51 protein-coding genes and 2 pseudogenes (2 of these 53 running past the window's edge) are annotated in these 57,671 nt (G+C 44.2%); 7 read left to right on the forward strand and 46 right to left on the reverse strand.

What is annotated here, in order from left to right; all coding sequences use genetic code 11:
• From ACE04G_RS00445 to ACE04G_RS00615, 35 genes and pseudogenes are all read right to left on the reverse strand, one after another.
• A protein-coding gene (locus ACE04G_RS00445; protein ID WP_449003533.1) for a DUF6985 domain-containing protein crosses the window boundary here: on the reverse strand, positions 1–154 show its 5' portion. 128 nt of this gene lie to the left of the window's left edge; only the first 154 of its 282 coding nucleotides appear in the window; its start codon is at positions 152–154; its stop codon lies beyond the left edge, outside the window.
• Positions 151–531, reverse strand: a pseudogene (locus ACE04G_RS00450) (HNH endonuclease); the annotation flags it as partial. The gene ACE04G_RS00445 and the pseudogene ACE04G_RS00450, both read right to left, overlap by 4 nt.
• A gap of 77 nt (positions 532–608) precedes the next feature.
• Positions 609–1,049 carry an SMI1/KNR4 family protein gene (locus ACE04G_RS00455; protein WP_449003532.1) on the reverse strand — a complete coding sequence of 147 codons (441 nt, stop codon included), beginning with the start codon at positions 1,047–1,049 and terminating at the stop codon, positions 609–611.
• An 18-nt stretch (positions 1,050–1,067) separates the two neighbouring features.
• Positions 1,068–1,208, reverse strand: coding sequence for an HNH endonuclease (locus ACE04G_RS00460; RefSeq protein WP_449003531.1), 141 nt, complete (start codon positions 1,206–1,208; stop codon positions 1,068–1,070).
• 172 nt (positions 1,209–1,380) lie between these two features.
• Positions 1,381–1,854, reverse strand: a complete 474-nt coding sequence (locus ACE04G_RS00465; protein WP_449003575.1) for an SMI1/KNR4 family protein — start codon at positions 1,852–1,854, stop codon at positions 1,381–1,383.
• 18 nt (positions 1,855–1,872) lie between these two features.
• Positions 1,873–2,799 (reverse strand): HNH endonuclease signature motif containing protein, encoded by a 927-nt coding sequence (locus tag ACE04G_RS00470; protein WP_449003530.1) that lies wholly within the window; start codon positions 2,797–2,799, stop codon positions 1,873–1,875.
• A gap of 434 nt (positions 2,800–3,233) precedes the next feature.
• A complete protein-coding gene (locus ACE04G_RS00475) occupies positions 3,234–3,689 on the reverse strand; it encodes a DUF6630 family protein (protein ID WP_449003529.1) in 456 nt (151 codons plus the stop codon).
• A 17-nt stretch (positions 3,690–3,706) separates the two neighbouring features.
• Positions 3,707–4,672 carry a hypothetical protein gene (locus ACE04G_RS00480; protein ID WP_449003528.1) on the reverse strand — a complete coding sequence of 322 codons (966 nt, stop codon included), beginning with the start codon at positions 4,670–4,672 and terminating at the stop codon, positions 3,707–3,709.
• 17 nt (positions 4,673–4,689) lie between these two features.
• Positions 4,690–8,163: a hypothetical protein gene (locus ACE04G_RS00485; protein ID WP_449003527.1), complete on the reverse strand. Its 3,474-nt coding sequence runs from the start codon at positions 8,161–8,163 to the stop codon at positions 4,690–4,692.
• Positions 8,164–8,165: 2 nt separating this feature from the next.
• The gene (locus ACE04G_RS00490; RefSeq protein ID WP_307543034.1) at positions 8,166–8,600 is read right to left on the reverse strand and encodes a DUF4280 domain-containing protein; all 435 of its coding nucleotides are present in this window, start codon (positions 8,598–8,600) and stop codon (positions 8,166–8,168) included.
• Between the two features lie 15 nt (positions 8,601–8,615).
• Positions 8,616–9,131, reverse strand: coding sequence for a hypothetical protein (locus ACE04G_RS00495; protein WP_449003526.1), 516 nt, complete (start codon positions 9,129–9,131; stop codon positions 8,616–8,618).
• A complete protein-coding gene (locus tag ACE04G_RS00500; RefSeq protein WP_449003525.1) occupies positions 9,131–10,222 on the reverse strand; it encodes a pentapeptide repeat-containing protein in 1,092 nt (363 codons plus the stop codon). Before ACE04G_RS00500 ends, ACE04G_RS00495 begins: the two co-directional genes overlap by 1 nt.
• 36 nt (positions 10,223–10,258) lie before the next feature.
• Positions 10,259–11,674: a phage baseplate assembly protein V gene (locus tag ACE04G_RS00505; RefSeq protein WP_449003524.1), complete on the reverse strand. Its 1,416-nt coding sequence runs from the start codon at positions 11,672–11,674 to the stop codon at positions 10,259–10,261.
• Between the two features lie 151 nt (positions 11,675–11,825).
• Complete coding sequence (locus tag ACE04G_RS00510; protein WP_449003523.1) at positions 11,826–12,305, reverse strand: antitoxin YezG family protein; 480 nt, start codon at positions 12,303–12,305, stop codon at positions 11,826–11,828.
• A 282-nt stretch (positions 12,306–12,587) separates the two neighbouring features.
• A complete protein-coding gene (locus tag ACE04G_RS00515; protein ID WP_221821870.1) occupies positions 12,588–12,806 on the reverse strand; it encodes an Imm3 family immunity protein in 219 nt (72 codons plus the stop codon).
• A gap of 232 nt (positions 12,807–13,038) precedes the next feature.
• Positions 13,039–13,739 (reverse strand): annotated as a pseudogene (locus ACE04G_RS00520) (endonuclease V).
• Positions 13,720–14,178, reverse strand: coding sequence for a toxin-antitoxin system YwqK family antitoxin (locus tag ACE04G_RS00525; protein ID WP_449003522.1), 459 nt, complete (start codon positions 14,176–14,178; stop codon positions 13,720–13,722). The pseudogene ACE04G_RS00520 and the gene ACE04G_RS00525 overlap by 20 nt, the downstream one beginning before the upstream one ends.
• 455 nt (positions 14,179–14,633) lie before the next feature.
• Positions 14,634–15,323, reverse strand: coding sequence for an Imm3 family immunity protein (locus ACE04G_RS00530; protein ID WP_449003521.1), 690 nt, complete (start codon positions 15,321–15,323; stop codon positions 14,634–14,636).
• A 23-nt stretch (positions 15,324–15,346) separates the two neighbouring features.
• Positions 15,347–19,060 (reverse strand): deaminase domain-containing protein, encoded by a 3,714-nt coding sequence (locus ACE04G_RS00535; protein ID WP_449003520.1) that lies wholly within the window; start codon positions 19,058–19,060, stop codon positions 15,347–15,349.
• Position 19,061: 1 nt separating this feature from the next.
• Positions 19,062–19,499, reverse strand: a complete 438-nt coding sequence (locus ACE04G_RS00540) for a DUF4280 domain-containing protein (protein ID WP_340013881.1) — start codon at positions 19,497–19,499, stop codon at positions 19,062–19,064.
• A gap of 16 nt (positions 19,500–19,515) precedes the next feature.
• On the reverse strand, positions 19,516–20,049 hold the full coding sequence (locus tag ACE04G_RS00545; RefSeq protein WP_449003519.1) for a hypothetical protein: 534 nt from the start codon (positions 20,047–20,049) through the stop codon (positions 19,516–19,518).
• Positions 20,031–21,137 (reverse strand): pentapeptide repeat-containing protein, encoded by a 1,107-nt coding sequence (locus ACE04G_RS00550; protein ID WP_449003518.1) that lies wholly within the window; start codon positions 21,135–21,137, stop codon positions 20,031–20,033. Before ACE04G_RS00550 ends, ACE04G_RS00545 begins: the two co-directional genes overlap by 19 nt.
• A 20-nt stretch (positions 21,138–21,157) precedes the next feature.
• The gene (locus ACE04G_RS00555) at positions 21,158–22,573 is read right to left on the reverse strand and encodes a hypothetical protein (RefSeq protein WP_253502183.1); all 1,416 of its coding nucleotides are present in this window, start codon (positions 22,571–22,573) and stop codon (positions 21,158–21,160) included.
• A gap of 15 nt (positions 22,574–22,588) precedes the next feature.
• A complete protein-coding gene (locus tag ACE04G_RS00560; RefSeq protein ID WP_449003517.1) occupies positions 22,589–23,227 on the reverse strand; it encodes a hypothetical protein in 639 nt (212 codons plus the stop codon).
• A 34-nt stretch (positions 23,228–23,261) separates the two neighbouring features.
• Positions 23,262–24,035 (reverse strand): DNA and RNA helicase, encoded by a 774-nt coding sequence (locus tag ACE04G_RS00565; protein WP_449003516.1) that lies wholly within the window; start codon positions 24,033–24,035, stop codon positions 23,262–23,264.
• A 31-nt stretch (positions 24,036–24,066) separates the two neighbouring features.
• On the reverse strand, positions 24,067–26,718 hold the full coding sequence (locus tag ACE04G_RS00570; protein WP_449003515.1) for a molecular chaperone: 2,652 nt from the start codon (positions 26,716–26,718) through the stop codon (positions 24,067–24,069).
• A gap of 32 nt (positions 26,719–26,750) precedes the next feature.
• On the reverse strand, positions 26,751–27,440 hold the full coding sequence (locus ACE04G_RS00575; RefSeq protein ID WP_100528546.1) for an iron-dependent peroxidase: 690 nt from the start codon (positions 27,438–27,440) through the stop codon (positions 26,751–26,753).
• A 7-nt stretch (positions 27,441–27,447) separates the two neighbouring features.
• Positions 27,448–28,740, reverse strand: a complete 1,293-nt coding sequence (locus tag ACE04G_RS00580) for a normocyte-binding protein (protein WP_449003574.1) — start codon at positions 28,738–28,740, stop codon at positions 27,448–27,450.
• The gene (locus tag ACE04G_RS00585; protein WP_449003514.1) at positions 28,740–30,584 is read right to left on the reverse strand and encodes a serine/threonine protein phosphatase; all 1,845 of its coding nucleotides are present in this window, start codon (positions 30,582–30,584) and stop codon (positions 28,740–28,742) included. The genes ACE04G_RS00580 and ACE04G_RS00585 overlap by 1 nt, the downstream gene beginning before the upstream one ends.
• Before the next feature lie 40 nt (positions 30,585–30,624).
• Complete coding sequence (locus tag ACE04G_RS00590; protein WP_260632975.1) at positions 30,625–31,506, reverse strand: PP2C family protein-serine/threonine phosphatase; 882 nt, start codon at positions 31,504–31,506, stop codon at positions 30,625–30,627.
• Positions 31,491–32,024 (reverse strand): FHA domain-containing protein, encoded by a 534-nt coding sequence (locus ACE04G_RS00595; RefSeq protein ID WP_062835604.1) that lies wholly within the window; start codon positions 32,022–32,024, stop codon positions 31,491–31,493. The genes ACE04G_RS00590 and ACE04G_RS00595 overlap by 16 nt, the downstream gene beginning before the upstream one ends.
• A gap of 43 nt (positions 32,025–32,067) precedes the next feature.
• Positions 32,068–32,592: an FHA domain-containing protein gene (locus ACE04G_RS00600; protein ID WP_260632976.1), complete on the reverse strand. Its 525-nt coding sequence runs from the start codon at positions 32,590–32,592 to the stop codon at positions 32,068–32,070.
• A 69-nt stretch (positions 32,593–32,661) separates the two neighbouring features.
• Positions 32,662–33,093 (reverse strand): J domain-containing protein, encoded by a 432-nt coding sequence (locus ACE04G_RS00605; RefSeq protein ID WP_221824346.1) that lies wholly within the window; start codon positions 33,091–33,093, stop codon positions 32,662–32,664.
• 117 nt (positions 33,094–33,210) lie between these two features.
• Positions 33,211–33,636 (reverse strand): membrane-associated protease 1, encoded by a 426-nt coding sequence (locus tag ACE04G_RS00610; RefSeq protein WP_221824347.1) that lies wholly within the window; start codon positions 33,634–33,636, stop codon positions 33,211–33,213.
• Positions 33,637–33,819: 183 nt separating this feature from the next.
• Positions 33,820–35,988 carry a transcriptional regulator gene (locus ACE04G_RS00615; protein ID WP_221824348.1) on the reverse strand — a complete coding sequence of 723 codons (2,169 nt, stop codon included), beginning with the start codon at positions 35,986–35,988 and terminating at the stop codon, positions 33,820–33,822.
• 576 nt (positions 35,989–36,564) lie between these two features.
• Here ACE04G_RS00615 and ACE04G_RS00620 point away from each other — a divergent pair.
• A complete protein-coding gene (locus ACE04G_RS00620) occupies positions 36,565–38,619 on the forward strand; it encodes a vWA domain-containing protein (protein ID WP_221824349.1) in 2,055 nt (684 codons plus the stop codon).
• 181 nt (positions 38,620–38,800) lie between these two features.
• Here the strand turns inward: ACE04G_RS00620 and ACE04G_RS00625 are convergent, their stop codons facing one another.
• The 3 genes from ACE04G_RS00625 to rnhA form a co-directional block, all read right to left on the reverse strand.
• Positions 38,801–39,790, reverse strand: a complete 990-nt coding sequence (locus ACE04G_RS00625; RefSeq protein ID WP_221824350.1) for a serine/threonine protein kinase — start codon at positions 39,788–39,790, stop codon at positions 38,801–38,803.
• Between the two features lie 298 nt (positions 39,791–40,088).
• Positions 40,089–40,958 carry an alpha/beta fold hydrolase gene (locus tag ACE04G_RS00630; protein ID WP_221824352.1) on the reverse strand — a complete coding sequence of 290 codons (870 nt, stop codon included), beginning with the start codon at positions 40,956–40,958 and terminating at the stop codon, positions 40,089–40,091.
• A 210-nt stretch (positions 40,959–41,168) separates the two neighbouring features.
• Complete coding sequence (gene rnhA / locus ACE04G_RS00635; RefSeq protein WP_076214201.1) at positions 41,169–41,822, reverse strand: ribonuclease H; 654 nt, start codon at positions 41,820–41,822, stop codon at positions 41,169–41,171.
• Positions 41,823–41,976: 154 nt separating this feature from the next.
• Between rnhA and ACE04G_RS00640 the strand changes: the two genes are divergently transcribed.
• Complete coding sequence (locus ACE04G_RS00640; RefSeq protein ID WP_449003512.1) at positions 41,977–42,612, forward strand: DUF421 domain-containing protein; 636 nt, start codon at positions 41,977–41,979, stop codon at positions 42,610–42,612.
• Positions 42,613–42,758: 146 nt separating this feature from the next.
• Here the strand turns inward: ACE04G_RS00640 and ACE04G_RS00645 are convergent, their stop codons facing one another.
• Entirely contained in the window at positions 42,759–43,526 is a 768-nt protein-coding gene (locus tag ACE04G_RS00645) for an ABC transporter ATP-binding protein (protein WP_221824353.1), read from the reverse strand.
• A 2-nt stretch (positions 43,527–43,528) separates the two neighbouring features.
• A complete protein-coding gene (locus tag ACE04G_RS00650; RefSeq protein WP_221824773.1) occupies positions 43,529–44,605 on the reverse strand; it encodes a FecCD family ABC transporter permease in 1,077 nt (358 codons plus the stop codon).
• A 460-nt stretch (positions 44,606–45,065) separates the two neighbouring features.
• Here ACE04G_RS00650 and ACE04G_RS00655 point away from each other — a divergent pair, with 460 nt between their 5' ends.
• From ACE04G_RS00655 to ACE04G_RS00665, 3 genes are all read left to right on the forward strand, one after another.
• Positions 45,066–45,512 carry a MarR family winged helix-turn-helix transcriptional regulator gene (locus ACE04G_RS00655; protein WP_486094110.1) on the forward strand — a complete coding sequence of 149 codons (447 nt, stop codon included), beginning with the start codon at positions 45,066–45,068 and terminating at the stop codon, positions 45,510–45,512.
• A 56-nt stretch (positions 45,513–45,568) separates the two neighbouring features.
• Positions 45,569–46,429 (forward strand): alpha/beta hydrolase, encoded by an 861-nt coding sequence (locus ACE04G_RS00660; protein WP_221824357.1) that lies wholly within the window; start codon positions 45,569–45,571, stop codon positions 46,427–46,429.
• 124 nt (positions 46,430–46,553) lie between these two features.
• Positions 46,554–47,753, forward strand: a complete 1,200-nt coding sequence (locus tag ACE04G_RS00665) for an MFS transporter (protein WP_221824359.1) — start codon at positions 46,554–46,556, stop codon at positions 47,751–47,753.
• Positions 47,754–47,864: 111 nt separating this feature from the next.
• Here the strand turns inward: ACE04G_RS00665 and ACE04G_RS00670 are convergent, their stop codons facing one another.
• A complete protein-coding gene (locus tag ACE04G_RS00670; RefSeq protein WP_221824361.1) occupies positions 47,865–48,317 on the reverse strand; it encodes an Lrp/AsnC family transcriptional regulator in 453 nt (150 codons plus the stop codon).
• Between the two features lie 170 nt (positions 48,318–48,487).
• Here ACE04G_RS00670 and ACE04G_RS00675 point away from each other — a divergent pair, with 170 nt between their 5' ends.
• On the forward strand, positions 48,488–49,672 hold the full coding sequence (locus ACE04G_RS00675) for a serine hydrolase domain-containing protein (protein ID WP_449003511.1): 1,185 nt from the start codon (positions 48,488–48,490) through the stop codon (positions 49,670–49,672).
• A 59-nt stretch (positions 49,673–49,731) separates the two neighbouring features.
• Here ACE04G_RS00675 and ACE04G_RS00680 read toward each other — a convergent pair whose 3' ends face one another.
• The 4 genes from ACE04G_RS00680 to ACE04G_RS00695 form a co-directional block, all read right to left on the reverse strand.
• Entirely contained in the window at positions 49,732–51,093 is a 1,362-nt protein-coding gene (locus tag ACE04G_RS00680) for an amino acid permease (protein ID WP_449003510.1), read from the reverse strand.
• A 676-nt stretch (positions 51,094–51,769) separates the two neighbouring features.
• The gene (gene sigK / locus ACE04G_RS00685) at positions 51,770–52,468 is read right to left on the reverse strand and encodes an RNA polymerase sporulation sigma factor SigK (protein WP_062329827.1); all 699 of its coding nucleotides are present in this window, start codon (positions 52,466–52,468) and stop codon (positions 51,770–51,772) included.
• 130 nt (positions 52,469–52,598) lie between these two features.
• A complete protein-coding gene (locus ACE04G_RS00690) occupies positions 52,599–52,778 on the reverse strand; it encodes a hypothetical protein (protein WP_036615241.1) in 180 nt (59 codons plus the stop codon).
• A gap of 219 nt (positions 52,779–52,997) precedes the next feature.
• Positions 52,998–53,810 (reverse strand): alpha/beta hydrolase, encoded by an 813-nt coding sequence (locus ACE04G_RS00695; protein WP_397376299.1) that lies wholly within the window; start codon positions 53,808–53,810, stop codon positions 52,998–53,000.
• Positions 53,811–54,495: 685 nt separating this feature from the next.
• Between ACE04G_RS00695 and ACE04G_RS00700 the strand changes: the two genes are divergently transcribed.
• A complete protein-coding gene (locus ACE04G_RS00700) occupies positions 54,496–56,883 on the forward strand; it encodes a galactose-binding domain-containing protein (RefSeq protein ID WP_449003509.1) in 2,388 nt (795 codons plus the stop codon).
• Between the two features lie 66 nt (positions 56,884–56,949).
• On the opposite strand, the gene ACE04G_RS00705 is transcribed toward ACE04G_RS00700, so the two are convergent.
• Positions 56,950–57,671, reverse strand: partial view of an MFS transporter gene (locus tag ACE04G_RS00705; protein WP_449003508.1) — the 3' portion only. Its footprint extends 526 nt past the window's final position; only the last 722 of its 1,248 coding nucleotides appear in the window; its start codon lies beyond the right edge, outside the window — the gene reads right to left on this strand; the stop codon is at positions 56,950–56,952.

Consider the following 57,671-nt stretch of genomic DNA (forward strand, 5'->3'; position numbering starts at 1 on the left):
ATGCCGTATATTGTTTTTCATCAAATCTTCCATCTTCATCGCCATCAATCATCAATGTAATTTCAAGTTCTCCTCCGAATAATTGAAACATAGTCTTCCTAGTCCAACCATAGTTATATTCGAGCACTCCAAAAACAGGATCATTTTTTATCATTGTGTACTCCCCTCTTTATTGTTTATTAGAAATCCCCCAGGTTCAAACGCTCCTGCATTCATTTCTCCCACACCTCCAAGATGCCCAAAAGTACTATTCATCTTTGTAGGTACTAACTGCATTGTTTTAACATCATTTAATTCGTGCCATGTTAGTTTATTTCCATCTCGATAAATCTTTATATCTTTAGCAGTAATTTTACCAGACTCCATACCAAATTGGCGTGCTATTTCAGGAGAATTATTAAGTTATTCAGCTAACCTTTGATCTGATTGAGCAAAATTAGCTCTTCTCGCTGCTCCTCCGTATGTGCCTTTTCCACCTAACATATACTCAATTTGCACTTCTGCTTTAGCTACTGGTGAAAGATCAGGGATCAGACAAATGAAAAAGCCAATTTCGACTTATAATTCAAGTTGAAGTTAGCTTTTCTGCATCCGTCATTTTCTAAAGATTAAACTTCATATAAACTATCTAAAAAGCTATCAAAAGAATCAGATATAAGAAACATATTGCTCATCTTTTCAGTAGGTTCTATATCATGAAGGAAAATATATATTTTCCCCGCATACTCTTCGCTAGTTCCTAGACAAATTTGATTTCCTCCAGAATCATCACCTATAGATATAAATTCGTTTGGGATTTCGCCATATAATGAGTCAAACACACTTGATAACTCATCGTAGGATTCATTGATATCTAGCCCATAAAGTGTGTTGAGAGCAGTCTCTCCTTCATCATCTGAAATTTTGAAAACATTTGGCTTTACATTACCACCGTTATACTCAAGCAAAAAATCGCGATATTGAACCGGAAGCACGACATCATATTTTGCTTCAAATTCCTCAATATTTTTTAATTCAATTTCTTTATTTGTGTTATAAATCGTTGCCATGTTTATTCTCCTTTATAATCATTTTTTTCCCTTAACTGTAGACTGACCACCTATATGTCTAAAATCCCTATGGATATCCTTCTGAACAAGAACCATTGTCTTTCCATCTTCATGATGATGCCACGTATAACCGTCTGGTGTTTTATTACTAGCTGGCACAGGTGGATTAGAATCTTTATGGAAAGTAACGCTTAAACAAGCACACCTTTAGGTAACAGATGTAACAACTATAGCCCATTTCATAAAACTATAAAAAACTTACTCCTGACTCATTGTTCGAGTAGGAGTAAGCCTTTTAAATGTTGTCATATAATTGCATTATAGGAAGAATCTATTCTTCTAGCATATCAAGAAAACGATTAACATTATCTGCAATTTTTTCTGTAACTGGGTCATACTCATCTGATTCCTCATTATACCATATACAAACAACTGGATCGATTTTACTTTCAGTATAGTCTAGACAAACGAAATCTCCTGCAAATAGAGCTGCAATTGGTACTAATTCAGCACCTGTCATATCTCCATCAGAGAGTATCCTTTCATCCAATTGACTGAAAACAACCTTAATATCATACATACCTTTATCATGCTCACTTGGCTTGTCCAATAAACAAAGAAAACGATCAACCACATATCTATTCGATTTAAATTCAAAAAATCGAGTTATTGGAATAGATCCATTACTTTTCGATATAAAATCTATAAAATCTTTGGGAAACTCGATTTCAAAATTTTCTTCTACACGCTTAATTAAATTACTAGCTGGAAGCGGATAAATTATACTATTTTTTTGTATTTTCAACATATTTCACCTCTCAAATTAATGTCTTGGGGCATCTGCCCAGTGTCCCTTTGTTCTTCCTCCATTATGCTTTGTAATATTATGAATACCAAAAGGTACAAGTTGCATCAAACCACTTTCTTCATTATGGTGCCAAGTTGTTCCTTCTGGTTGTACTTTATTTGGTAATCTATCATTCAACCACTTGAATTGTACAGCATCTGTTGCCTTCCAAAGGTCCTTTGGTAATACATCTTCATGCAATACTGCACCTGCCCCTTTAAAGTCTGCATATCCGAATTTCAATCCTGGAATCTTCTTCACTTCAATCGTAGGAATATCAGAATGTAATTCTAAGGCCCTCTGTTTAATCATACTTCTTTGGTCTGAATTTAATTTACCAACAAAGTCATCTTGCCATGACCACACTTTATTTGATTTTACAATATCCCCATATATTAAAGCATAATCATCAAGAACCTCTTTAAATTTTTTATTACCTTTTGCAAAATCTTTTATGTTTTCAAGGTTAGCTGTCCTGTCAACACTGCCACTATTACCCGTTCCCTCAGTGCCTTCCGGATCATCCTTCGGTTTGTTTGTATTCTCCTGCGGTTTCTCCGGTTCGGATGATTTAGGCGGTTTCGTATCGGCTTGCGGTTTACTTTCATCCTTTTTCTTAGATGGAGATGGCTTCCACGTATTCACTTCATTCGGCGTTTCATTTTTTTCTAGTTTCGTCTTCGATGTCGTGCTATCTTTCGGCATTGTCGGTACATTAGGTTCATTCGTTTTCGAAGAAGGTATACTATCCGAATTTTGTTTCGGTTTCGACGGGTTCCCTACAGGTTTGGAGGTCGATCCTGTTTCACTGTTTGCTGTCCTATCGTCTCCAGAAGCATCCTCGCCCGTTTTGTTCTTCTTGTTATTGCTCCAATGACTTCCTCCACCCGACACGATCCCCATCTTCTGACTGTCTTCCCAATACTTTCGGACAAAAGTCTTCACTTTGGGCACGATGGACGAAGACGGGCTCATGTTCACTTTAGGCGGCGTTGTCCCACTTGCCTGTGGGATGTCGGCCTTGGCCTAAAAAACCAGCTGCCTAACCTCCTCTGCCCTTAAAATTAAATTCCGCATCCAGGCCTTTTTTGCATTGCGTCATTTGATCTTCCAGCATCATACGATATGTAGTCACGAGCACCTGGAATCATTGCTATTTATCCAAATCTTTTGTCATTTTTATATTTTGTTTCACTGAGTATAAATCTTAAAGACTTTATGTATCACATGGTTGATCAAAGTTTTGACTTTTAAGACGCAAGATTAACCTTTTCTAAAAAAATTAAAACAAATAAGCTCCAGTCAAATAACTGGAGCCTGTCTGATTTATCTTTGAACTAAATATACAACTGGATATGACGCTCTTTTTCAGGAATATCTTCATCTTCTAATAAATCCACTTGAGTTAGCGCACCCTCATGCTTAAGTTCAGCGATAAACAATGCATAGAAGTCTCCTGCTGTCGGATAGGAGAATAAACCATATCCTTTTCGAGAAATCAGCTTGTTCACTTCCCTTATTTTCTCAGGGAGATATTTGTAGTCAAACTCTCCCAACTCTTCTAGCTGATCTGCAGTTCCCAATTCGATGTCATAGGCATACTCATAGTCTAAAATGTAATTGACGATTTCCTGATCCACTTCTCCCTTGTAGTCCAGAAATAAAAACCGTTTGGTCGCTAAGCCATGATTCAGCATACTATAATACGCCAGTGATTCGCCCGGATCATTCAAAATCATGTCGATATCCTCTGCATCATCGAAAATTAACGGCACCAAATCTTCATCTGCCATGCAGTCTTCCTCCTCTCCTACCCAAACAGAACTCCATGGTGGTTCGGGATATACTCGGGATAGTTTTTGCGATAAAAGTCATCAATCATCCGTAGAACGGGATCCCACTCTGGATACGGTTCAGGATCTTGAATGTTCATTTTAGCCTCCGGTGAGTTCATCAGGAAATCATCAAAATGACTTGGATTAGGCAGACCTTGTTTTTTTCTCACATGAAGCAAATACAAAATTTCATAAGGATAAAAAGCGTAATCATAATTACCAAACTCAAGCGATTTCCCTAACTCTGCAGCGAGCATGGAATGATGTTCGGACATTCTTCCAAGCAAACGCGTAATTTCATCCAAATCAGGCGTATTCCATTGTTCCAATACTTCTCTGTAGATTCCAAGTTCTTCTGGAATCAAATCACATGGCTGTCCCTTATCTGCTAATGCGGACTTCACAGTCAAGTGAACATTTTTATTAGTTCCTTCTATTGTTTGATTGGTGTGTTGTAGATACAACTCTACTAAAAACCAGATATGTTGATTCCAATCATTTGCTTCCATTAAATTATCTCCAAGATATTTGACTATAAAATCAAAAAATATCTTTTCCTCTTTTACCCATCCGTATAAATTGAAGTGCACTAATGCAATGATGCTATACTCAAAAGAATAATCAATCAATTTCATATTCGGATAACGATCTTTATAAATATGCCTACCCATGCACTGATAAAATTTTGTTTGTTGAATTTTTTTTAGTGCACTTACATCTCGACCGTTTTTAATCAATACGTCATTTTTCCACACTTCTAACCAAAAGGAAGATATATTATCCATATCAATTAATAGAATATGATCTCTCTCTGTATCATTAATATCGATGATTTCAACAATCTCATTTTTACCTTCTTCGTATTCAATTACAGCATTACTATCAACAAAGTTTTTGACATACCTTTTGTAGGCTAAATGCATTTTTTTTGAATTAACCATTGTGTTCTCCTTATATTTTATTTTATCTCCTTACTCCAATCTTTTACTTTGACAACATCTACTCCAAAACCAACCGAAGTTTTCGAAATATCAACTTCTACTCTGATAAATTCAAACTCCAACCCTGGGTTATCTTTTAAAAGTTTCTTGTACTTTGCTTTAAAATCCGCAAAACTTTTATTTTTACGGCTTGACATCACTTCAAAATATTTTGGACCACCGAGTTTTTGCTCTATTGAATAGTTGAAATTTCCCCACTCGGAAGTCTTAGCCTCAATCATGGTTAATTTAGGAGGCGGACCTTTGGACAAAAAGGCTCCATCTATTCCGTTCCTACCAACTTGAAATTGATCGGAAATATCCTTACCTAGATTGTTGTTTATTGCGATTTTTTTCGCAACTTCCTCGCCAAAGTCACCCTTATCATGATCATAATATTTTTTATTATCGATTTTTCGCTCATACCCTTCTACACCGGATAAATCAAATTTACTACTTATATCATCTGGAGTATCTAGTTGATTGGCCAGCTTACTTCGTTCTCGTTTTAACTTCTTAATTTCTTCTTCACTGGCCCCTACTTTTTCCTTAATTTTAATTTTCTGATCCAGCTCGTCAAGTTCTTGTTGGATTTGCTTTTGACTCTTTCCTTTTTTCTTTTTCAGATTGTCATTAGTATTTGGTTCTTTTGTATCATTTGGTTTCTTCGTTTGTTCGCTAGGGCTACCCTCGTCCTTCTTCGTGGTTGTAGACGGTTTCCAAGTGTTCACTTCATTCGGTGTTTTATTGTTAACTGAATTCGAACTTTCTGGCTTTGTTCTTGCATCTTTGAGTTTCGTACTTGAACCATTTTGTTTAGTCCCTGTACTTGAAGAACTTGGTTTTGAGTTTGCTGGCTTGTTATTTCCAGATGAACCGGTTTTTACAGTCTGCTTCGAAGATTCAGCTGCAGTCTTGGGAGGTTTCCCAGAGTTAGGACTCGTTTCAGTTTCAGCTTCTGTTTTACCACCAGAACTTGCTTGTCCCGTTTTTTTCGACTTATCCCCGCTCCAATCGCTTCCTCCACCAGAAACGATCCTCATTTTCTGACCGTCTGTCCATTTCTTCTTTGCAAATGTCGCTGCTGTTTTTAATCCGTTACCAACAACTTGCATGACCTTTCCTTCAATGTCTGGCGTCCTTACCCTTAGATTACCACCAATCATCGTTCCGTTCTCTATTAAATCGCGATGCATTTCATAATCGTAGATCATCTCTACGAATTTCTCATCGCTAATCGGATTGTAAATCAACTGTGTCAGATATTTCATCTGTTCCAATGTCAGGTCCTGACGCAACCAAAAATCGTAATCTTTTACTTCCTCGACGGTAATATTATGATATATGCCAGCCCTGTCTAATGCCCATGAAATTTCTTGGTAATAGGGCGAAAAGAAGGTTTGATGTTGAACATCGTCTTTCTCCACACTCTTAAAAAATTCCAGCGACTTCTGCAGGTCACGTTGGGCTTTTTCATGCACCCACTTCTCACGGAAGTAACTCGGAATCTGCTCATAAGCAAGGCTAATCTCCTTGTTCTGTTGTTCCAACTTCTTAAAGAAATCGGTCACCGAAGTCGATGTGGTCAACTCTTTGGCGGCCGTCAGCATTTTACCCAACATCGTCCATTTTGCTTCGTTCTCCTGCTGTTGGAGTTCGGTAAATCCGTTCGTAAATCGGTCCAGCAAATTCAGAGCCGAAGGCTTGAAGGAGCCTAACTTCGGCACACTCGCGATCAGACCCGTTGCAACGGCAGCAATCCCTACGCCGATGGCTGTCTGAGCAGCAATCCCCCCTAGAGCTCCCAGGATCGGAATCATAGCAGTGATGGCCAACGCAGCTCCAGCCAACGACCCATCTTTCGGGTTCGTCGTTGATGCCTGCGTCACTGCAGCAGCCTCTGCGGCTGCTGCTGCCTGAGCCGCTTCGTACTCCTCAATCGGCATCAGCGGTGGCTCCGGCTCCAGAGGCAGATCCGCCACATGAACAGGCGCTTTGTTGCTGCCCTCCTGTTGCAATAGACCCGCTCGTACGTTGGCCTCCCCGTCCAAAATGAAGCTACCACCTCCGCCAAGCAGCCAAATCGCTTCTGGTGCTGTGGCTTCGATCTGTCCGGCCGCAAGCAGGATATTGCTGCCTTGAATGGACAGATTGCCTGGACTATTCAATACGATCCCCTGATCATTCAAGGTAATCGTCAACCCGGATCCAGATTGCAGTGTAACCTCCTCAGGCGACAACCCGATAGAGCTTCCGGCAGGATGCCCCCAGACTTTATGCTCTGTCCCTCCGTTAGTGGAACGTTTACCCTCAGAGATAGAATGACGAATGTACGCTCCGGATTCAAGACTACTTGGAAAATATAATTCCACCTGATCCCCGATCTCCGGCATCATGTATAATCCGCTATGCCCTTCCGCAGCATAAACTGGCGCGACCGGATAGGGGCAGGCGGAGCCTTGCGTCATCGGGCCCTCATCCATGGGTAATTTGATCTGAATGTGATCATGAATCACGCGGACCACCTCGCCGTACAGCGATAACCCAATCAGGTCCGATAGGTTGCATCTAGGTACACGAATGTGGTCTTCGAGTACCATGCGGTATGTCGTCATGAGCAACCCGGATTCCAGTCGCGAATGGGCATACACCACGGTCAGCTCTCTTCCATCCGGAAGTTCGACCTTGTCTCCCAACGCATAGGTCTCGACACTTTCCACCGTATATTGCAATACGCCTTGCGATCCCTTGGGGCCCTGAATGATATATCGATCTTCCGTTCCGGAGCCGTGCCAGTCGATTCCGGCCAGCTCCTTACGAACCTGATAAGGTTGGTCTTCTGGCCATTTCCACAACTTACCTGCGGGCAAACCGATATACAGTTTGGGTGATGCCGCTGTGATTTCGGGAACCAGCACTGTACCGAATCGCGAGGCAAGCCTGCGTAGGAACATCCAATCGGTCTCTTTATATTGTAATACAAGTCCGCTCAATGAGGTATTTTCGGTAACCTGATCCATGACATCCGAATAGCGGTAAGAATTCATAATGAATTGAATGAGTTCTTTGAACGTCCACCCTCTGTTTTGAAAGGCTCGTTCCTCAATTCGCATATCCATTTGATAGGAGTTGGACAAGGCTTCAAGTTCGAATCGATAGACCCCTCCCGAAAAATGAACCGAGAGCGATGTCATTACGCCATGGAAGAGTCTCCTCACTGATCTACCATTTTCATCGACTTGTCTGAGTACGATAGATTCCCCTTCAGCCTGAACTTGAAGAATGCCCGGCCCATCCTCTTCCGGAATTATACCGCTGACGTAGAGTTTCGCATGCTCGTTCACTTGGCGAGTAATTTGCACGCCTTCTAGCCACTGTGCACGATAAGGCCAATATAGACGTATTTGCTCATAGCCGATCTGGTCGAGTTTTTTCTCCGTAATTTCACTCATCGTCAAAAGTCCAATTGCTGTCCGTCATTCTCTATGACGATATCTCCGCCATACAGACACTTGTGTGTACAGTGACTGAGCAGTGCAGCTTTCCCTTCCACCTTGGTATCTCCCTTTCCATGAAGCCAAGGCATGGTCAGCACGGGAACGCAAGGTGCTTTCTTAACCCCATAGATGTCAACCATCGTGCTTGCCGCTACTGCTGGATTAGCTGGATTGGAACAGTTACCGAATGATCCAATATGAATACCTGGAACATAATCCTCGACAGTCATCTTCGCCTTCCCCTTGATATATACGCCATGACTGAATGGTATCTTCAATCGTGTACGCTGCGTCCCGCAATTGCATTTAAGTATTGCTCCTGCAACGACATAGCTTTTAGAGGCTTCTCCAGCCGTATGAATCTGGGCATCATGATCTTGACTTCGCACCATCATAACCTCTCCCTTCTAATTCGTTTGTTCCAAGTCCAACGGAATGAATTGTACTCCTGCCACATCTCGCCGCAGAATGCTCTCCGACAACGCCAGATTGACAATGATCACGGTTTCGCGCGGCTCCATCAATTGGAACAGGGGTACATCCGGGAAATCTCGCTTCAGTACGATCCGTTCCAGACTTCCATCCATGCCCCGACGGGTATGAGGAGATAATACGTTTGCCAGTGCAGGAGGATGAATGGCCCAATACGTCTCTTGGGTCATTCGCTCCTTGTCCGTTAATACGGTAGCCCTTCGCTTGAGCTGAGGACAATACAAAATAAGTGTTTCAAGCAATTGATCTGAAACCAAGGGAACCGGCTGTTCCAAATAATCCGTATAATCGACATGGAATCCGCTTCGCACATAAAGGTTAATGGCTGTATGCTCACTGCCCGAATCATGAAAAGCCTGATTCCAGGTCCTGCGTTGCAGTTCACCGACAGGCTCAGTCTCTACGCGGTGTATCCATCTGGGATCGGCCATTAGACGAAAGTATCGGATAACCCTCGCCTCCTCTGGGCATCGTCAAAAATCGCACCCTCCACATCAGCACCCTCCCATAACGCATCTGTTAGATTGGCTCCACGAAGGTGTGCCCCCCGGAAGTCAGCACCTGAAAGGTTTGAATTCTCGAAGTTAAGCGCATCGTATTCTGGACCCTGAGTGAGTCCTTCCGGATGTCCCACCTCCCCTATTATCTCCCTGAAAACAGCTCTTTCCAGAGAACACCCGCTGAAATCTGCCCCATATAGAATGCTTCCGGTGAAATCGGTGTTCTCCAGACTACAATCGCGCCAACGTGTCCCTATCAAGATACAGCGTTGAAAATCGGTAGAATGCATATCGATACGATCAAAACGGCTGTAACGAAAATCCAGATCGTTGCACTCCATTTTGCTCATATCCAGTCCCTGAAAATGCGCGTACATGACCTCCAGACCATCACTTTCTTCCAATGCTTCACCAATCTCCTCAATGCTCCTAGTCCTTTGATCAAGACGAAATACGCACTCACTAGCATCCAAGTATTCTCCTACACGTACTTCGAATATCTGTTCCATATCCATAAGGGAGTTCCATTCGAAGTCCTCCAGCGCTCTACAGCTACGGCGTATAAAATGTACAAGATACCGATTCACCAACGCCGCTTCCTGTAACATGATTCGTTCCAGTTCTACCACTGTAACGGTTCCTTGATAGTGAGGAAGTTCTTCTCTTAATCCATTGAGCATCCGCTCAAGACACTCATAGGCCCAGTGGGAAGAGTAGAATGAACGGATGGGTGTCCGATCCAGCAACCATGAAGCATCGTATGCTTCGACCAGGACATTCATCGCCCCTCCAAGAAGTTCTGTTCGCAACATAGAATATTGAATGTAAGCGATCGGCCCTTTCGCCCCACGCTTTTGGGCGTCGCTGACTTCCTGAATCATCAACCTGAAATGACTTAGGAGCTCAGCTGTCAATTCCGTATACCTCGTATGCAGCGTATACTGCAAATCATCCATAAGTTTGGCCCGCGCAGGTTTTACCTGATGGGTATAAAAATGTAATATAGATTCCTTGCGATCCATTGGAAATTATCCCTCCTGCCCATACGTCACCCTATACTAGTTGGCTTTCACTTCTGATCCACTCATTTTTGCTTGTCCATCCAATTTGAATGTCCCTCCCCCGCCTTCCAGCAACAATTGCGAATCGGCAGATAACGTTATTTTCTTCCCGGCTTTGAGCGAGATATTGCCCCCAGCAGACATCCGAATCTGCTGGCTTCCGATAATCTGAATGCCCTCGTCCCCGCTGAGACGAATGAACACCTCGCCCTCTTTGCTGCTAATGGAGATGGAATCTGGGGTCAGTCTGATTTCTTTGCCATAAGGCGTACGGAAAATTTTATGATCCGGTTTGTTTAATTGGTTCGTTCCAGTTACCTTATTATCCAGACGGGGTGCTCCTGTCGCATAGGCCTCTTCTTCGTTTTGCGTTGGAAAATATACGGCCACCGGATCACCCACTTCAGGCATGACATACCAACCTGTCTGGCCCTCTGCGATGTATGGCGACTGATACAACAGCCACAACGCTTCCTCTTCCTCCTGTTTTTCATCACAGTCCAGCTGAACTCTTACATGACCACCATGCACTGAAAGGATGCGACCAAGTAATGAGCTTCCGGCAATTATCGAATTGTAATATGTCTTTTGTCTTAGTCCTCTATGAAGGCTAAGTACATATTGGTGCTTCACTATTCCTCCCACAAGCTCGGTATATGCCTCAGTCACATATAGGCTTCTGCCTCGGAAGGTAATATGATGTCCAAGCTCCATCACCTGATCTGTCTCGATTTCATATATAATGAAATCTGATTCGTTGACCTTTATCGTATCGTTTTCGGTAAAGTACATGAATGGTGCCATGTTTTTGCGGATTGTATAACGTGTATTGTCCAGATCGATTGAGTTGCCGTGCTCAAAGACGCCAAAATAAAATTTGGGGCTGTCAAACTGAGCGGCCGGCATTAAGCTCGTGTGAAAGCGAGAAGCAAGTCTCCTGAGAAATGCCCAATCCGTTTCTTGATATTGCACGGCAACCTTCCCGATCTTGGCCCCCCCTGTTCCCTCATCAATCACGTCCAGCCCCGGATAATCCTGATCCAGTTCCTTTAACAAATCGGGTAACTTCATTTTGACATTTTGAAATGTACGCGTTCGTTTTGTAATGTCCATCCGGTATGTATGTGAGATGGCCTCCACGTGGAGCGTATATACACCTCTGACAACCTGCACTTCAACAGATAGTGGAATGCCTTTGAACAGAGGCTTCTTATTACCATCCTCATCTTTTTGCCACACTTCAATTGGGGTATCCTTATCCGTAACATCGACATAGCGATCCTTCCATTCCTCAGACACCATGCCCTTAAACACGAGCCGAGTGTGCTCATTCATTTTTTTCCGGATCGTCAGTTCTTGCAAATGCACCAGTTCATATGGTTCAATAATCAGATTCTCATAAGTCAAACTCATGTTGCCTATCTCCCTTCAACTTCAATGGATCGCAAACATTTGCGAGTAACTTTGGATAATAACAAAAAAACAGGACAATTATGGTTGTATATAACCAAAGTTGACCTGTTCACATGTAATGCAATTGTTTTTCATTAGGATAATTCTACAGCTATTTATTATGACTATTTAAATAATTCTCTACAAACTGTTTATTCTTTTCTTTTTCAGGAAGCAAACCTAAATATTTATATTCAAAAATCATTTGTCTTTGAGTTGGGGTCACCTCTGAAGCTATTACGTCTTCATAATCATAATGAATTTTTAACTTACCAGGATGCTTTAATGTTAAGGTTAAATTTGTCCACGCCTCTTGATCATTGTCTATGAAAATTTGTCTTAATTCTTTAAATTTTGTTTGTAATTCTAATAAAAAGTTATCATCAGTTTTTTCACTCAGTCTATATTTTTCAGGAATATCATGAGAGTATATAAACTCCTCATTCTCAGAAGTGTTGAAATAAAAGTATACCTCCCTGGACCCATCTAGTATTTCGGCGTACAAGTAAATCTCATTCCAGTTATCACTAGGTATCATACTTAGAATATGCTCTGCTATCATGGGATAAAGCTGATATATCTGTTGCTCCATTATTCCTCTAACCTCCAATTTGATTCTCTATTGTAATTTTCTTTGTCCTACTCTATCTATCGGGTACTCTACTATCAAACTATCAATGATTAAACACATTTACATAAAAATTCAAAATATAGAGATCGTTCTATCACCAATTCTAGTACTTGTTTTTATTTTCCACTTTGAACAAAACCTTCGTTTACCAAAGATCAAAATTGCTGGGTTTGAATACCCATTTTTCTCCTTCATCCACAGTGCAATCACGAATAAAATGAAACAACAACATTAATGTGAATTCTAATCTAGTATAGTTGTTACAGTCTTCTGTTTAATATTCTCTAATATTACCTTTCTGCGTGTATTAAGATCATTAAATTGTTCAAAAGACAACTTATCCTTTAGCTGATGATGACTCAAGTCTTTCAATTCTTTTAACAAATACTCTTTAGATTTATAAGACACCACTACATACGTTAATAATATCTCACCGTAAACTAGAACTATTATGTTTTTCAAAAATACCGAGATTCATTGTTGTTTCAAATTCGTTAAGTATCATCTTCTAAATAAGGATACTACTGTTTTACCGATATCCACCATCAAATCAGCTTACCTGAACGCTCTCTCAGAGTTTCTAATGCTATAAAAAAACACCATAATATAAGTATATTACTCATATTATGGTATTCGGTATGATTATTAAATAATATTCAAACACTACAGGGTTTACACAAACTATTTTACAGACTCATCTAAATCTTTCCCTCATTTTTTTTGTTTCTAAATCTGCTTGTCTGATTGGTACAGGGAGTCTACTTTCCTTATTAATTAACGCTAATGTAAGGTCTGTAGCAGTATCGATATTTATCCAATTACCACAGGAGACGAAAATGGGCTTTACACTTTTATGTGTTCGTAATGCTCTCCCATAGATTTTGTTATTTATCACAATATCAGAGAAAGCCCCTTCTTCTTCATCGGGCATAATAAAATCAACCCCGTCAATTTCAAGTAGCTTTTTGCAATACCTATTGTTGGTTTATTTAAATAAAAGGAAGCATGCGTTGCAATCCCCATATTCCTAGGGTGTAAGTACCCATTTCCATCAAACATAATGATATCTGGTTCATTAATTAAGGTGTTAAATGTTTTTAAAATTAATGGTAATTCTCTGAATGATAAATATCCTGGTATATACGGGACCGCAATTTCATCTGTCATAGATTTCGTCTCTATAACTTTTTTCGTCATAAAATCCACGACACATATACAACAAACTGCAATTGTCGTTTCATTTTCCTCCCAATATGCCAGGTCAATACCTGCAATCAGCAGAATATTTTCTTTGTGGAAATCATTTTCTAATTTTATTTTCCGAGTTAAATCATACTGAATTTTATCAAATTCATCTATTATTTTATTCATTAACTTATTTTGCACGCGCATCATATTTTTCGATCATTTTCTTTTCAAATTCACTTGGCTCTAATTTTTCATTAATTAGTACCCCTTCTATATCCCACTCTCTATATGTTATGGCAAATCCATATTTGTAATTCGCGATTGATTTATGATTACCATTCTCAAACCAAGAGATGAATTCTCCTGTTATTACACCTTTGCTCATTTTCTGGAAGCTTGAAATTCTGCCAGATTCATAATAGTTCACATAGTCTCCATCAACCAATCCATTTTTATAGTAAGAGTAATATGCTAAATTCCCATTATCGTATCTTTCATATAAAAGACCAGATATAGGTTTCCCTCCATCCTCTATGGGTTTATCAAAAACTTCCTGCCCACTATTTCCAGAAAAACAAACATCATCAGTAAATTCTATACCTGTTAACAATACATCTTCCATTCGCAAAATATTAACATCAATCATTTAATATCATCCACTCCATTTAGATTATTTGGGTAAATCAGATTCTATTTTAAAATCCCGTAAAATATAATTACAGTGCGGACATGTTTGGAATGGTATATCGATGACTGGCTTTGATGAGCCTCCAGGTTTTATCACATATATTAAGATATCATCAATAGTAGCACTCGGATTATCCAATAATGCCTTATTAGCTGCATAAACCTCAGCATGCGATCCTGAACCATGTGTATACAAACTATAAGAATCATAAATGTCGTCTGGCATATTTTCTATTCTAAAATGTACCTTATGAGATGGACTTTTTTTAAAGTGTCCATCTCATAAGGTACACTTTAGTTTGGATTGTTTGGATAATAAAGGGGGATAAAAAACCACAATACAGCGTTTAGCTCGCATTGTGGCGTTGTTGTTTGTATCATTCTAAATACAGATTGTTGAAAAAACAAATGTATCTATAAATTTTGAAGTTTAGTTAAGACTTCCTTGATTCGCATAGAAAGATCCAACTTTTCATTTTCTGACAATTGTTCCCCCACATCATTCATATCAAATTGCTCTAATTCATTTTTTATTTTCAAAAACTCCCCTTTAGCATTAATTCTATATCTGATAAGTAGTTCTGCAAGTGTTGTTCTAACAACTATTTTTTCACTTAATGTACTCCTACATTCACGCTCGAATCGTTCCATTATTTCCTCAACAAGCTCAATTGCATCTTTCTCCTCATTGAATAAAATCCCAAAGTAATTTTTAACTTCCTTTTCTATTTCAAAGTAGTAATATCTTGTATTCGGACTATAATCTACAGGTATACTTTCAATTCCATCAAGCACCATATCTCTTCGTTCTAATATGTCCTGATAATCATCTGGAGCTATTTCATGTTGTAAATTATTTAAATCTAGAGAATTTAATGCATCAATTATCTTTTGTTTCGATTTAACAAAAATTTTCGAATGTGTTAAATGAATTCTCCCTTCCGCAATAGACAATACTGCTTTTTCCATTTCACCTCTTTTATCCATACCGAAGTATGCCTCACATGTGCAAGCAAGAGCTTCAGGACCACTCATTCCCTCACTTTTAAAATAAAAATAGTTTTCATAAAAAGCTCCAAATAAAGCCTCATAATTTCGTTTCACTTTATGTCCTCCCAATAAATTTCTTATGGCTCAACTATCTTATCACCATTATGGATTACCTCAATATCAATATTGGGATAATCTTTGTGAAACTTCCCTATGATTCTACTACAACTTCCACATGTATCTAATTCAGTAAATAATTTAATTTTCCCACGAGCTTTTGATGGATCTGGCAATTTATCAAGTCTAGATGCCAAATCATTGAGAATTTTATACTCAGTATCATTGTCTCTTAATCTTACATTCCCACTCCTATCTGGCGCTTCAGTAGCCTCGTACTTTGGTTTTGTTGGTTTTAATGAATAATCAGCATAGGTCTTTTCCTTATTATCCCCGTTCAAACTACTATGAGAATAAAATTCATTCTTGTCAATTCCTTCAATTTCTACCTTCGCATACGCAAAATTTAGATCACCTTTAATCCTATTAGAAAGCTTACTTCTTAACACTTTAACTTTATCAATAATAAAACCTTCTGTTTCTAAATCAATTACTCTTGTTGGGAATACTTTTCCATGACTTACCTTAGGAACATCACCCGTCCCCTCAGCCTCTGATTCACTTTCTTGTCTTTCTTGTCTTTCTTCCTCTTCACTTTTACGTTTTTCCTCCTCTTTTTTCTTTTTATCATCTTTTCCTTTTTTCTTCGATGAATCTTGTTTCCACTGATTATGACTGTTGGGAATCTGATTATCTTTCTTGTTAGCGCTAGATGAGCTTGTTCCTTCACCCTCGCTCGACTTTTTCCCTGTACCTGTATTTGATCCTGCAGTATCCGGTTCTCCGGATGTTTGGGTCTTCTTACTGGTATTCGGAGTTGGATCCTCTATCTTTCCACCACTTGATGGCCCTGTTTCTTCACCATCGCCAGGCTTCTTCCCTGTACCTGAACTTGAACCCGTACTATCCGTTTCACCCGATGATTTGGACTTCTTACTAGTATTCGGTGTCTGACCCGTTTTCTTGCCACTGCTTGGTGAGTTTGTGCCTTCACCGTCGCCAGACTTCTTCCCTGTACCTGGACTCGATGCAGTAGCATCCGTTTCACCTGACGATTGCGACTTCTTACTGCTGCTCGGGGTCTGATTCGGTTTCTTGCCATTGCTGGAGGAACTTGTTCCTGCCCCGTCGCTTGACTTATTCCCAGCGTTCGAGCTTGTTTTCCCTCCAGAACCCACTTCCCCGGCAGTCCCCGACTCTTTGGGCTTGTTTCTTCCCAAGTTGCCCCAAGGCTGAAACCGGATGACCTGGTTCGCTTTATAATAATCGCTGACGGCTTTAACCATCACATCTTTTGACTTTTTCACAAATGTCTTTGTTCTACTTGTAGCCGGTTTGTCTGTCGTCGTTGTTCCTTTAGAAGCAGCACTTGGAGAACCTGTTGTTCCTGGATGGTCTGAGGGTTCGGGTACACCTGAAGAACCCTTTTTCGTGCTTACTCTGCCCGTAAATCCATTGAACTCCCCGTCCAATCCTTTCATAGTCATCTCGTGTTGCTCGAATTCACCCATCAGGGTAGATAATTCTTCTTCGCTCATGGGAGCCATAATTCGCCGGGCAAGATACTTCTTCTGTTCTACCGTCAGATTCTGTTTCTGCCAGTAATTATAGTCACCCATTTCCTCGGCGGTGATGTCTATTCTTCCGATATCTCGAGCAATGCCGTTATGATAAGGGCCAAAAAAGAGTTCATATTTAATGTCATTCTGCTTCACATCCCCATAATACACGAGTGCTTCCTTCAACTCTTGGTCAACCTGTTGATGAGCCCAATGCTCCCTCGTATTGCCTGGAATCTGATAATACATCTGGCTAATTTCCTTTTCCTGCTGATGCAGTTTCTTCACAAAATCCATAAAGGAAGTAGCCGTGCTTAACTCTCGTGCTGCTGAGACAACTTTACCAAATAATTGGTGCTTATAAGCCTCTTCTTGCTGCATCTTGCCCACGAAATCACCATTCAGATGATTCAGAAGTTGTAGGGCCGAAGGCTTAAAGGATCCTACACTTGGGATGTTCCCGATCAAGCCGATTGCTGCAGCGCCAACGACAACGGCCTGTGCCGCAATGGCTGGTGCACCTCCAAGCATACCCAAAACGGGGATCATGCCCGCCATGGCAACCGCTGCACCAAACAGGGAGACCTCCTTCATGTTAACCACGGAAGGCTGCATAGCAGCTGCTTCGGCTGCAGCTGCTGCTTGAGCTGCCTCATATTGTTCAAGCGGAATAAGGGGCGGCTCCGGCTCCGGCGGCAAATCAGCTACCACGACCGGTGCCTTATGGCTGCCTTCTTGTTGAAGTAGTCCAGCACGAACATCAGCTTGTCCATCCAATATAAAGCTGCTTCCTCCGCCAAGAAGCCAAATTGCTTCAGGAGCGGTAGCTTTAATCTGACCTGCTTTAAGTGATAGACTGCCACCCTGAATCGAGATGTTACCTGCACTCTGCATCATTACACCCTGGTCATTCAGTGTGATGACCAATCCAGCTCCAGCCTGTACGGTCACCTCATCCGATGACATACCAATAGATGGTCCGTCAGGATGGCCCCACAGTTTGTGTTGCGTTCCACCGGAAACCGAACGCTTGCTTTCGGGCACTGCATGACGAATATAAGCCTTGGACTCGCGACTTCCGGGAATGTATAGTTCCACCGTGTCACCAATCTCTGGCATCAGGTAGAGTCCGCTGTGACCTTCGGCGACGTAAGATGTCGATAAAGGATATGGACAGGAAGATTCTGTTTTAATCGGACCATCTTCGATATACAGTTCCATCTGTACACGATCACCAATAATGCGGATTACTTCACCGTACAAGGAGAGGCCAATGAGATCCAGAAGATCGGATCGTGGAACCCGAATATGATCTTCTAACATCATACGATATGTAGTCATAAGCAATCCGGATTCCAATCGGGATTCCGCTTGAGTTACCGTTAATTCTTTCCCATCAGGCAGTTCGACTTTATCACCCAAAACATAGGTTTCATAACACTCCATCGTATATATGAGCGCCCCCTGTGTACCTTTGGGATCCTGCATCATATACCGATGCTGCTCATCCCCCTGCCAATTCAGATGGCCCATTTCTTTCTTGACATGATATGGACGATCCAGAGGCCATTTCCACAACTTGCCCATGGGTAACCCGAAGAACAATTTAGGTGAAGCCGCTGTCGCCTCAGGCACCAGTACGGTACCAAACCGGGAAGCCAAACGTCTCAGAAACATCCAGTCGGTTTCTCTATATTGTAAAACAAGTTCTCCCAATTGGGTATTCTCTGTGACATTATCAATTACATCCGAGTAGGTATACGCCTTCATCACGTATTTAACTAATTCTCCATAGGACATCGCCCTGTTCTGGAATGCTCGCTCGGAAATTTCAATGTCCAGCTGATATGTATTCGATATGGCCTCTAGCTCGAATCGGTATATACCACCAACTAAATGTATAGTTAATGAGGTCATCACGCCATGAAACAGACGCCTTACAGATTTCCCCATTTCATCTAGCTGTCTTAGTACAATCGGTTCTCCTTCAGCCTGGACATGAAGGATGCCTGGTCCATCTTCCTCCGGTATAACGCCGCTAATATATAACTTCGCATGCTCATTAATCTGTCGGGTAATTCGGATTTCTTCCAACCATTGCACTTTATACGGCCAATATAAACGGAGTTGTTCGTATCCGATGCGTTCCTGTACCTTTTTCTTTGATTCGCTCATCTCAAAAATCCAGCTGCTGTCCGTCATCCTCGATGACGATATCTCCACCATACAGACACTTATGCGTACAGTGACCAAGTAGAGCAGCTTTCCCTTCCACCTTGGCATCTCCTTTGCCATGTAGCCAAGGCATAGTCAATACAGGTACACACGGTGCTTTCTTCACTCCATAGATATCCACCATCATACTGTTGGATACAGCTGGATTCTCCATATTGGAGCAATTCCCAAATGATCCAATATGGACTCCAGGTACATAATCTTCAACTGTCAACTGAGCCTTGCCTTTGATGTAAACGCCATGACTAAATGGAATCTTTAATCGGGTACGCTGTGTACCACAACTGCAATGCAGAATCGCTCCGGCAACCACATAACTCTTGGAATCTCCTGTTGCAGATTGAAGACTGATCTCACTCTCTTGATTACCTTGTGCCATTTCGCCTCTCTCCTCTCTATATTGTCTGTTCCTGCTCCAGACGGACTAACTGAATCCCGGAAAAATCCCGGCGCAGCAGACTCTCAGCCAAAGCTAGATTAACGATGATGACAGATTCACGAGGTTCCTTTAATTGAAACAAAGGAAGAAGTTCAGCCTTACCTCGATCCAGAACAATCTGTTTCAGACTGCCGTCCATATGACGTTCCGTTTGGGGAGAGAGCACATCCATTGCCGTTGGATAAATAGCCCAATAGGTCTCCTGGGACATACGTGCTTTGTCCGTCAACACTGCTGCCCTGCGAATTAAGCCGGGATGGTACAACGTAAATACTTCCAGCATTCGATCCGATACCAGAGGTACAGGGCGCTCCAAATAATCGGTGTAATCTACATTAGGTCTGCTTTTGATTGAAAGGTTAATTGCGGTGTGATTACTACTCCCCTCCTGAAAAGAAGCATTCCACTCTCGACGCTTTACTTCACCAACCGCTTCTGTCTCTACACGATTTGTCCATCTGGTATCCTGCATCAGCCTAAAGTATCGCATGGCGATTCCTCCTTCACCGACTCCTCAAATATCGCACCTTCCAGATCTGCCCCATCCCATAACACGTTGGTTAGGTTTGCTCTACGAAATATAGCTCCACGGAGTAGCGCTCCCCTGAAATCTGCTCCGGTTAAGTTCGCATTCTCGAAGTTGATACCTGAGTACCCAGGACCCTGTATTCGACCATCAGGATGCCCTTCTTCCCCAGAAATGCCCCTGAAGATAGCCCTCTCCAGTGAACATCCATTGAAGTCAGCACCGTATAGTAGACTGTCAGCAAAATTGGTATCTCTCATATCACAGTTATGCCAACGTGTGCCTACCAAGACACAACGTTCAAAATCTGTTGATTTTAATCTGATGTCATTAAACCTGCTATACCGGAAGTCTAAATCGCTGCATATCATCTCTTCCATGTCCAGATCGTGATAGTCCGCATACATCCCACCCAAACCATCACCCTCCTCAAGCTCCCTGCCGATGTCTTCCAGGTTCCGTTCTCGTTGATCAAGGCGATACACACATTCACTGGTATCCAAATACTCCCCTACACGAATCTCAAATTCGGGCTCCACCTGCATATCCGATATCAGTTGGGAATCAAGGAGCTGATGGAAACATTGACGAATAAAATAAATAACATAGCGATGAACCAAAGTTACCTCTTGAAGTCGTATTCGATCCAGTTCAACCATCGAGATCATCCCCTGATAATCAGGAAGTGTCTTCTTCAAACGATCAAGCATCCGTTCCAAACAATCAAAGGCCCACTTGGCATCATATATTGCCTGTATAGGGTCTCTGTCGAGAAGCCATGACATATCACTGGCTTCGGCAAGATAATGCATCGCTCCCGTAGCGACTTCTGTCCGCAACAAAGAATATTGGATGTAAGCAACATTCCCTTTGGCACCAATCCGTTGACTGTGCCTTATTTTACTAGTTAATTCCTCGAAATATCTTAGGAACTCCGTAGTCAACATTGAGAATTGGCTGTTTAATGTATGTTGAAGGTCAGCCATCAGCCTGATTCGTTCAGGCTCCACTTGATTCGTATAAAAGTGCAGTAGTGATTCCTTCCGGCTCACTGACTTTCCTCCTTCCAACGTTAATTAGATTTCACTTCTGTCCCGCTCATTTGAGCCTGACCATCAAGCCTTATTTTCCCTCCTCCTCCTTCAAGAAGAAGTTCTGATCCTGCAGATAATGTAATTTTCTTTCCTGCTTTTAACGAAATGCTCCCTCCTGCTGACATACTTACCTGCTGACTACCTGCAATATGAATACCTTCATTTCCACTAAGTCGAATATAGACCTCTCCTTCTTTGCCGCTAATGATTACAGCGTCTGGAGTAAGACGTATCTCTTTCCCATGAGGAGTGCGAAAAATTTTATGATCGGGATTGTTCAGCTTGTTGGTGGATGTCGACTTGTTATCCAGTCGTGGAGCACCTGTGGCGTAAGCGTCTTCCTCATACATCGTTGGAAAATATACAGCTATTGGGTCACCAATTTCGGGCATGACATACCAGCCGGTCTCTCCCTCTGCAATATACGGAGATTGATACAACAGCCACAGTGCATCTTCCGTCCCTTGTTTATCATCACAATCAAGATGCACCTGAACCTGCCCACCATGTACACCGATAACACGTCCCATTAATGAGCTTCCAGCAATCAGCGGATTGTAGTACGTCTTCTGTCGCAATCCTTTGTGAAGACTTAGCACATATTTATGCTTTAAAATACCTCCGGCAAGTTCCGTATAAGCTTCCGTAAGATACAGACTTCTGCCTCGGAATGAGATATGGTGTCCCAGTTCCATAACTTGATCTGTCTCCACTTCGTATACAATGAAGTCACTTTCATTCACATTAACGGTCTCGTTCTCCGTGAAGTACATGAACGGAGTCATATTTTTGTGGACGGTATAACGTGTATTATCCAGCTCGATCGAGTTACCATGCTCATATACGCCGAAATAAAATTTGGGGCTGTCGAATTGAGCCGCAGGCATCAGACTCGTATGAAATCTAGAAGCCAGCCTTCTGAGAAATGCCCAGTCTGTTTCCTGATATTGCACGGCAACCTTGCCAATCTTGGCTCCCCCGGTCCCCTCATCGATCACGTCTAGTCCCGGATAATCCTGATCCAGCTCCTTTAACAATTCAGGGAGCGTCATCTGGATGTTTTGAAACGTACGTGTTCGCTTTTTGACATCCATCAGGTACGTATGTGAGATTGCTTCAACTTGGAGCGTATATACGCCCCTCACAACCTGCACTTCTACAGATAAAGGAATGCCTTTGAATAGCGGACTTTTGTTCCCCTCCTCGTCCTTTTGCCACACTTCAATCGGAGTATTCTTATCCGTAACATCCACATAACGATCTTTCCATTCCTCGGATACCATACCTTTGAAAACAAGGCGGGTGTGCTCATTCATCTTTTTGCGGATTGTCAATTCTTGCAGATGTACTAGTTCATAAGGTTCAATAATCAGGTTTTCATACGTCAGGCTCATGGACTCAGCTCCTCTCTAATTCATTTCGACAATGAGTGTATCCAGAAATGTACCACCGGGTTCCATCCAATTTTTCTTCTCATCGTCCGTACAGTTAAAGCCATAAACAAGAACTTTCTGATTTAAAATGGTGAACACCATATGGTTATAAATTTGATCATTCAACCCCTGAACAGCGAATTGGCAGTAACCCGTGGAAAGACCAGCATCCGTCACTCGAACACCGTGTTTTTTCCATTCTCGTACAGGTTGAGTTGCACGAATCACGTCAGCCATCGATTCCGTAAAGGAATTCAACTCTTCCGGAGCAAGACGATGATCCAATGTCTTGAACGTAAAGTTGATCGTTCCCGAATCATTGGTATAGATCAATTCAGGACGATGGGACGACGGATATTTTAACTGAGCTTCTCTTTCTGTCACCAAACGAAATGTGCGGGGAAGAGATACTGTAACCTTTCCCTCGTATAGCTCCGTTCTTCTCAGATGTATCGTTTCCTGTTCAAGGTGTATCATGGTTATTGGCTCGAATGGTTTAACTTCCCTTGATTCAGCAGAGGCTTCAACATCTCTGGTCTCTGTTCCCTGATGAGGTTCACCGTTCAATGTTTTGCCATATAACATCGGGATGATTTTGCGATCCATATGTTCCATAAACGAATTCCATCCTCCCATTCTCTTGAAAATTTCAATCCACAATCATACGATGTGGTCCGCCCACCGGCATACCCGAACGTCCCGTTCCCCGACCTGCATTCGCCAGTATGCGATCCAGATATCGATGAATCTGCGCATGATCGTATTCTCTGTACTCCAGTCCCAATCGACTGGCAATGTGATGCAAAATGACGCTACGTGCAACCGTTCCTTCATTGAGACACATCATGGCGAAGACCAGATCCTGGGGATCAGAGGTCCCCGTTCGAAGCAACCTCTCGGCATAATCCTTCATGACAACAGGGGATAAGGTGCTCGCCCCCTCGGCTGCATAAGGAACATGAATGACATGTAGCGTATTGAACTCCGTTGCCAAGTCGGCAAAGGTCTGATAGTCCCGCCGCAGCCGCGCCCCTTCCTTCAGCTTGAATCGAGCCAGCTCCAACTCTCTCGATGTGCACGTTGCCTCTTCATCCAAGAGCAGTTCCGAATGGCTTATCGTCATGTCACTCACGGTCTCCTCCGCGGTAAACCGAAGCTTCAGCACATTGACCCGGCCGGTAGCTTGGTATGCCAGTTCCATAGGTTCTGTCAGCATATAAAGCCTTCCTTTATGCAGCACCATCCCAGGAGCAACAACCAGCTTGTCCGGGAACACGTCTACCTCTGCACCTGCAAGAATGCCATCTGCATAACCGCGATAGTACAGTTCGATGTAGTCTCTGGGGAAATCGCGTAGTCCCTCCAACATGGATGTTTTCAGAATTCTTCCCTTGTTAAAATGCGGATACGAATATGTGAACATGAGCGGTGTTCCCCCTTTCTGTTCGTGGTCCTCACTTCATTCCGTCAAAGAAGTCCAGTTCCGACAAGTCTGTTTCAAACGGAAGCAGCTTCTGCGATCCCAGATACAGCCGTTCATTTCGACGAGCTACAGGCAACACATGGAAGCCCCAATGACGATCATCCGGAAAGACAAAAAACTTCGTCTCTCCATTCACGATGGAATCCGTATCATCCTGCGGAATTTTATCTCCGTATCGATCCCGAATGTCTTCATAAAGCACCTCTTTATAGAAATCCGGACGGTTGGCATAGACGAATTTCTGTCTCAGCTGACCATCGCTTCCGCTAAGGTACAACTCCACTTCTGCCGTCTCGAATGGACGGGAAATACTACCCGGAATGCCATCACTACGATCCAGACTGCTGATCAGCATTTTTTCACGTCCATTATGCGTGTAGGCACTTACGGTATACGGAATTACAGCGGCATCATGCGTGATGTCGGCTTGAACGCTTCCCGTTTTGCGGGCACTCAGATAACGAATCGCCCCTCGAAGGCAGGCAAGTTTAAGATCAGGCACACGCCCTTCCGCAGGTTTTTGCCGAAACTCAATGCTTCTGCCTGGAACGAACTCTTTCAATGCTTCCCGAAATACATCAATGCGACAGGACTGACCTGTCAACTTGATAATCGAGTACTGGTTCATCCGCCCTTGCCGATAGAAATCATCCAAAAACTTGCGAACCACCTCATAGATATCGGCCTTAATCAGCTGGGTAATTTCCTTGATATTGAACACCACGTCGGGGAACTCATATTCATCCTTCAACTCCCCATTCCGTTCTACCGAGAGGAACCAACGCTCCATGGTGGTGATCTGCAGATCACTGTCCCCGTCGCCCTCCATCTCCGAGTGGAATCGGTTACGCAAGATGCCGGTTTTGCGGAAAAATTGTTGCTTCATCTCTTCTGCGATTTCCCACAGGAAGTAGAAGTTTCCTCTTACCCGCAAATACTCGTCCCGTGAACGGTTCTCTCGGCGCGCAAACGCAGTCGGGATGATGTGTTCTGCCTCCTCATAGCGCTGCTCTAGCTTCTGATAAACGGACTTCACACCCTCTTCGTCCACCTGACGGAACACATCCGCACCAGGTGCCTCAATCAGGCTATCAATATCCGTCACCTGACGGCGTCCGCTATAATAGTCGGCGAATACAATTTTCATGAATTGCATAATACGATAGGTAATGTTGTGACCTCCGAAGTTCGTATCCCCATTTTCGTAGGTCGTATGGATATCGAGCTTGTACGCCATATGTCCATCCTCGATCGTAAAGGCACAGGAAGATAAATCCGTCGTTCCACCGCCACAATCAATCACGAGCGCATGATACGTCTGCCCTTCCATGAAAGCACCACGTTCCATGCCGTCAGCAAGGGTGTTATAGAGCACAGCCATTCCCTCATCCAGCGCATACGCCTGCTCAATCCGATAATCCGGAAGCATCTCTCCGAACATCTGCAAAAACTGTATTTTCATCTTCACGGGACTCGTAAAATGCACATGGCGAAACTTGCACTTGAACTGATGCTCTGCCGTTCGGATGATGTAATTCATGTACGCACGCAGCAGATCCATACGAGACACCATGGCCGCATTGCCATGAACATCGACGATTTCTTCCATTTTGTTGTAATTGTTCACCCAGCGCTTCATACTGCGGAAGACACTCGCCCGGCTGCTGTACCCTCCCCGACGCATGCTTCGCAACGCTTCATAGCCGAACTCGTAACGAATGTTCGCTGGATCCAAACACTCCGCCACACCGATTGCCGTAGGCAGGACCTCGATCCAGTCCGTATCTTTGTATGTAGGGTCGGGAAAAGCAACATAGTTAATGGCATCCATACGGACTCGTCCATTCAGCAAATCCTGGCTACTTGGCGCCTGAATATAACCGTTATGCAAATAGGCGCCTGCCGTCGTATTGGAGGTGCCAAAATCAATTGCAAGCACTGCTTCTGTCGGTTCAAGCTCCCGGATGTCCAGATCTGCCAGTGGGATTTGAGTATATTGAATATGAACCGGTGGAAGCGGTCTGCTGGAATAATAGGTCTGATATAGATACTCCGAGTCGCGTTTTCGGAAAAAGAGGAGACTGTACTGTCTGTTGCCCGATTTCTTCCAGGTCGACCCACTTCCTGCCGTCAAATAAAAGGTTCCCGATACGGAGTCGTCCTTAACCAGGTTGAAGATGCCACACAGCTCCATGCTCTCATTGACTAAAAGTACGTTGGATTCGGTTAGTCCCCCCGGTGCCGTGACCACATATCGATCCAGCTTGTCCACGTTCAATCCTTCGTACAGAATCAGTCGCGCAGGCACACTAATGCCTCCATCACTGCTCATGGGGGCTGTCATATGCCGAGAGATAGCCTTTTGTATACGCTCGAATCCGCCATCAACAGACTGATCGATCCACAATACATCGTCCGCCCCCAGAAATTTCAAAATAATCCGAATCAGTTCTTCCCGTTCCGTCCGAGGGCCCAATCCCTCAATTAACCGTTCCTTGTAGCAAATGTTCCGTAATTGGAATGTGGTCATGTCCATCAATTCTTCACGCGTATAACGCATGGTTCCTCTGGAACGTTCCCTGCTCGTGGCGTCAGGATACAATCGGTATGAATAGCCGTTCATCTATACTTCCTCCTTACAACTGCTGGTACTGCTTAATATAGGGCAATCCCGTCCTGTATCATCGTATAGTCCACATCCAGAATGCCAAAATGATGCCCCCAGTATATTTCCGTGTCGAAACGTACCGGCAGAAAGAGCTCAAGAATCAGTTCCAGCTTCTCCTTCGCTTCCGTACGTTCTACCTGACCAATATACAAAAGCAATTCATCCTTCTCCTCACAATTGGCATAAAGGGTTGAACGCGGGAACATTCGTACAAGGGTATCCCTCAGCAGATGAACCGCCTCTCCCGTATCATACAAACGGAGCATATTGCAGGCGATCACTTCCTGCTCCTCCTGCCCGAACAGCTCCAGTCGCCGCCTAACCCGATCCCCGTATACACCCGAATGCATATCCTTCAGAATGAAGCGAATATAATACTCCCTCTTGTTCATACCCTGCATCAAATCCATATCCGCCAGAAAATGAATAACCAGATCAAAGAGCGCTTCCCGCAACTCCACCTGCTCTTCATTATTGATATCGAAGAGGTCCCGGAAAATATCAAAGAAGCGATAATACGGATTGACTTCAACCGTGCCTTCCACGCCTGAAGCATTCAGGTTTGTCTGACTAAGTTCCATATAAGGCGAATATACACGTGCTGGCACAAAGGTTACGTCGCGCAGATCGGTTCCATTACGTTTGGCTCGTATAATCAGATCCCAGATGTAATTCATGCTGTACTCACACCCATTCCCCTTCGCAGCAGTATTCGGGGAAAGCCAGCTGGATTTCGGATACCAGAAAGCTCAGCAGATCATCCAGAAAAATAGCCTGTCCCGGCTGCTTCCCGTGTCTGCTGAACCTTAAAATCATTCGATGTTTATCTGTCTCAACACGGACATGGTCGCTAACAAATGCATTAAGTGGGTACGTGACTCCCAAAGCAGGTCCTGGCGCCACCACTTGTACATCTTCCAGTTCCAACCCCTCTGCTGCCTGAAAAGCGTGAACCATGCGGGCAATCTCCCCTTTGGACCGCACAGAACGCCCTTCCTGACGCGCATATTTACCGGCAAACCCTTCCCGTTTGTTGTTGGAAAACAGCGGATAGTCCATTCTGCCAATGCGGGTTGCGACAGGACCAGCTATTTTCAGCACCGTCCATGAATCAGATTTTTCCAGCGGAGATACGATCGTGATATCTTCTTCCGATCTTTTGATATACCGAATATGCGATTCATCTCCATCGACCAGATATCCGTGTTCCGTTCCGGTTTTGCGGAGTGGCAACACATGTTCATAATTGATTCGGTCTGATGCCGGAACAGGGAATCCACCCGTTTTCATATCAAGCTTCTGGATGTTCCACAGTGGAATCATATTGGTTCTTTTATAAGACTCGAACTCCTCTAGATGGATGGAAAGCTCCTTGACCGTATGTTGTTTGTCCCATGCCTCTCCATCGTCAGAACCTACTAGAACACAATCAACGAATTTGAACACATAAGGTGCATTGATCGATTTCCATGGTAGGCTGTTTTTACGAAAGACCCGGTACAATTCTTCCACTTTGGAGATATACGCTGTACTTGATTTCAACCGAACCGTTATGGCATGTCTGCCTTCACTCGTTACAATCTCCCCGCGAAATGTCCGATTACTTTTCAGCAGAGATTGGAGTTCCTGTTGCCCGCATTCCATGTAGAATGTGAACAATTTCATCTCTTCCTGACGTGCCAGTGCCTCTGAGGCCTCACTCAAATAGACGGTCTGTGGTTCAGCATCCTCAGGAATGATCGGGTACAGAAATTCATGAATAGGGTCCAGATCTTCCCGCGCGCATAATGTGACATATACATCATGACGTTCCTCCTGTGGCAACACCTCATCAAAAACACGTTGCTCAATCTGCTTGTTCAGCGTCTCTTGATACTCCACAAGATTAAGAAAAACGCCTGTCATGAGATCTTTGAGCATGCGGCGTTGTTCGAGATCCTCCATCTTGTTAAGACGGTCACGAATCATGTCTTTCATCATGAATCTCCTCCTTCCGATGACTCCTGTTCGTTCACGTCAGCTTCCGTGGTGTCGGTGCTTCCATCAGCCTTGGAGGCTGAATTACTGCTAGCATTACTTGTCGTTTTTCCAGCAGAAGCACCTGAGCCAGAAGTATCCACACTGCCACTTCCAGCCGAGGTGACATTATCAGTGGAAGAACCATCCCCCACTGTATTGCCTGCGCTCATACTTCCGGTACTCCCGGTCATATCCGAGGTCATACCCGATGTATTTGCTGTATCTAATCCTGCCGTATCCTGCGTAAGATCAGCCGCCGGTACAGGTGGGTTCAATTTCTCATCCAGCTTGTTAATTTTCCGCTCCATGGCCAGCACGCGTTCCAACATATCGATCTCCTGATAAATTTCCTGTGCCGAAGCATAAGCATCCATGGCCCCACTATAGTCTCCGGCTTCATTGAAGCGGTCACCCTTCTGTTCCAGCGTATCTGCTTGAAGCTGTCGGGATTGCCGCTTGATATCTGCACGTTTGGTCTCGGCCGTCTCCAGTTGAGTAGCAATTTCCTTCAGCGCATCCTTGTAAGCTGTCTCCGTCGCGGCTGTTCTGGCCCTTTTATACAAAATGATCGCTCCACTGTAATCTCCGTTCTGGAGTTTCAGATCGCCCTCGGTGATCCAGTCTTGCACTTGCTGGAAGGTGGTCATCTGCTCCAGGCGCTCCTGAATAACTTCCCGGTTGAACATGCTATAGGATTCAGACAATTCCAATGCTTTGGTGTAACTCGCGGTTGCTTTGGTAATGTCGCCTTCTTTCAGGTGAGCTTCCCCATCAACCAGCGTCTGAGCAGCAGCCATTTTCGCAGTCAACAGCTTTTTATGTATCGGGTCCTTGATTTTGATGGAATTGTTGCGCGCCAAGCTGTAGTCCGAGACCGCCTTGCCATACTCTTGTTCCTTGACGTACTGGTCTGCGGTCTGTTCATATTGCAGCATATCTACGGCCAATTCAGCTTTTTTCGCTGCACTTTTCACCGCGTAGAATATGCCGGCTCCACCAAAAATCAGGAGCATAACCAGCATGATGGCAATCCGCTTAATCCATTTCTTACGGTTCTTGGGCTCTTCATGAAAAATCTTGTTCACATATAAGGCTGCCGCACTATAATTCTCGATACGGGCACGCTGCTTGCTAAGCATCACTTCTTCAAGCGTATCCGCCAGCGTCTGCGGGTCATTGGCACCTTCAACCGCATCGATCATCTCGGCATCCTGAACCCCTTCCCATAATCCAGGGGTGCAGAGCACAAGTACATCGCCATCGGCCAGCTTGATCTTATCCGATACATACGGCCTGATCATGCCAGGTTTGCCCGCGTATTCGTACAGATTGCCGCGTTCATCGTGCTGATCCACACGATCCTCTGCAATCTGGCCTTCGGCTGCCAACTGGACAGCAACGCTATGATCCTTGCTTTTTAATGCAAGCCGATTTCCACGGAAATGATACAACCGGCTGTGTCCGGCAGATGCCCACACCATACGTGTATAGTCTGTCACGACAATGACGAATCCCGCTTTGAGCCTGACTCGGCGACTTTCATACTGAAGCCATTCATGTGCAATCTTGATATACTCTGTTAGTCTGCGTTTGGACATGGTTGGCTTTTCCAGAAAGGATTCCAGAATGGTCTGTACTGTGATCTGTGCGCTATTCACTTCCGTATCCGTATCCAAACCATCTGCAATGACATAACAGGCCCAATCTTCCAGCTCAACGCAGCCGTAGAAATCCCGATTTTTCAGGAAAGATCCCGCTTCCGAGACAAAAGCCGTCTTGAATTCACTGTTCTCCTTCCTCATCCGTCTCCCCATTTCCCTTCCCTGTGCGTTGCCTGATCCGTTACCATCCTTGCTCCAAAATGATAATCGTGGCATTATCCTGATGCACGAGCTGTTTTTCTTCAATCAGATCAATGATGGTCTGGGCTGCATCAAATGGCGACATGTCTTTCGCCAGTATAGTTTCCAGTTCCATCTCAGTAAGAGAGTTGTATACCCCGTCACTGCATAACACAATCTTGTCCGCCGGTTGCAGTGCAAACGGCTCGTCCGCGATTTCCATTTGTTTAAAATGGTCGTACCCCAAATAGTTGACCAGCCTTTTGCGCTGCGGATTATCCAACGCCTCTTGCTCCGATATTTCTCCAGACATATACTGTTCTTCGAGTTGAGTTTCCAGCGTATGTTTATGATTGATAGCAAGTAGCTCACCTTTGCGAAACACGGCCAAAATGCTGTCCCCTACTGCGCCCCAGTACAGCTCCCTGCCCTTGATCATGGCTGATACCAACGTTGTTCCTCCAGGAACGCCAAGTAAATTGCGAAGAATCGCCTGATTTGCCGCATGGGAAGAAGCATCCCAAAACTCCGCCGGATCAGGAAACCGCTCCAACGCTTCAAACTCACGGATAAATGTTTCTACAGCAGTTGTACTGGCTACTTTCCCACCAGATAAGCCGCTAATTCCATCGGCAAGTACCGCAAGTACACCATATGGCTCCACGGCACAGGCAAAATAATCATCCTGCTCACTGCGAGCACCAATGGTCTGTCCATTCCCGATCTGAACACCCACTGGCCTATCGTCACGTTGCCTTACCGGAATCCGGCTTCGGACGAATAACAACAACCAGATCGACAAACAGCCTGCTACCAGAACCCAATAAGGCGTTAGCTCCTTGTCGTGCCACAAGATCATAAAGGTATTCACTGTTGCTCCCATTCAAAATGCACACCACATAATGGGATGAAAATGAATTTGCTGCGACCCAATTGAATGACGTCGTAGGCAGCCAGTTCCACCGGAGAATAGACCGCTTCATTGTTGTGATAAGCAAGGCCGGAAGCATCGCCGGGCAGCAGATAGAAATTCCGTTTTTTGGGATCATATACAATCACTGCATGATTACGCCTAGAAATCGTGTTATCCCCAAGGATTCGAACATGCATCTCTTCCGAACGTCCAATAAAGTTCTTTTCAGCCATAATCCGATAATCCTGGCCCATCTGCGGACCTTCGATACACACCATCCATCCCGTTACCGGTTCAATTCCTGTCGTTTCTCCCAGGTATGGCATCGTTCTGTCATCCTCTGCTGTGCGAGGCGCGCGTGGGACTGCTCCCGCTGCTTCACTATTGCCGGAGGCCGGTGACTCGACGGCCAGATTGCAATATGGACACGTGTTTCCGTGCCGTCTCGTACTGAACATATGTCCGTTTCCACATCTTGTCAGACTCATTTCTTTTCATTCCCCCGTAAGCTTGTATAATGGTACGCCAACGTTATTTCACCAAAATTCGGGTATTGGCAATATAAATTAAGTCCCCTGCCTCAATCAGGCTGGGTTCTTCGATTTCCAATTTGGATGATCTGCTTTGATTTCCCTTACGAACACCTACGCCGCTAGCCGAGTCAATATCCTCGATAAACCATTGGCCCGAGGCTTTGTTCAGCACAGCATGTTGCGGACTGATGAGGGAGGCATATGGAGTATCGGACAGATCAATGTCCGCCTCACTGTTCTTCGAACTTTTTCCGATCAATACACTCGTCTCACCCTGAATGTACCATTCCTTCACACTTGTACCATCGTCGTCCAACAGCACGAGTTTCACAACACGTGAAGACAGCTTCTTCTTTTCCCCCTTGGTGGCAGGTATGTATTTAAAAAATAGGTATGCTCCCCCGGAGAGAACTACAATAATTCCAGTTATCCACTGGGCACTGATGTCCCGGTTAATGATGAATATGTAATACAGCACGGCTAACGAAATCATGGCGACGCATGCGTCAAGCCCTATCGTCATTACCGACCTTCCTCGTCTCACTTCCATAACCTCCGCCTGAACCGGCACGATCCATTACAGGCCACCGGCTTACTTTTTTCGAACTCCGAAATATCGGTCAAACATGGCGGACATATCCATTCCTTTATTGGGATCGGGTTTGCCACTGTTTGAGCTTTCCTTGCCTTTGGGGCTATAGCCAAAAAATTGTTCAAACTGTTCCTGCATTCGTGATGGATCAGACCATACCTTCTCGGTATTCGTACTGGATGTTGCTCCTTTTGCCCCTCCTGGATTCCCTGTAGATCGAGGTTGTTGATTGTATGCTGCCCTTAACTCGGGATTTCCGAGTGTGCTGTAGGCCTCATGTACTTGTTTGAAACGCGCTTCTGCCTGTGGATCTCCCCCATTAACATCCGGGTGGAATTTCTTCGCCAATTGACGATAAGCCTTCTTGATCTGTTCCGGAGAAGCTTCACGTTCCACACCAAGCACGGCATAATAATCTTTCATCGTATGCATTCCTGCCTCCCTGCCATATTCGGGCGTAAATAAAGATTAAGGGGCACTAGGGCCCCTTAACATGATAGCGTTATTCTGGGCCAGTCATGACTGACCCGGAACATTAGTTGCACCCTTTTATACCGGGAAGCCGCCTTCGATTTTAGTGAATTCAGTTTTGTCTTTTTTCTGTTTGATGAACAAGCTGAATTCACCCACGCCTTCGGTATCTCCGAAACGCTCTGTGTAATCCACAACGAACGCATTAGGCATGTAAATTTTGCGTACCACTTGATCCGCTGCAACCACTTCCAGGGTTACTTTACGGTAGCAATCTGCTTTTTCAGCTGGAACGAGGGACCACAGAGCAAGTTTCATCGTGTCATCTGCATTGTCACCGTCTGTTGCTGTAATAATTTTGCCACTGATGCGAAGTGTTGCACCTACATCTGTGGATCTAGCGTTGGAATCATCTGGCGTATCTGTGTCATACACTACGGTTTGGATATTATCCATTCCCAATTCGATTGTTTCTGCGCCTTCTACTTTCAATACAAAACCCATTAATAAAAACCTCCTTAAGATTAGAAAACAATGTGCCCGGCATGCTCTCCATCTGGGAGAGGTGCCGGAATATATGTATAAGGTCAGCCAATAAAGGCTGCCTCTAACACCAAAATAAATGTCTATAATTCGTTGTTTGAAGAATTATATTCAATATTAAAAACTTGTAACTACTCCAGCCTCTTACACTTTCATCGCACTGGTGCCTTTGGTAATCATGACCTCCAGGTTCTTCACGTTGCCGTTGAATACCAGATCAATGTGGCACATATTGCTCTTCTCATCGATGATAAAGCTCATGTCGTCACCCTCCTGAATGATCGAATTGATCGACCCTCGGGTTCCCAGCCACCGGCTCTTCTGACTGCTCGGATTGTTGCTGAAGAATTTGACGATATTTTCATGCTTGAAATCACCCGTCTGGAAACGGAGCAAGCGCTCAATGTAAGTACTTACGAGTGTTTTATACAAGGAATCAAAGCCATCTTCGGACATCGCCATGCTTCTCGCTTTGTATACCGTGATTCGCTTGATGTCGCTATCCTGGATTTGGGCATTTTCCGATGAGAAAATAAATCCAAAGTTTTTCCGGTTAATCGAATCCTTGATGGTGTTCGTGAATCCGGAGATTTCTTTGGTCATCGTAGTCACTACACGCAGACTGTTATCGCCTGCTTCAATATCAAAACGCACACCTGGATAATCCCGGTTCACGGTTTTGAATGCACCTCGTAGATACTCAGGGCACTGATATGCAGCCACAATTCCGGCAGATACATAAGACGCACCCACATAAACGCCTTCAATCCACAGCTTCAGAATGTCTTCTTTCTCCTTGGAAAGCTCCACACCATTCTCCGTCTGGAGCATACGACTGTCGATCACGACACCCGATTTCTCTTTCGGAATGATGGTGAAATTCGGAGCACTTGGAATGGCGAATTCGCTGTAGTCCTTGCGAGTTAATACCGCGCATTTATCAATATATTTATCGATGCCTGCGGTAGCCATGCTGCTGAATGTCGTCTCTTCTCCAGATTCAAAGCTGAAGAATACTTGTACTTTGTAGTCTTTAACGACTTGCAGAAGCATCGACAAGGATTCCATACTGTTTCCGTCTTGTTTAACCACTTTCTCGTTACCACGGAAACGGGCTCGACTGACTTGAACTTGTCCCGTATTCTCCAGTTCAACGGAAGGAACAATTCCGAACCAAATGGTGTCGGTAAAATCATTCTTCGCATTGACTGTGTTGAGATAGGTCTCCAGCCGCGGAATGTTACTGCTCTTAACAAGCATATCCAGCTTGGCATTGGCAATCAGCATGGAAGGCAGCATGCCTTTGTTTTTGGTCGCATATTGATCAAAGAACATTTTGACACCCAAAATTTTCTCCACCAACGGTTTTACGGTTTTCACAAAGTCATCCTTGGCGTTCTTGTAAAATTCCAGGTATGTATTGTAATTCTGTACTTCAACTGCCGTATCCACATCCGTCTGAACCGCGGGCAGTGGGCAGAATGTACGAACGACCAGATCCTGTACATACGGTGAAGGTGCCTCAGAGAGTGAATCATAATCTTCGGCAAACACCTGAGTCAAATCTGTGCTTGTCGACTCATCCAGAAGCATCAACTCGTTGTTATCACTCTTTGGAGCTTCGATGATTTTCAATTCTCCGCTCTCACCAATCGTGAGTTGTCCTATCTGAATCGCTTCGGAAGAAGTTTCTTCTTGAGCACGGCCCAGCAACAAGCGGGTTTTGATATCTTCGATAGCCAGTGGCAGCATCGCCATAACATTGTTATAGTTCCGGCTGGCATCTTCAAACATGACATTAAGTTTATCCCCGATATCCAACTTCTTCGGGTCCCCGTCATCCAGCTTCTCATGCTGGCCGTACATGTAATGAATTTCTTTCCGTACCTGCCGAATGTCATCCATAACCTTTTTCGGTGAGATCATATCGAGCAAATTTTCAAACTTGAAATCTACATTCGTAATCCCCTGACTGCGTTTGGTATCGATCAGAGTAAACAGCATTCTCAGGAAGTCATTGCTATGATCAATTTTGATCTCAGAGATTGCTTCGTCCGGAATCCCTTCCGGCTTTTTGAGCGTATACATGACTTTCTGGTTTACCGCATTGAAAAAGGAATACACACTGGGAGAAAACTTGTCCAAAAACTCGTCGAAGCTTCGTACAAGCAGGTGTTCATTGATCTCCTTGATCTTGTCATCATTCAGACTGTCGATTCCTTTTACGTCACCGACAATCGTGATCAAATCCATTTTCTCCGGATTGATCTCTTCAAAAAGCATCGTTCGGTTCGTTTGATTAATAATATCCATTCAGGCAACATCCCCCTAATGATGGTTCATTCGGGCGAATGCTTCCCCCCCTCCATCAATTTTTGACACTCCGCACGCACTATCAGCCTTTAGTCATGATCTAAGAGAATCATCTTCTCAGGCGATCACAAGTCCAATAGAACGAGCTGTCAACATATGACTGGAACTTATGTACCAGATTATGCCGTTTGCTTTGGAGATTTATGGAATTCATCTTAATCATCAGCGATATGTTTTGTCAATATTCCCCTATATAGGTCTAAAAGCTCATTTATGTGACTTCGATATACCTATAGAACTATTTTCCGAATTTCGCTTCACTTCCCTTCGAATCATGCCGATGATAAAGAATATCCTATAATCTGGATGATGTTCAATGATTTAAAACTAGTGGAGTTTTCCCCCTAATTAAGAGGAAAGCACCTTAACTTATGCGGTGTTGCAATATTATTCACTTATCAAAACTACGCATAACGGGGTTTTATCGTGTAGAAACAAATTTTTTTCAACAAAAATCAGTTTGATATCAAAAAACAATTGCAGTACCCAAAACAGGAAGGAGATTCAAAGCATCGTATGATATTAATAAAATTCAAAAAAGCAATTTTCACTCTCTTGTTCATCAGCTTTTTAATTTCAGCATGGGACATGGGGAGCATATACGCTGAATCATCTGTCAAGACCCAGACGTATGAAGGCCTCGATGCCATGTTTGTCCTGGATGTTAGCTACTCCATGAATGAGACCGACAAAGATCGCATTGCCGAAGAAGTTATACATATGTTTATGGATATGAGTAGTGGACCTAAGACCCGATTGGGATTCGTAGCTTATAATGACAAGATCACTTCATCCGTACCACTGATGGAGATTTCATCCTCTGGAGCTCGCAATAATCTTCGTAGCCGTGTGGATGGCTTAAAACGTTCAGGATATACAGATCTCGGACTTGGCTTACGCCGAGGGGCTAGCCTGCTCGAACAATCGCAGACGGACAAACGTAAACCATTTATGATTTTGCTCTCGGACGGAGAAACGGATTTGCGAGGATCGACGAGCAGAACACCTGCTGACTCCTCCAAAGATGTGGACAAGGTTATTGAGATGGCACAGCAAGCTGGTTATCCCATCTATACTGTGGGACTAAACCGCGACGGTACGGTTAACCCGGCAGAATTGGAGCGTATCGCCAAAGAAACAGGTGGTTCTTCCTTTATCACGGGAAGTGCGGACGATCTGCCTGAAATCTTCAATCGTATTTTTGCAGATCAGATTCAATCTGTTCTTGTATCTGTAGCGGCTGTAACTGCAACAGGAGCAATGCAGGAAGTAACCGTGGATATTCCTAACTCCAGCATGGCGGATGCCAACATTATCATGCTCTCTGATCATGCTGTCTCCGAAGCTCAGCTCTATTATCAGTCGAGCAATGTCAGCTTCATTCGGTCTGATAAATATGCTCTGATGAAGATCATTCGTCCGGTCAAAGGACAGTTCAAACTGAAATTCAAAGGCCGTAGCGGTGATCTGGTGAAGATTAACCTATTAGGGAACTACAACGTCTCTGCGGTCGCAAATATGGCAACGGAGCAGCCAGTCAAGGGGAAGAGCATCACATTTGAGGCATCACTCTACGACCAGGCTGTGGACCCTGAGCCCATTAAGGACTTGGATGTGTACAAGGGACTGGAAGCGGAACTCATTGTAAATCCATCTGATGGAAAGACAGAACGTATCCCTTTGACCAATACAGGTAGCGGATTTACGGGAAAATACACTTTTCCCAAGTCGGATCTGTATACATGGGGACTGCGGATCGACGGTCCAGACTTTTATCGAGAAATTACTCCGGTTGAAGTAGACATTACGAATCAAGCACCCGTAGCTACCGGTGAATCCATGGTGTTATCCAAAGACGACAGCAATACAGATGTCGACCTGAACAACTACTTTAAGGATGCCAATAATGATCCATTAACGTATGTCCTTGCAGACGGTGGAAGTGAGCGCAAACTCGGGGATGCCGTCATTGAAGGTAACCTGTTGCGATGGTCTTCTCTTCACACTGGAAGTTCAACGATCAAGGTGACAGCAACGGATTCTGAGGGAGCAAGTATAACTACGGACATTTCGTTGCAAATTCATTCTTTACGTGAAAAGGTACTGCTATATACAGGATTGGGCCTGCTTCTTGCTGGTGGTATTTTCGCACTGTATTGGTTCATATTGAAGCCAAAACCCATATTCCGCGGAAGACTGGAAGGATACTTTCTAGCTACAGCGAACGGCGAGGATATACCGGTGACCAATTGGCCTCTCACTTCATTGGAACGCCGAAAAGTAAGTCTCAGTGAACTGTTTGATCGCATGGACATCGGGGTCAAAGTACCGGAATCGGGACGAATCTGGCTGGAAGCGGGTAAGAAAGAAACGTTATTGGTCCGGCACGATACGAATTGTACGGTTGTCCGAGGCCGAACTCCAGTGAAGCGCAGACATACGGAAGCTATGGAGTACAACGAAAAGTTGTACATTACGTTTGAGGATGGCGTTACGGAGATCGAAATTCGTTACAAAGCCATCAAACCAAGTACCAACATCTATGTAGGACAAAAGAGAGATTCACAGTAAACACCGTGTGATAACTACGTGGAAATGAAGCACACTGATGCATGCCTTCTATCAAAATATAAAAGAAAACAAGCCAGTTCGTCCCCTTCAATGGTAAGAACTGGCTTGTTTATGTTGTTCATATATTCAACTGCTATGCTCATTTAAGTGCATCCACTTTATGAACATAGGTCACGCATGCTTATGCCATCTCATGTTGCTTTTTCGGCTCCACTTCATAGACCTGTGTATGTTCATTCTCGGCCAAAGACCATTCCACCGTTCCAGGTTTACGCACTTTCCACACCCAGGCTTGAACTCGCAACGAGCTTCTGACCCATGCTAAGGAGGCACAGCGTTTCTCAGAACGAACCGTCAAACCCCAATGAATAACACGAGCGAGCCAAGGATTCACATACTCATTATGTGAGCGAACAGATGGCAATTCATCCTGGAACAACCGCTGTTTCACGTCCATAGGGGGTTGCCCGCATGCCCAATAATGGAGCAGAGCTGCCAAACTATAGATGTCCGACATCGGTCCCTGACTGGATTTCTCTGAATAGAACTCCAGTGGAGAATAACCAGCCGATGTAAATATCACCTGTTTCTCTCCGGATTGCATAGGCCAACGGGTGGCTGAGCCGAAGTCCAGAAGTTTGGGTGTACCATCTTCCATAACCATAATGTTGGAAGGTTTCACGTCCCGATGAAGGATGCCTTGCTTATGTATGTAATCCAATGTATCCACCAGTGGAAGCAGCGTCTCCGTTATGAAGGCAGCATCAAGAGCATGATTGTGTTCATTCAGATACTCGGTCAATGTGATTCCCGTGCAGTATTCCATAACCAGATACCCCGTATCATTTGCTTCAAAATGATCCAAATACGAAACAATATGAGGATGGTCCAGTTTCGATAACAGTTCACCTTCAAGCAGAAATGCAGCCAGTAGCTCCTGATATTGCCCACCGTATCCTCGTGAAGAACAGAACACTCTCCGCTTGTCTGCCTGACGTTCAGCCAGTCTCTGTGGGAAAAATTCCTTAATGGCTACCTTGGCACCCGTGTTACGATCTCGTCCTGCATATACAATAGCCAACTCACTGCTGGCTAATACCTGTCTTACCTGATATGTATCATTTATAATCACATTGCGCTGCAATGCCATTTTACAATTGTCTTTTCTCATAACAGACCTCTTTTCAACCTTGTCGATCGGAAGACTTTCCGCGTAAATGCATCATTTGGTTCAACCCGTGAGCAATTCATCGCCAACTATACATATAAACCAAATGATGCAATTTGAAACACCTTAACGCGAAATATTTAAATATTAATTATACCACACTGACTATGAACTGGTCCTAAGCCATATGAAATTCTTCTATAGAAGGAAATATCTCTTATATACTCTATCGACAGATAAAGCGAATTACTTTATTAAACTGGAAAAAAACATTTCTCCGTCCAGCTCTTGCAGACTCTTTTTAATAATTCTTTTGTAAAAACTGCTGTATTTCCTCATTCATCTGAACCAAAACGTCCTGTGAAGGAAAATGTCCTGTATCATACTTGATGGCTTGAACATTTTGAATAATCTTTTGAGCCCGTTCAATGCACTTATCCGCAGGGAAAAAGACATCCTTCTCCCCTACCAACAACAAGGTTGGTGACGTATAATTCACCAGTTCTTCTCGCTCCGTGAGCTTGGGCAGATCTTGATCTATGCTGACGTATTTAAAAAGTTTGCCGATAATGTTTTTATCCATTTCTTTCATGCAGTTGCACGACATGTTGTCCGTAATTTTTTGCAAAGAAGATGGTGAAGACGTCATGCGGTACTTGACGAGCGGCAGCGTGATATCCTGAGCTGTTTTAATTTTGGAGTTGACCGCAAGACCCGCAGGAGCAACCAATACGGCACACGAGATGCGTTCCGGAATATAGGTAGCCAGTCTGAGGATAATGCCTCCTCCAAACGATGGGCCGATAAACGCACTCTTTTCAATATCATAGTGATCCAGCAGATCCGACACCCATAAAGCCAAACTATCAAACCGTGTGGAGATACTCGCTTCCTCACTATAACCAGGGTGACCAATCGTATCAGGAGCAATAATCCGGTATTCCTTGAATAAGGAAGAGAACCAGGACAACGTCATCGGATTCACACAATTACCGCCTTGGAGAATAAATAACGGCTTGCCATCTAGAGGTCCTGTCAGTAAAACATGCGTCTTGCCAAAACGCGTCTCTACATACTCCCGAGTAAATTTCTCACCCAACTCGTTCAAATAAATCTCATACTCTTCAAGTATGCTGCTCTTGCCTTCTTCACTTCTATAAATGGAACTCATGTCTGCCTCCTGCAATATATACTCAAATACCCCATTCTATTGAATGGACTTGCTAATCAGTGGACCAAAAAGATAAAGAGGGCCTGCAGATGACAGGCTCCTCCATATGTTTAACTAATCATATTCAGATGATTATAGAGCGGAAACTGGAAATTGTAAATAACGATTCTAATAGACCAGAAATAAAGGAGGCATCCTTTGGAAAAATTCCTACTTCCGTCCGTAATCTGCCTTGATTTCGCCCCACTGCTTGGTCTGCCATTTTAGCACTTTATTGCTGTACGTATTCGTCTGGAGCCACTGCTCCGCACGATCAATCATCAGCCAGATCTCTTCCGTGGAGTTGTCCCGTGCTAACGTCGTGGCTACTTTTTTCTGCTTTAACCATTTCATGGCATTGACCGAGTCGGTATACACCGTTTTGGTACTGCCTTCTTTCTTCAGATGTGCGAGGGCATGTACAATGGCCAAAAATTCGCCCAGATTGTTCGTGCCTTTGGAGATCGGTCCAACAGAGAAAATAATCTCACCAGTGCGGGTGTCCACCCCTTTGTATTCTACAGGTCCAGGATTACCACGTGTACCCACATCAACGGAGATGCTGTCGTAATCCACTTCCTCTGACGTTTCCATGCCAGCACTTCTTCCGCTACCAGCCGACTTTGTCTTCGACGCTCCGCCTGCACTTGAACCCCAGTTCCCTTTCCATCCAGCACGATACGCTTCTTCTGCGGCTGCTTTGGACTCATATGATTTATATTTTGCTCCGGTATAATGATCCGTCTGCGCTTTGCAATCTGCCCATGTGTTATATACACCAGGCTTCTTGCCTTCCCAGACAACATAGTATTTCTGTTTTGCCACTGTGACCCGCTCCTTTGTTCACTTCATCAATACCCTATTGTAAACGATCCGGTGGGCGGAATGAAAGCTACGGATTTAGCCAACTGCATAATTCCCTTATCTCCAGAACAGCCTAAGAAGCAAAGAGCAAACTGGAATAGAAAGGAATATACGTATGGACTGGATATGGAAATCCGTTTTACTTGTTCTTGTAGGCATGATCCTGCTGAGAATTGCAGGACGCAAGTCAATCTCCCAGATGAGTGTGGTTACAACGGTCATCATGATCTCCATCGGAACAACGATTGTGCAGCCCATCGCAAATCATGAACTTGGTAAAGCGATTGGATCAGCATCGGTATTTATCGCGACATTGCTTGTAGTGGAACAACTGCAATTGAAATTTAATTTTTTTGAACGGCTCATGAGTGGCACTTCAAAAATCGTGGTAGAGGACGGGAAGGTCATTATCCCGAATCTGAAACGTATGCGCTACACGATGGATCAGCTCGAGATGCACCTGAGGAAGGAAGGTATTACGAGTGTGGACGATCTGGAGATGGCAACGGTGGAACCCAATGGTCAACTCGGTTATGTCCTGAAACGACATGCTCGTCCCGTGACGATTGGAGATCTGGAAGAGATCCTACGAAGTTATGCAATTACATCACGTAGTAGCCCAGCAACGGGAGAACACCCTCAACAAGACAACAGCAACAAGTCTTCAACGCATAGTGATAACTCCTCAGATATTTTTCAAGAAGTCAGCAACGGTGCTCATGCTCATCCCGTTGATCCTAAGCTTCAATAATTGATCCCTACCCCCACCTAAAAAAAACAAAAGACCGGCCCTGTGAGCACTCAACAACATCGCTCCAACAGGTACGGTCTATGTTCACTTCAATTGATTATTGCGAAGATTTCTCCACGTCATCCAGACGAAAGATATAGTCCTAATCAACGTGTACTCAGATAAGCGATGCCCAAACCACCCGTAACCGGGTTCTTATAGATTTCACAATCGACATCGAATACCTCACCAATCATCTCACGAGTCAGAATATCTGCCGGTTTGCCATGGACCACAATATGGCCCTTTTTCACCACATAGAGATAATCGCAATATTCTGCGGCGAGTTCGAGATCATGCAGCGCTGCAAGTATACCAATGCCGAGTCCACGGACAATATTTAGAATTTGAAGTTGGTATTTGATGTCCAGATGGTTGGTTGGCTCGTCCAGGATCAGGAATTCAGGTTGCTGTGCCAGGACACGCGCCAATACCACACGCTGTTTCTCTCCACCAGACAGAGACACGTAATTACGATCTGCATGTCCAGTCAGATGTACTTTATCCAGAGCTTGCTCCACGATTTCGTGATCCCGTTCATTATCTGTCTCCAGCATTTTTTTGTGTGGAGTACGACCCATCATGACCATCTCGCGCACCGTAAAATCAAAACTCAATTCATTAAACTGACCGACAACGCCCATATGTCTGGAAACGACCTTCGGGCTGGATTTGAGGATATCTGTATTGTCCAGAAAAACCTTGCCTTGCTGCGGTTTGATCACTTTATAAATGCTCTTGAGCAGCGTTGACTTGCCACAACCATTAGGCCCGATCAGTCCAACGAACTGTTTACCGTTCACCTGTAATGAAATATTCTTGATGATGTCCGTGTTCAGCACAGAGATGGATACATTTTCTACGTTCAGCTTCATGGTTAATTTCCTCCAAAACCGTAGCCTTTTTTGACCAGCATATACATAAACATTGGTGCACCAATCATGGCCGTAATAATACCGATTGGCAACTCCACGCTGGATATGAGGGATCGTGCAATAACATCCGTCCAGATGAGGAAAATGGCTCCAAACAGTACGGATACAGGCATCACTTTACGATGGTCGGAACCTACCAGACCTCTGACGATATGTGGAATAATGAGTCCGACAAAACCAATCATGCCACAGCTCGCCACCATAACACCTGTCACCAAAGCGGTTAACAGCATGTACAGTCTGCGATACACACTCAGATTAATGCCCAGCGTAACAGCTGCTTCATCCCCCAACAACATCGTATTAAGAACTCTGGACTGTAAAAGGAAAAATAGAATCGCCACCAGCACGACGATACCCACGAGTGGAAGCTTGTTCCATCCGGAAGCCGCCAGGCTGCCCATGGTCCAGAATGTCACCGTTTTGATGCCTTCAGCATTGTTAGCAAAATAAATAATAAAGTTCGAAAAAGCGCTGCATAACGCGTTAATCACCATTCCGGCAAGCACCAGCTTGACCGACGTCATTTTCCCCCGAATTCCTGCCAAAGTCAGGACTAGTAAGGACGCACCCATCGCACCGGCAAAGGCCCAGAAAGCAACCCCCGTCTGACCTAGCCACCCAATCGCACCGAATCCAATAAGAATTGCAAAGGTTGCTCCAAGTGAAGCGCCTGAGGATATACCCAGTATGTAAGGATCAGCCAGCGGATTCTGCACAGCAGCCTGCATAACAGCACCGCACAGGGCCAAGCCTGCACCGATAAACATCGCCATCAGCACACGCGGAAAACGAATCTGCCAGATAATATCGGTAAAGGAACCTGCCTCAATGGGTGTTGCCCCCCACTGAAATCCTGTTAATTTGGTTAAAAGAATACGATATGACTCCGCCAGCGGAATACGAACCTGTCCAATGGAAACCGCGATCCCTACAGATATAATCGTAATCATGATTAAAGCTGCAATCAGTATAGCAAACCCGGATTTACTATGAATCAGAGACTCTCTTTTCCCCATACGCTGTGTCTGAACCTGAACCGTCTGTGCCATCTCTTCCCCCGTCAATTCATATAAAATGTAGAACATCATAAATTTAGCTATTTACAACGTGTTTTCTCGGATTATAATTGAGAATGATTATCTTTGTCAATTTAAAACACATAGAAAAGGGGTTCATCATTTAATGAAATTCACATCCGGAAGCATGTTGAGAATACAAATAAAACGACGTATCCGCTCACAATTGAGAATTTCATGTAGGTAAAGAGCTGGTTGTAGGTGCAAATCCCGATCTGGTACTCGGACAGGGCGACCTGTTCGCTGATGCAGACTGGGGCGTAGGTACCGTCGATGGTTTGAATGACATGAATATCCGCACGTTCCTGCTAACGACGAATCACAAAGGCTCACTCGATAGCCTGTATAGCGATATTGCACAACTTGGGCAGATCGTCACGGATCAAAGCTTGACATTAGTTTGATAACAAACTATATTACACGTATGAAAACAAGAGACGCTATTTCACTCATATCCAAAATTAAAGAGAAGGTCAACCGCTTTATCCTGGCCGAGATGGCTGAGCAGGGAATCCAGGATCTCGCTACGTCCCATGGGGATATTATCTATGGCCTGTACAATAATCACAGGATGACTATGGCTGAAATCGCCAAAAAAATTGGTAAGGATAAATCCACGGTGACTGCACTTGTGGACAAATTGGTGCGGACAGGATACATCGTTAAGGAGCGTGATGCAACAGATTCACGAGTTGTTCATGTGGCTTTGACTGCAAAAGGCGAACAATTAAAGCCGGTCTTTGAAGAAATATCACAGCGCATACTGGACGTGTTTTATGCGGACGTTACGGAAGCGGAGAAAAAAGAACTGCTGCGAATTTTAATGAAAATTCATAGCAACTTCTAATTTTTTTTGGAGAAATAGTTTGATATCAAACTAATAGTTTAGAGGAGGTTTTTGGTATGACGGACTACACACAATTTTTACCGGAACATGAGGTAAAGAAGATCGGAGAACATGATTTACACTTGGAGATATTCGCAGGAACCCCGCTTCATGACGAAAAAACAACGACCAAGAAGCCCCCACTGCTGTTCGTACACGGTGCATACACAGGCAGCTGGATGTGGAGCAAATATATTCCCCACTTTGTCCAGCACGGTTGGACCTGTTATGTCATGAACCTGAGAAGTCACTACAAGAGTCGGGTCATGGATATGACAAAGATTACGTTTGACGATTATTTGGAGGATATTCGTGAAGTGTTAGCCGAGTTCAACGAGCCTCCCGTTCTCATTGGCTTTAGCATGGGTGGGATTCTCAGTCAAAAGATTGCAGAAACCGTTACTCTGGCAGGCCTGGTTGTGATCGACGCCAGTCTGAGCAAGGAAGTCCATGAGCTAATCCCCTACCCTGAAAGTAATCGTATCACACCTGGAATTATCATGCCTGCACCTGTCCGTGATGAACTAACCAGTATAGATGAGACGGCAGAAGACATTGCTTTTCAGCTTAAATATCTGCAATCGGAGTCCGCGAAGGCATTTGCTACCTTTTCAGTTCTTTGTGGAGCCGATGGTGTATCCATTAATGGTGACCTGATCCATTGCCCCAGTCTGGTGATCAAGGCTGTTTCCAGTGAAGACGAAGATCAGAGAGGCAAATTAACTGCCAAGCAGCTGCATGCTGCATATGCCGGACTGTGGGATACGACCCATACGGGTTTACTTGTAGGCCAACGGTACATGGAACCTGTCGATATCATCCTTGAATGGCTGAACAGACAGTTCCCCTTTGAATTAACGGAAAAACTCACAAATTAAAATAAATACCATGTTAAGACCTCCTTTTTACCTTTAATCCTGTATGCAAAAGTTTGATTTTTTCAGATAAGCTTATATGCATAGTTCTGGATAGGATTAAAATATAAGAAATGAGGTTTTATTCATGGCCATTAACACACCCCTCCCAAAACAAAGGGAGCTGCCTTCCATATCTTCAGAACGCCTTCCGTGGGCTGGGCTTCTTGCATTAGCCATGGCGGGATTTATTTGCATCCTCACTGAAAGCCTGCCTGCGGGACTGCTGCCACAAATCGCAAAAGACTTGGGGATCACAGAGGCTCTTACCGGACAGTTGGTGACTCTTTATGCCATTGGATCACTTGTTGCTGCCATTCCCTTGACTGCTGCTACACGCGGATGGAGACGCCGACCTCTTCTGCTGGCATGCATTAGCGGTTTTCTTGTCTTTAACACCGTTACCGCCTTATCCTCAGATTATATCCTGACACTTGCTGCTCGTTTTATGGCGGGAGTCTCTGCGGGTGTGTTATGGGGAATGACAGCAGGTTATGCTCGTCGGATGGTCCCGGATTCGTTAAAAGGTAAAGCCATGGCTGTGGCTATGGTCGGCACACCCGTGGCACTAGCCCTTGGTGTTCCAATCGGTAGTTTTCTCAGTTCTTATATCGGCTGGCGCCTCATCTTCGGGATAGTATCTCTTCTGACCGTAGCTCTAATCGTATGGGTTCTCTGGAAAATGCCGGACTTTGCCGGAGAGCCCGCTGGGGAACGTCTTCCGCTGCACAAGGTGTTTTTAATTCCGGGAGTTAGGCCTATTCTGTTTGTTGTTCTGGCCTGGATGCTTGCCCATAATATCCTATATACCTATATTTCTCCCTACCTTGCCCAGACCGTATTTGCTAACAGAGTAGACTTGATTTTGCTCATTTTCGGTATTACTTCCATTGTTGGAATTTGGTTAACCGGAATGCTTATTGACCGGTTTTTGAGGAGATTGGTTATCATTAGCTTGGCATCATTCGCTCTGGCCTCTGTCGTGATGGGAATCGCTACTCATCAACCTGTGATTATTATTCTTGGCGTCATGATCTGGGGACTTACGTTTGGCGGGGCCGCGACACTGTTACAAACTGCCATCGCTCAAGCCGGAGGCAAAAGCACAGATGTCGCCCAATCGATGCTGGTTACAGCATGGAATCTGGCGATTGGCGGAGGAGGCATCATCGGGGGCATCCTTCTTGAAGTATTAGGAGCAGGATACCTTTCTGGGGTGCTGTTTATCTTGCTCATTCCTGCGTTGCTTGTAGTTATGCGTGCTTATAAATATGGATTTCCCAAGTAAGTAAAATAACAGGAAGGCATTTTGCATGAGTTAAACGTAAGACAAAAGAGGAGTTCACTTGATGTGGACTCCTCTTCTGCATTACATTTCAAAGTTTTATAGACTGTAATCTTATTCTGCCTGTGCCAACAGATTTGGTCCTTCCACGAGATTCTTATGTGCAATTGGAGAAGACATGGTGATTAAAGTCATGTAAGTACCGTACGGATCACACTTGTTCTCAAACTCCTCGAGTCCCTGAATGGTGTCTGTGAGGATTTTTAGCAAGTAATTGTACTCCCCGCTTATCCGATAACATTCCACAACTTCAGGTGACGCACGACAGAAATCCAGAAAAGGATAACAATCCCGCGTACGAAAAAGAACATAGGCTGTGCTTTGCTTGCCCAATTTGGAGGGGGAGATCACGGTTCGATATTCCTCGATGATTCCCTTTTCTTCCATTCGTTTGACTCGTTCAGTAACAGCGGGCTGAGATAACCCCACCAATTTGCCTAGTTCGGTCATGGATAATCTCGCCTGATTCTCCAAGTGATACAGAATATGCTGATCTATTTCGTCCATGTGATCCACTCCTTTAAATACATAAGATATATTCAGAAATTACCTTAAGTATATTCGCCAATTCATTATAATACCTTTAACAAACCATGTAATACAAGATCAATCATTTATATAATAAACACAGTTATCACGAGAAATCAAATACATCAGTTGGTGAGAGGAAGATAAGCATGAGAAAAAAAGACATGACAACATTGCATAATTATGTGGATGAAGCCATTGACCGCGCTATAAGCGAAAAAAGAATCGTAGGAACAGTTGTACAGGTTGCATTAGGAGGGGAACTGGTATATAGCCGGGCTGCTGGTTTCGCAGACAGGGAGCAAAAGCGTACCATGTCGGAAAACGCTCTGTTTCGACTTGCTTCCGTAACCAAACCTATTGTCTCGACAGCAGCTCTGGCATTAATCTCCCAAGGAAAGCTGAGTCTGCATGATCCTGTGACCCGCTGGCTTCCTGCATTCCGGCCCAAACTTGCCAATGGTCAGGATGCTTTAATAACAGTACATCAGTTGATGACACACACCGCAGGTTTGACATACCGTTTCTTCCAAGAAGATCAGGGAACCTATGAGCTTGCAGGAGTATCGGACGGAATGGATTGGTCTGAAATGAGTCTGGAGGAGAATTTGCAAAGGCTGGCTTCTGCTCCTCTTCTGTATGAGCCAGGAAACATGTGGAGATATTCCATTGCGACAGATGTACTTGGTGCCGTTATCGAAAAAGTAACTGGGATGTCATTACGAAAAGCTGTTCAAACGCTAGTTACTCTTCCACTCCACATGACCGACACTGACTTTGTTGCGGTGGATTCGGAACGATTGACAGCCGCATATGCTAATGGTTCTGAAGAACCGCGTCTCCTTCATAAGGAGTTGGAGCAGATTCCTTTTATTGAGGGTACTGCTGGCTTCCGACTGTCACCCAATCGTGCGAATCGTACTTCTGCTTACTTATCGGGCGGAGCGGGTATGGTTGGAAGTACCGGAGATTTTCTTACTTTACTTGAAGCATTGCGACAAGGAGGACAGCCTCTTCTTACAGAAGCCGTTGCGGCTGAGATGTCTACCAATCAAATCGGTGATCTCGCGATGCCATACTGGCCGGGCAGAGGGTTTGGCCTTGGTTTTACAATACTTAAAGATCCTGTCGCAGCCGGTACACCAGAATCAGCGGGTACGTGGCGAATGGGTGGAACCTACGGTCATTCCTGGTTTGTTGATCCAAAAGAAGAACTTAGTGTTGCAGCATTCACCAACACGGCACTTGAAGGGATGTCGGGCCAGTATACAACCGATATCTGTGATGCCATCTACGCGAGCATTCGTGAAGGCAAAGAGGCTGCAAGAATTTAAAAAACATAAATGCCCGCCCAGTCTGATTGGGCGGGTATATTTATTAACAAAGGTAAGTTTTACTGTCTGTTATTGCTCAAATTTCTCTTTTTGAAAAGATAGATCCCCCCAACAAGGATGAACCACACCGGCGTGACAAACAGTGCAACACGCGTATCCTCGGCCAATGCCAATACCACTAGCACAAACGCCAGAAACGCTAGGATCAAGTAGTTCGAGAACGGATATAGTGGCAGTTTGAAGCGGCTACGACTCGCCAGTTCCGGCTGAGTACGACGATATCTGAGATGACAGATGACCATGATACCCCAGACAAAGATGAAGCACACGGTCGACACGCTCGTGATCAGTGTAAATACGCCTTCTGGCATGATATAGTTCAGAACAATCGCAATCAAAATAACAATTGTGGAGAAAAACAGCGCGTTGGAAGGCACTTTCCGCTTGTTCAGTCGTGCAAACGACTCGGGTGCGTTGTGATCTTTTGCCATGGAGAACACCATACGGCTTGTACTGAAAATGGCACTGTTACACGCCGAAGCCGCTGATGTTAACACAACGAAATTCACAATGCCGGCGGCAGCTGCAATACCCACAGCGGCAAACACTTGTACAAACGGACTTTCCGTAGGCACAATGGCGTTCCACGGGTAAATACTCATAATAATCAGCAATGCGCCAACATAGAAGAGCAGTACCCGGATCGGAATCTGGTTAATTGCTCTCGGAATAACCTTCTCCGGGTTCTCCGTTTCCCCCGCTGTGAGTCCCACCAGTTCCATGCCTACAAAGGCGAACACCACCATCTGGAACGATATGATGAACCCATGCAGTCCATTCGGGAACCATCCCCCATGACTCCACAGATTGGTGAAGCTCGCTGGACCCTGATCCGTGGTAAAACCTTTGAATATCATATATAAACCAACAATAATGAGTGCCAGAATAGCCACGACTTTAATCAGGGCAAACCAGAATTCCATCTCCCCAAACAACTTGACTGTTGCCAAGTTCATGATTAGCAAAATGACTAACGCAATTAACCCTGGCATCCACTGAGGTACATTTGGAAACCAAAACTGTGTATACAATCCAACGGCCGTAATATCAGCCATGGCAATGGAGATCCAACAGAACCAATAGGTCCAGCCTGTAATAAATGCCGCCATATTTCCCAGGTAATCACGCACAAAATCGACAAAGGAATGATACTGCAAGTTGCTTAACAGCAGCTCCCCCAATGCACGCATGATCAGGAACAACACAACACCCGTAATAATGTAGGCCAGCAAGATGGATGGCCCTGTTAGCTGGATCGTTTTGCCTGCTCCGAGAAACAGCCCTGTACCGATCGCACCTCCGATCGCCATCAACTGCACATGTCGGTTCTTTAATCCCCTTGTTAACGTTTCTTGCTGCATGATCAACCACCACTCTCTTTCTGCAAATGCTCTCTACGATGCAAAATATTATTACTCATCATATAATAATCTGCCCAGAATACATATCCCTCCCTTATATATTTTTTTGCACAGCAAAGAGGCCACCTTTGTAAGAGATGACCTCTTGATACGCTCGTATTTCATGCCCTTTGCTTTTATAAGCTTAAGTTGCATCCGATCCTTATTATCATCAGCCTATGTACATTCCTTTTTATTCCCATGCCATGTCACGCTGATAATACATATCTATAGAAGTATTTTAAAATAAAAGCCAAGCATAGAGCGGCAACGACTAAAAAGGTGATCGCTAACGAACGTTCATTTTTCCAAATTCGAATCGCATTAGCAACACTAATCATCAATAACGCAATGAAGTTAATAACACTCGAATACGATTGAAACGAGTTGAAAACGATCATTATAAATCCTGCGATCCAGATTAACAAAAACCACAGTGGAGTTTTCTGAAAAAGCTGCTTCATTAACATTTACTCCTTATATGTTAAATTGGTCTGTGTATAAGATATTCTTCAACAGGAATGAAAATTCCTTTATTTAGGTTATAACCCCAAATAATCAATACAATTTAGATCCTATTTAAGTATCTTCACAGTAAAAAGGGCTCCGATAAAGGTGCCCTCGCTCTGTTCAACAACTACTTTTGCTTATAAAATTCATGATACAATTTCATTAACGCTCGTTTCTCAATCCGTGATACATAAGAACGTGAGATGCCCAGTTCCTTCGCAATTTCGCGTTGAGTTCGTTCCTCCCCGCCTGCTTCCAGGCCGAATCGACCGATCACAACTTCCTTCTCCCGATCATCCAGGATGTCGAGATTGCGATAAATTTTGCTTTTTTCAATCTTGAGCTGCACCTTATCTACAACGTCGTCGGCTTCTGTTCCGAGTATGTCGATCAGCGTAATTTCGTTGCCTTCTTTGTCCGTACCAATGGGGTCGTGCAGGGATACGTCTTTGCGTGTTTTCTTCAGGGAACGCAAATGCATAAGTATCTCGTTTTCAATACATCTCGCCGCAAATGTGGCAAGCTTCGTACCTTTGCCTTGTTGAAAACTTTCGATGGCTTTGATCAAACCAATGGTTCCGATGGAAATCAGGTCTTCCTGATCTTCACCCGTATTGTCGAACTTCTTGACGATATGCGCGACAAGGCGCAGATTGTGTTCAATGAGCAGATTGCGAGAGTGAGCATTGCCTTCAGCCATAAGGCGTAAATGTTTGGCTTCATCATCCTCAGCCAGTGGCTGGGGGAACGCATTATTTTTGACATATGAGACGAGTAACGTTAACTCTTTAATGAATAGAGCAATTGCGGTAAACAATCCGGGCACAGATGACACCTCCTGCAGTTTTACAACGATCTGGCCTGAGCACATGTGGGAACAGGGTCGATCTATTGTATGTAGGCAGTGGCCCAGAAGTGCACGTACACTTGAAAAAGGGGATGATCTTGCGAAGATTTCACAGACTCACAGAAACGATGGATCCCACCCGCTGAAGCAGGAGAAATTCTTTTTCCACACTTTCGATAAAATACTTCTTTTCACCAAATAGGACAACATCATTCTGAGCTAATGAAACATCGCTTTTAAAATAGATCACATTGTCCGTTTCCCGAAACGCACCTTTGTAATAAAACATCCTATTTCTCTCCTTCATGTATCTACCTATGTAATTAACTACCCGCTCCATGTGGATCTGCTTCCTTCATGCTAACATATTCTCTCTCATTCATCATGTCATATTCGCACACTAACCAACATAAAGCCCCAGCCCTGTGCAGAACAGAACTGAGGCTACATATCGATATGAATTCCTGTTTCTCCTGTCGATTGCTTCAAGAAGCTAATTCAAATTAAATTATTTAAAGATTCGTTGTGAGAACTGATACAGGCCGCTGTTCCAGACAGATGGTTCATGTCCACCTACATCCTGATACCAGGTATGCGGAATGTTCATGCTGCTCAAGCCGTTTTTGAAGTTCTGGCTGACCCATAACAGACCGTCACTTGATCCACAGGAGATCCACAACAATTTGAGTTGGCTGGCGACTTGTCCAGGATTGGAAACCAGCTGCGATACAGATTGCGTATTCGGTGCGGCCGAGAAGGCCCCTACCCAGGCGAAGGTATTCAGATTTTTCAATCCGAAGTTAAGCGACTGCCCACCACCCATGGACAGTCCGGCTAGCGCACGACTATTCTTGTCTTTGTACACTGGATAATTGGCCTCGATATGAGGAATCAGATCCTTGAGCAGGTCTTGCTCAAACCGTTCAAACGCAGCCACTTTGTCCGGAGCAAAAATGTCACCGACTGGACGGTCGTCCTTCATGGCACGGCCATTCGGCATGACAACGATCATCTGGGACAGCTTGCCTTCCGAATACAGGTTGTCCAAAATGTTCTTGGGTTTCATTGCATTGACCCACTCATGCTCATCCCCGCCGATGCCGTGCAGGAGATACAAGACGTTATACTTTTTATTCGGAGAATATCCTGGCGGTGTATACACGGTCGCTTTCCGTGTATTGCCCACCGTTGTGGAGTAATAGGATATCAGATTGGTATTTCCGTGCGGAATATTGTTTCGATAGCCATCAAAACCCGGTGGTGCCGGCACCACCGGAGTATTAGCAAGCGCATTGTTTGCGTCATTGCCGGATACATTCATAGATTCATACGCTGTGTTCTGAGCACCAACCTCGCTGGAATCCGTAGCAAAAGCCATTGTTGGGGCAATCATGGCAACGATCATCGAAAGACTTAAAAGGATTGTAATACGTTTTTTCATCTCAATTTCTCCTCTCAATTTTGTCAAACTTAAGTATGCGTTTCTCGAAGTTTCACTGGATTACGCTTGATGCTGAAGTTCAACTTTTTTCTAACGCGGTGAAGCAAGCTTCCTCTCAAACCAAAATTGAAAGCCCTTACAATAAACAGGTTAGATCACCTCCCTTCCCTTCAGAAAAAACTGAACCTGTAGATTTCACTCTGTTTTTCCGACATGGAATTACTTATATAGTATATTTAAACTTATTTATCCATTTTTCGCAACAATATTTTCATTTCTAGCGATTCAATTCAATGATCTTATAGCATCAGAGTTTTTCTTCTTTCTTCTTTCTTCTTTTTTCTTTCTTCTTTGTTCTCTGTTCTTTGTTCTCGAATCATAATCAAAAATTGTAAAATACTGTTGTTAAATTGAATATTTTACCTTATTATAACTTCCATAGGGGGGTGTCTATGAACAATTTCAATAGATTCATAATAGTTTTCTTCTGAGAGATGCTTTCGCAAAAGTTTCAACGTCTCGTTCGCCAATATCTTTTGCAACTACTTTATTTTCTGGGAGGAAAATGATGATGTTCAATGTACGCTTTTCGATCAAAAAAGCATGGGCTTCATTTCTGGTTATTACATTATTGCTGCCTTTACTTGTCGGGTTATGGCCATCCAATGTCTATGCTGCATCTAACAATGAAGGAAAAATATCCATAACCGCAGATGATGAGTTCACACTTTTTATAAACGGCAGACAGACGGGAAAAGGCACCGACTGGGCCAAAGCCTATACGTTCCCTGTGCCGATTCAATCTGGCATCAATGTGATTGCAGTTCAAGCGAAGGATATAGGCCTCTATGCGGGACTGCTGGCAGACCTTAGCTACGGAGATGAGAATCTGGTTACGGATTTCAACTGGAAAGTATCTGAACGATATATTGAAGGTTGGGAGCAACCCAAATTCGATGATTCGTCATGGTCACGTGCTACTGACTTCGGACGGTATGGCAGTGATCCTTGGAAACAGATTAGTGGCATGCCTGAGGAGACCAGTGCACGCTGGATCTGGGCAGGCAAGACCAATGTGAATGCTCCAGTTTCAGAAGCATATTTTCGAATCTCATTTAACGTCTCTGAAGATGGACTGGCTATTAGCAATCCCATTTCTTCTTCAGGTCAATTCGAGCAAGTCGATTATCAGTTAAAACCGACCCAACCCATGCCTGCTTCCATGGTGAAGAGACTTCCCGTGGTAAATGCCGTCTTTGAAACGGTGGAAGAGAAAGGTTCAATAGAACTTAGCACCCAAGAGGCTGCCCAAATCGGTAATAACCTAGCTCCTGGTCAGATCTTTCTCGATCAGTCCTCTGCCCGGGCTATCAAAGTTACAAGCGTCAATAGAAGCTCTGGTGGTATGCGGGTAGATTACATCACTCCGGGTGTGGAGGAATTGTTCGATTACTATGATATTCCCGAGCAGGAGGTCTCGTTCGAAGAGCGTAATATCGTCATGCCTGATCCTGAGATGGTATTGGATAGCAAGGAATGGCTTGTTCAGGAAACCCCTTCCTTGTTAGAGACCGATATAACTGACGATGCTGAAATGCGACAGTTCAACATCGACAACACGATTCAAAATGATTTGGATGCAAATATGGACATGATTGCGGATGCAGAAAGAATGGATATCGCTTCCACGGATATCGCACCCATGGACATGAATGATACAAATGATATGGATCTGAATGAAATAAATTCCACAGAATTAACTGATATTCATTCAACGGACATGAATGATGTGATTCGTGCTGCTGGAGCAGGTGATTTTGCCAATTGCAAAAAATCCGGCAATGAGTTTGTCTGTGATTTCAAGAAGGTACTTGTAAATCAACAAAATGCAAACGGTAACAAAGTGTTCGTTGAAGCAGGTGGCAAGCTCAGCTTGATTGCACCCAAAGTTACGGGGAAATACGGATTTTGGGGAAAATATGATCTGAAATTCACTGCTGGTGAGAAAGCCAACATCTATATCAAAGGTGATGCCAAGTTCAAAAAAGAGGTCAAAGTTCCAATCATGGGCTTCAACATTGGTGCTGGCAATCTCGGAGCCGTATCAGTCGGCGTTTTTCTGGTCATTGGTATTGACGGCAACGTCACCTTTGAATTCCAGGTCGATCAGGGATACACGGTCACTGCAGGAGTTAAAGGAAAAACACGTGTCTTCATCCCTGTCAAAATCCAGCCTTACAGTAGTGTAAACAGATACCTTACGGTTACTCATAAAATTGAGGGACAGATCACAGCTTGGGCAGGAGCCAAAGCTGAAGTCGGTCTGAAAATTGCCGGCAAAAAAATACTTGAGGTAAGTGTTTTTGCCGGCATTGAAGGCACAGGGAAATGGACAAGCAGCAATAATGTGCCCAGTACCATGTCTCTAAAGATTGATGCTCTCGTCAAAGGAGAAGGAGCTGTATTTAATAAGTCCTTCAAACTCTTCGAGCTGCGCTGGAATTTGGTGAATCTGGTGAAAACCCCTACCAATCCGGGAACCGGACAGAACCTGGCACGAAATGCTGCCATAACGGTAACTTCCACCTATCCCGGGTATTCTGCAGCCCGAATCAATGACGGGGATCGTAACACGGCCTTGGGGGAAAGTTATAGCTGGGCCAATAACCGTAATTCCTCACTTCCCCAATATGTCATCATTGATTTGCCGACATCGAGTTCAATCCAGCGAATTGATCTGTATACCACCCAGGGATACCCGCTTGCCAATTATGATCTGCAATACTGGAATGGCTCAAATTGGGTGAATCTTGTACAGATTACAGGCAATCAAGAGTTAACGCGTTCACACACATTTTCAGCAGTCAGTACCTCCAAGATCCGTGTCGTAGCGAGTAAAGGTCCTTCCCATCAGCCAACCTATGTGCGAATCAATGAGCTTGAAATCTATTAAAACAACATACCCAAAAAGCCTCAGCCCCTGGTTACACAGGATGGCTGAGGCTTTCTTGACATCTGTTTAGTGTACGGATACTGGATTAACTACCTCTGCACCCTCGGGTGAAGTCTGTCTGTCTTTCATCAACAGACTGATGAACAAACCCAGCAAACCCAGTGCAGCAATTACTGCGGCATACAAAGGCACTGAGATAAGTCCCGTATGCGTAATTGCATACCCACCCATATAGGCACCAGCGGCATTTCCCAGGTTAAATGCCGAATGACTTGAGGTTGTCGCAAGCAGCGGTGCTTCACGAGTCATATTCATAATCCGAATCTGAAGTCCCGGCATAATACCAAAAGCGGCAACCCCCCAGAAAAATATCGTGAGCACTGCCAGATATTGATTCTCCAGCGTCAGCGTGAGCACTGCCAGAAGAACAGCAAGGATACCAAAGTTGACGATTAACGAAGGCATCAGCTTCCAGTCTGCCAGACGGCCGCCAACCAAATTGCCCAAGGTTACACCGAAGCCAAACAACACCAGAATCCAGGTCACACTTTGCTCCGCAAAGCCGCTAATATCCACAAGCATCGGCGTAATATAGGTGAAGACTGTAAACAAACTTCCGCACCCTAACGCCCCAATAAGCAGAACCAGCAACACTTGGGGACGAACCAGATTCCGGAATTGCTGTCCCAGGTTGGCTGGTGCTCCTTGCGGGAGGACGGGAATGAAACGAATGATACCAATCAACGAAATGATGCCCAAGATCGTAATTGCCCCGAAAGATGACCGCC

It is taken from the genome of Paenibacillus sp. AGC31, assembly GCF_057334655.1.

Excerpts from the sequence above, each read along its gene's own strand:
- ACE04G_RS00455 (WP_449003532.1), bottom strand. The coding sequence starts at position 1,049 with ATGGCAACGATTTATAACACAAATAAAGAAATTGAATTAAAAAATATT.
- ACE04G_RS00470 (WP_449003530.1), bottom strand. The coding sequence starts at position 2,799 with ATGGGGATCGTGTCGGGTGGAGGAAGTCATTGGAGCAATAACAAGAAG.
- ACE04G_RS00475 (WP_449003529.1), bottom strand. The coding sequence starts at position 3,689 with ATGGCAGATGAAGATTTGGTGCCGTTAATTTTCGATGATGCAGAGGAT.
- ACE04G_RS00480 (WP_449003528.1), bottom strand. The coding sequence starts at position 4,672 with ATGGTTAATTCAAAAAAAATGCATTTAGCCTACAAAAGGTATGTCAAA.
- ACE04G_RS00485 (WP_449003527.1), bottom strand. The coding sequence starts at position 8,163 with ATGAGTGAAATTACGGAGAAAAAACTCGACCAGATCGGCTATGAGCAA.
- ACE04G_RS00490 (WP_307543034.1), bottom strand. The coding sequence starts at position 8,600 with ATGGTGCGAAGTCAAGATCATGATGCCCAGATTCATACGGCTGGAGAA.
- ACE04G_RS00495 (WP_449003526.1), bottom strand. The coding sequence starts at position 9,131 with ATGGCCGATCCCAGATGGATACACCGCGTAGAGACTGAGCCTGTCGGT.
- ACE04G_RS00500 (WP_449003525.1), bottom strand. The coding sequence starts at position 10,222 with ATGGATCGCAAGGAATCTATATTACATTTTTATACCCATCAGGTAAAA.
- ACE04G_RS00505 (WP_449003524.1), bottom strand. The coding sequence starts at position 11,674 with ATGAGTTTGACTTATGAGAATCTGATTATTGAACCATATGAACTGGTG.
- ACE04G_RS00510 (WP_449003523.1), bottom strand. The coding sequence starts at position 12,305 with ATGGAGCAACAGATATATCAGCTTTATCCCATGATAGCAGAGCATATT.
- ACE04G_RS00525 (WP_449003522.1), bottom strand. The coding sequence starts at position 14,178 with ATGATTGATGTTAATATTTTGCGAATGGAAGATGTATTGTTAACAGGT.
- ACE04G_RS00535 (WP_449003520.1), bottom strand. The coding sequence starts at position 19,060 with ATGAGCGAATCAAAGAAAAAGGTACAGGAACGCATCGGATACGAACAA.
- ACE04G_RS00540 (WP_340013881.1), bottom strand. The coding sequence starts at position 19,499 with ATGGCACAAGGTAATCAAGAGAGTGAGATCAGTCTTCAATCTGCAACA.
- ACE04G_RS00545 (WP_449003519.1), bottom strand. The coding sequence starts at position 20,049 with ATGCGATACTTTAGGCTGATGCAGGATACCAGATGGACAAATCGTGTA.
- ACE04G_RS00555 (WP_253502183.1), bottom strand. The coding sequence starts at position 22,573 with ATGAGCCTGACGTATGAAAACCTGATTATTGAACCTTATGAACTAGTA.
- ACE04G_RS00560 (WP_449003517.1), bottom strand. The coding sequence starts at position 23,227 with ATGGAACATATGGATCGCAAAATCATCCCGATGTTATATGGCAAAACA.
- ACE04G_RS00565 (WP_449003516.1), bottom strand. The coding sequence starts at position 24,035 with ATGTTCACATATTCGTATCCGCATTTTAACAAGGGAAGAATTCTGAAA.
- ACE04G_RS00570 (WP_449003515.1), bottom strand. The coding sequence starts at position 26,718 with ATGAACGGCTATTCATACCGATTGTATCCTGACGCCACGAGCAGGGAA.
- ACE04G_RS00575 (WP_100528546.1), bottom strand. The coding sequence starts at position 27,440 with ATGAATTACATCTGGGATCTGATTATACGAGCCAAACGTAATGGAACC.
- ACE04G_RS00580 (WP_449003574.1), bottom strand. The coding sequence starts at position 28,740 with ATGAAAGACATGATTCGTGACCGTCTTAACAAGATGGAGGATCTCGAA.
- ACE04G_RS00585 (WP_449003514.1), bottom strand. The coding sequence starts at position 30,584 with ATGAGGAAGGAGAACAGTGAATTCAAGACGGCTTTTGTCTCGGAAGCG.
- ACE04G_RS00590 (WP_260632975.1), bottom strand. The coding sequence starts at position 31,506 with ATGGGAGCAACAGTGAATACCTTTATGATCTTGTGGCACGACAAGGAG.
- ACE04G_RS00595 (WP_062835604.1), bottom strand. The coding sequence starts at position 32,024 with ATGAGTCTGACAAGATGTGGAAACGGACATATGTTCAGTACGAGACGG.
- ACE04G_RS00600 (WP_260632976.1), bottom strand. The coding sequence starts at position 32,592 with ATGACGATAGGGCTTGACGCATGCGTCGCCATGATTTCGTTAGCCGTG.
- ACE04G_RS00605 (WP_221824346.1), bottom strand. The coding sequence starts at position 33,093 with ATGCATACGATGAAAGATTATTATGCCGTGCTTGGTGTGGAACGTGAA.
- ACE04G_RS00610 (WP_221824347.1), bottom strand. The coding sequence starts at position 33,636 with ATGGGTTTTGTATTGAAAGTAGAAGGCGCAGAAACAATCGAATTGGGA.
- ACE04G_RS00615 (WP_221824348.1), bottom strand. The coding sequence starts at position 35,988 with ATGGATATTATTAATCAAACGAACCGAACGATGCTTTTTGAAGAGATC.
- ACE04G_RS00620 (WP_221824349.1), top strand. The coding sequence starts at position 36,565 with ATGATATTAATAAAATTCAAAAAAGCAATTTTCACTCTCTTGTTCATC.
- ACE04G_RS00625 (WP_221824350.1), bottom strand. The coding sequence starts at position 39,790 with ATGAGAAAAGACAATTGTAAAATGGCATTGCAGCGCAATGTGATTATA.
- ACE04G_RS00630 (WP_221824352.1), bottom strand. The coding sequence starts at position 40,958 with ATGAGTTCCATTTATAGAAGTGAAGAAGGCAAGAGCAGCATACTTGAA.
- ACE04G_RS00640 (WP_449003512.1), top strand. The coding sequence starts at position 41,977 with ATGGACTGGATATGGAAATCCGTTTTACTTGTTCTTGTAGGCATGATC.
- ACE04G_RS00645 (WP_221824353.1), bottom strand. The coding sequence starts at position 43,526 with ATGAAGCTGAACGTAGAAAATGTATCCATCTCTGTGCTGAACACGGAC.
- ACE04G_RS00650 (WP_221824773.1), bottom strand. The coding sequence starts at position 44,605 with ATGGGGAAAAGAGAGTCTCTGATTCATAGTAAATCCGGGTTTGCTATA.
- ACE04G_RS00660 (WP_221824357.1), top strand. The coding sequence starts at position 45,569 with ATGACGGACTACACACAATTTTTACCGGAACATGAGGTAAAGAAGATC.
- ACE04G_RS00665 (WP_221824359.1), top strand. The coding sequence starts at position 46,554 with ATGGCCATTAACACACCCCTCCCAAAACAAAGGGAGCTGCCTTCCATA.
- ACE04G_RS00670 (WP_221824361.1), bottom strand. The coding sequence starts at position 48,317 with ATGGACGAAATAGATCAGCATATTCTGTATCACTTGGAGAATCAGGCG.
- ACE04G_RS00675 (WP_449003511.1), top strand. The coding sequence starts at position 48,488 with ATGAGAAAAAAAGACATGACAACATTGCATAATTATGTGGATGAAGCC.
- ACE04G_RS00680 (WP_449003510.1), bottom strand. The coding sequence starts at position 51,093 with ATGCAGCAAGAAACGTTAACAAGGGGATTAAAGAACCGACATGTGCAG.
- ACE04G_RS00690 (WP_036615241.1), bottom strand. The coding sequence starts at position 52,778 with ATGTTTTATTACAAAGGTGCGTTTCGGGAAACGGACAATGTGATCTAT.
- ACE04G_RS00695 (WP_397376299.1), bottom strand. The coding sequence starts at position 53,810 with ATGAATGTATCCGGCAATGACGCAAACAATGCGCTTGCTAATACTCCG.
- ACE04G_RS00700 (WP_449003509.1), top strand. The coding sequence starts at position 54,496 with ATGATGATGTTCAATGTACGCTTTTCGATCAAAAAAGCATGGGCTTCA.